Genomic DNA, 57,671 nt, shown 5'->3' with positions numbered 1-57,671 from the left:
GCGAGCTTGCAGCGAGTGCCGGAAGCGGCTTAGCTGCTGCCCCTTGGCGCACTCTAAGTACGGCACCCGGACGAACCGCATTGCCGGAATGGCCGCCAAAGCCGCCAAGCGTGAACGTTGCCGCGCTGCCAAGCGTCATCGCCATATCGAAGCCGCCTGCAACGAGCAAGTACGATCGCATGCCCGCCGCCGCTTCGCCTAACGTAAGGATCGATCCCGCTTCCGCCTTCACCGGCGTATACAACGGAACAGCAGCATCGTTCAGCGTCGCTCCCATATCCGCGCCTGTCAGACAGAATGTCATCGCGTTGCGGAATTGATAGGAGCCGCCGCGAAGAGTCATTTCAAGACCTGCCGCCTGCTCTTCGTTGCCTAGCAGACGATTGCCGATGCGGAATGAGAGTCGATCCATCGGACCGGACGGCGGAACGCCGATGTCCCAGTAGCCGACGCGGCCTGGATAATCCTGCACCGTCGTCTGCACGCCGCCGTCGAGCACCTCGATCGCATGCTCGCTTGGGCTGAATGCTCGCAGCATATTCGTATACACATGCCCATCCCGGAATGGAGCTGTATCCAGGAAAGCTTCGATATATGACTGGTTCGTCGTTAGTCCGTATACGCGCAATTCCTTTAGCGCCGCCAGCATGCTGTTGATTGCGCCCTCACGCGTTTCGGCGTGAACGATAATCTTCGCAAGCATCGGATCGTACAGCGTCGTTACGTTAACACCTTTCTGAACCCACGTCTCTATACGCGCACCTTGCGGCCAAATCACTTGATCAATCATCCCGTCGCTCGGACGGAAGTCACGCATACAATCCTCTGCGTAGAGCCGAACCTGCAAGCTATGCCCTTTGGGCTGATCGATAAGCCCCGATAGATTCGTAAGATTGCCTGCCGCTTCCTTCACCATCCACTCCACAAGATCGACGCCGAACACTTCCTCGGTTACGCCATGCTCAACCTGCAAGCGGGTATTCACTTCGAGGAAGTAATACCGCTCCTCCTCCGGATCATACAAATATTCGACGGTGCCGGCACTGCGATACCCGGCAGCCAGCGCAAGCTGCTGCGCGCTTGCTTGCATATCGCTGCGAATCGCAGCCGGAAGCAGCGGCGCAGGCGTCTCTTCTATTATCTTCTGGTTGCGGCGTTGTACCGAGCAATCCCGTTCGCCAAGCGCAACCGCCTCGCCAAACCCATTCCCGAAGATTTGCACCTCGACGTGACGAGCGCGGGCAATATATTTCTCTAGAAACACGCCGCCGTCATTAAAGTTAGCAAGCGCTAGGCGCGTAACCGAGTCGAATGCCTCGCGCAGCGACGTCTCATCGCCGCATATCCGCATGCCGATACCGCCGCCGCCCGCCGTACTTTTCAGCATGACCGGGTAGCCGATAACCGCCGCACTCTCTACTGCCTCCTCAAGGGTAGTTATGAGCTCCGTGCCTGGCAGCATCGGTACGCCGGCTTTTTGAGCAATGGAACGGGCGGTATGCTTAAGTCCGAACAGCTCAATATGCATAGGCGCAGGGCCGATGAATGTAATGCCTCGTTCGGCACAAGCTCTGGCGAACGACGCGTTTTCGCTCAAGAAACCATAACCGGGATGAATCGCATCCGCTCCGGTCTCCATTGCCGTCTTCAAGATAAGCTCGGCATTTACGTAACTTTCCTTCGCAGGTCCTTCACCGATCAATACCGCCTCATCCGCTTGCTCGACATGCAAGCTGTCACGGTCAGCTGTTGTGTACACGGCTACGGATTCGATACCAAGACTCCGCAGCGTGCGGATAATCCGAACGGCGATAGCGCCGCGATTGGCAATGAGTACTTTCTTAAACATGGCCTTCGCCTCCTTCTGCATCCCATATGATGACTTGTGCCGGTGTTGGATTGTAGGCGTTACATGGGTTATTGAGCTGCGGGCAGTTGCTGATCAATACGGTTACCGGTGCGAGCGCTGTAAGCTCAACATATCTTCCTGGACCGGACACCCCATCAGCGAAAGTCAGCTTGCCTTCCGGCGTTACAGGCACGTTCATGAAAAAGTTCACGTTCGGCGCAAGATCCTGCTTTGTATACTCACTTCGTCCTGACAGCATGAGCATGAACGTATCGCGGCAGTTGTGCATCGGAAGTGTCTCGTGCGAGTAACGAACCGTGTTGCTTTGCGCCGAGCAAGCTCCCCCGATTGTGTCATGCCGCCCGCATGTATCAGCCGTTATCTTAAGCAGCTCGCGACCCGATTCAGCAACGAGGACCGAGCCAGTGGTCAGGTACAGATTTTGCTGCTTCGTCACGGTACGAATCGCGCTATAGCGGTCAGCCGGATCTTCCGTCGAATAAAACAGCGTATCGACTGCTTGGTTGCCTTCCACATCGACGATACGGAGCACTTGACCTTCAAGCAGATCGTACATCCAGCCTTCGCCTGCAGGAATTGTCGTCTCATATATCGCATGAACCAGGTTCAGCCCACTGCCAATTAAGTGATTGCTCGTGCTTATGCTTGTGCTCATATTAGTTAGCCCCTCTCATCAACGCGTAAGCGTTCCAAGTATTTTCGAAAGCGCGTCTGTTCTCTCCGCAGTGATTCAAGCAAAGATCATTTTCGCCAATCGGCGCTGCACCCGTGATGACTAGCTCCACCGCTGTATCCGGATACTGGCTGCCAGGGTCCATCGGATTCGGCGTATTGGACAACACGACGAGCAGATCCATCTCTGTTCTTAGCGTCACTGATCGCCCGGCTGTCGCTTGCTCTTCGTATCTCATCGTGCCGTCTAGCTCGCAAACGATCTTCGAGAAGAAATTAATCGGCGTTGTGAAATCTCTAGCCGTCAAGTTATGCCGGAACAGCTCCACCTTCAAGTTTTGCTCGGCGTTCCGCAGCCAATCGTTTCTCTCGCTTTGGTAACTCGTCACACCGTACTTTGCATCTATGCTCTCTCGTGTCGTATAGCCGGACAAAGTATCATGCCAGCCGACCGTGTCTTCCGTTATCGAAGCAAGCACCTTTCCTTGGTCGCTCATGAGCACATGGCCTGCAGTCAATAGCGCCGTGTGTTGTGCCTTTAGTGTATCTGGCATGTTATATCGTTCGGACGGATGCTGCGCATGGAACAGTAGACAAGCTAGATTCGCCCTATCACCCGCTGCCGTTATTGAAATGGACTTGCCCTTGCTTACATAAGCGGACCATTTGCCGCCTGCCTCAATATTTGCCGTAAAGATTGCTGTCATGTTATTTCCCCCTATCGTTGGATGAAAAAAAGGAAAAAAGCCCAGGAGAATATCAAAAGAAACTCTTTTGATTTATTCTCCCGGGCTTTTTTCCCGCCGTGTACATCGATACTGAAGATCGATGCGTCTTCTCTCGGACCAGGCAATCGCAGAAGCGATTCGGAACCCTAGAAAACTTTCCATATGCAATTTCAAATCTTATGTTACGTATTCTAACATGAGATTTTCGGCGTGGCAATCGCTTTTTTGAAAAAAATATTTTTACTCCTCTCAAAATGAGGCTCAAACCGTTGGTACATAAGGATTTTAACGTACTTTTCGGAATATCTGCATCCAAATGTTCGGAATTTAGCCTCTTGTTTTTTTGAAAATTACCTGCAACAATGTGAGGAAACATGACGCAAACAAAAAAGTATGGATTGGCTTGTAGTTAAAGGAGGATGAAACCGATGCAACAACCCGCAGAGTTAAAACGGAACTTATCTTTATCCCACGTGGTCACGATGGGACTAGCCTGGATGTCGCCGATGATTTTCTTCACCAGCTTCGGTGTCCTGCATGAAGGCTCGGGAGGCATGCTGCTAGGCGCATACGTGCTTGCGTTCATCGCTATCCTGTTCACCGCTGCCAGTTACGGCCAAATGGCGAAGGCATTCCCCGTATCCGGTTCGGCGTACACGTACGTAGCGAAGTCGATGAGTCCTTTCTTGGGATTTGTCGTCGGGTGGGCCATCTTGCTCGATTATTTATTCTCCTGTATTATCGCGGCACTCATGTTCGGCATTAATCTAAACGCACAATTCCCTTCCGTTCCAACCTTCATTTGGATCATTCTACTGACCTTCGTCGTGATGGTTATCAACATCATCGGCATTAAGACGTCGGCCAATGTCAATAAAGTGTTCGTAGCTCTTCAAGCGGTGTTCATCGCCGGCTTCTGCGCGTTGCTCGTCTATCAAGCAATGAAAAACGGCATTACCGCAGGCTTCAATCCGCTTCCGGCAAACAATGGCGTTTCCCTCTCCACCTTGCTTGCCGGCGCCTCTCTTGTATGCTTCTCCTTCCTCGGATTCGATTCCATTACGACGATGGCCGAGGAGACGAAGGACCCTAAGAAAACGATACCGCGTGCTATTATGATCATCGTCATAGCCGCTGGCATCATGTATTTCGCAACCGCCTACCTGATTCAACAAATGTACCCGAACTTCTCGTTCAGCAATGTAGACGCGGCTGGCTTCGAGCTTATGGGGGCAATAGGCGGCAGCGCGCTCGCAGCTATCTTCACTTTCGTCATCATCTTCTCCATTCTCTCTCAAGGGATGTCCTCGATGACGACCGTATCCCGCTTACTTTTCGTTATGGGCAGAACGTCTTTGCTTCCGAAAGGCAGCTTCGGCGCCGTTCATCCGAAATACCGCACACCTGTATTCAACATCATTCTTGTCAGCATCATTACGCTCGGCTCGTTAGTCATTAGCCTGGAAATTGCGATCAAATTCGTCAGCTTCGGCGCTTTAACCGCGTTCCTGTTCGTTAACTTGTCCGTCATCTTCCATTACATCGTCAGAGGCAAACAAAGGGGGGCAAGAGACATCGTTCTTCGGCTGCTGTTCCCGTTAATCGGCGCGGCTTTTGTCTTCTATCTCATCACACTGCTAGACTCCGCTTCACTGCTGCTTGGGTCTAGCTGGCTCGCTCTCGGACTCGTCTATTACGCAGCCAAACGGTTTAAGAAACCAGATAAGACTATCGCCATTGCCGACCTAGAGAACGTTATGTGAAACAGAAACAACCGACGAGTTCTATCACTCGTCGGTTGTTTCTGTTTATCGCTATTTATATCGGATTGTTTCGAATGAAACGTTCGATCTCCTGCTTCACCGTTTCGATCTGCTCTTCCATAAGCAGGAGAAGCTCATCCAACTGCGTAACCGACTTATTCTGCAAAACATATTGCAGCTCTGCGCTCGTTTCACTCAAAGCAACCGCACCGATGTTAGAGGCTACCCCCTTCAAGGTGTGGATGCAGAAGATTGCTTTTTGGACGTCGCCAACCCGCAAAGCCTCCCGGATCTCGACCATCGCATTAGCATGATCTGTGACGAACATGTTCAATATTTGCTTATAAAGCTGCTTATTGTTCGCAAGACGCTTCACGGCAGCTTCCACGTTCAAGCCGTTCTCAGCTCCCGACTCGTTCACGCTGGAAGCGGCAGCAGCCTGTAAATGCCCTTCGCGTACTTCCCCGTTATGACTCTGAAGCGTTCTCTGAAGAACGCTGAATAACTGTACGGGCTCGAACGGCTTGGAAATATAGGCATTCATTCCCGCTGTCAGCACCTGCTCCTTGACACCCTGCATCGCATCAGCCGTAATCGCAATAATCGGCGTATGTTGGTCGCGCGCTCTGAACTTGCTAGCCGTTTCGAAGCCATCCATTATCGGCATCTGCAAGTCCATTAATATAGCATCATATCGCTTTACGCTCGTTCGTTGCAACGCTTCGTAGCCATTCTCAGCGACATCGACTACAACGCCAAGCTCCTGCAGCATCGCCTGCGCCACCTGTTGATTAATCTCATTGTCCTCGACAAGCAGCACTCGCGCATTTCGCAGATTCGTAAACTTTTCTGTCTCGTTGAATCTGGAATCGACGGCATGTTTCCCAATCATCTGCTTCTGGAACAGCTCGACGATTTCGTTATAAAGCTGGGACTGGCTGATCGGGTAATACAGCACTTTCTTCACCGATGGCGAATTCGAATCTACCTGCAGCTGAGATTCATGGTAGGCGCTTATAAGGACAATAACCTGGATTGGCGTGCCATATTCAAGCTTAATTTTCTCCGCAAAATGCGCCGCAGCTTCATCCTTCAGCTTCCAGTCGACGATAACCAAGTCATATCGGCCGCTGCTGCGAATGATCGCTTCGGCGTCTGCGGCAGATTCTGCTGCGCTTACGATGAATTGGAATTGCTCAAGCTGGCTCGTCAAAATAAGCCTCATCTCGAGATCATCGCATACGAGCAGCACGCGCAGAAACTTCAGGTGCGGTGCCACAGGCTCGTGCTCGCTCAGCGAATCGAAGGAGCCTTTGCCGAATTGTGCAGTGAACGAGAAGCAGCTTCCTTTGCCGAACTCACTTTCAACTCCAATTTCACCATTCATCAATTCTACTAAACTTTTGCTAATAACTAGACCAAGTCCCGTGCCGCCGTATTTGCGAGTCGTAGACATATCAGCCTGTGTGAATTCGCGGAATAGCAACTGCTGCTGTTCTTCCGTCATACCGATCCCCGTATCTCTAACCGTGAATCGAAGCACAACTCCGTTCTCGTCGGCCGATACGACCTCTATCCCGAACATGATTTCCCCTTGCTCGGTGAACTTAAGCGCGTTGTTCACTAGATTGAGCAGCACCTGATTGAGTCGGAACGGATCTCCGGTGAGCATTTGCGGCACTTCATGATGAATCGTGAAATGAAGCTTTAACCCCTTTTCATATACCGATAAGCCGATCGTATTGGAAATATTGCTCATGATTTCGTACAGGTCGAAGTCGATTCGCTCTAATACGATTTTTTTCGCTTCGATTTTCGAGAAATCCAATATATCGCTAATGATGGTCAGCAAATTTTTCGCGGAAAGCACCGTCTTATCTACATAATCTTTCTGCTGCTCTGTGAGGCTTGTCTTCTGCAACAAATAGTTGAATCCGATAATCGCGTTCATTGGCGTTCGAATCTCATGACTCATATTCGCCAGAAACTCGCTCTTCGCCCGATTTGCCGATTCAGCTACTCGCGTCGCTTCCTCCAGCATCGTATTATTGTTCTCTAGCTCACGCGTGCGATCCTCAACGAGATGCTCCAAGCTTTGCTTATAGTCGAGCAGTGCCTGCTCCGCATTTTTCCGCTCGGTAATATCGTTGCCCGCCAATATAATGCTGCTCACGAGGCCAGCCTCGTTACGAACAACATTAAACGTCCAACCGATAAGCCGCTCAGAGCCACTCTTTGTCACTATAAGCGCCTCGTAGTATTCCTTACGCGGTCTATCCTCCACGATTTCTCGGAAAATTTCCGTGCGCTCTTCGAAAAATCTTTCGGGAACACAGGTATCAATCCACTTCCGACCGATAACCTCAAGATCCTCATAACCGGTCAGTTGACTGCCTTTCCGGTTTAACAACTCGATTCGCCCTTCACGATCGAGTACAACGATCATAATATCGACCAGATCCAGATAAGTTCGCGCCTTCGCCTTCTCCAGACTAAGCTTCTGCTCACCCTTACGGCGTACCGAGCTCGTCTGCTTCGCCAAAGCAATGCCGATTAGGATAGCCAACGCACCGAATATCAAACCCATCCTTTGAGCCCATTTTTGCTGAATAGCCGAACGGTCTACATCTCTCTGCGTTCCTTCAAGATTGAATTTGATCCACTTTTCCCACACCTCTTCGCCGCGTTGGCCGATAGGCGTCATTGTTTCCAACATATCAATACCTGTTGAATGATCTCCTATCAGTACGGTATCTATCAGAAACTGACCGTTCAGGAAATATTCAATCGAAATCTTTTTCATTTCCAAATACATATTTCGTTCCTCGTCAGATATGAGGAAGGCCTCATAATCGTCGAAGCTGTTCTCAAAACTCGTTTTCGTATCGTTATAGACATCAATATATTTTTGAATTTCCGCCTCATCGTCCGCAAGGAGAATTTTCACAAGAACCACCCTGACACGCATGAACGAACTATTCAAATGCGATAGTTGTTCAATACTCGGCATCCAGTTCGACTTTACCACATGAATCGTTCGTTTCATCTCCATCATTTGGTAATAGGTTACCCCTATCGTGCAAGTAAGCAATAGAATGATTACTAATAAAATCTTCGTTGATTGGCTTCTTAATGATACTTTCACACTATTCCTCCTTCTTACGTAAACCGATTATAGCATCCAATAAAAGTCACGACTAGATGAGGCAAGCAACGATTTATTTCAACCAGAAATACCCATAAATATAAATGAAATGATATAATAACAGCGTATTCATGAAAATGATTTCCCTTATCCCACTCATCCGAAAGAGGTATTGTGATGTCCAAAATATTCATCACCGGCGGTACCGGCTATGTCGGTACCGCACTGGTCCAAGAAATTATCGACACAAAGCTTCAAGCTGTCGTATTGACCCGCTCCTCGCAGAAGGCAGATGCGCTAAGAGCTCGAGGCCTCGAAGCTGTCGTAGGCGATTTGATGGAAGACGGTCCATGGCAGCAGAAGCTCGCCGAATGCGAGTATGTCATTCATCTAGCCTCGCCCCCAACCTGAGGGAAGAAGGTAACCACCAAAATCGCAGAACAATTCGCCAAAGGCCACTACGACATGACGCTTCGCCTCCTTGACCACATCGATGTACATACAATCAAAAATATCGTATACATAGCAGGAACAAGCTATTACGGAGATACCGGCGCCGAGCGTCCAAGAGATGCCGACTTTACTAGCGAGCCGAAAGGCTGGGGCCCTTATATCGCGAACTCCGTTAACGTATTGGATCGCTATATTCAGAAAGGGATGCCTATAACGACAGCTTTTCCTGCCCAAATCTACGGACCCGATTCCTGGATGCCCCAGCTGTTCATCGAACCGATCTACAACAAGAAACCCGTATATTCCTTGAAGGGCTACGAACCGTATTTCTCGCCTATCCATGTCGAAGATACCGCCCGCGCTTGCTTGTTCTTGTGCGAGCACGGCAAGATAGGCGATCGATACATCCTCTGCGACAACGAGCCCCTAACTTCGAATGCGTTCATGAAGCTGATCGAGAAGGAACTGCAGCTCTCAGGCAAGGTTCGCTCCATTCCACGATGGTTATGTAAGCTCATATTAGGGCCGGTTCTGACCGAATACGCAACAGCTCACACCTACTTTACGAATCGTAAGCTGAAGGAGCTTGGCTTCACCTATCGTTACCCAACGGCGCTAGACGGTGTGCCAAACGTCGTACAAAGCTGGGTTTCCAAGCAAGGCTAGACAAATGAAAAAAACCATGAATGCAGCTTCGAGAGCCGTGCTCATGGTTATTTTTCATTTTATTTTCGACTGTGAAAACTCTTGTCAATCTCTTTAATCAAAGCCGACATATCGCTCGACATCGACCTCATCCCGCTATCGTTAGACGCCGCTCCAGCTTTTTGCACCTTTATTCGGTCTCTCAAGCTTTGATCGGATGTGACGTGCAGACGATAAGCCGGATATTGAATTCTTAGCGCCGAATACACCTGCTTCTCAATAATGCCGCGCTTGCCCGCGTTCTCGACCTCGATGCCTACCAATGCATCATCGCCGTACAGCTGAACATTCGCCGACTTCACGCCATTCACAAGCTGTGCGCGTTCCGCCAGCTGGGAAGCTTTTGCAGACGCATCGTTCATATTCATCTTCTTGCCGGGCAAGTTGCGATGATCATCGTTCGTCATCTGCACTTCCAAGCGATGCGCGCCTTCCTGCGCCTGCTGCTTAACCTTGTTAGCAGTGGCGCAGCTAACAAGCGAAAGACCAAGCGACAGCACGAACACAGATATCAAGATCACTTTCCAACGTTTCATCCTATTGTTCACCTCCTATTTTCCTGTTTATAACATTTGCCGCAGGCGGCTATTTATTCATAGGAAAAACAAAAAAACAGCTACTCAGCCTCCATTCGGCCTCGCAACTGTTCTTCCAATCCGCTATTTAGATAAGTTCGTCAATCTTCCATCTTGCGCACGTCAACCGTCACCTGCAGCAACTGCTCCCCGGTCCCCCGGTAGACACCTTTCACAGGCACAATATCCTTGTAATCGCGGCCATGGCCAAGCTTCACATACCGCTCGCCGACAGGGTCCGTATTCGTCGGATCGAAGCTGCACCAGCCAAGGCCCGGCACGAACGCCTCGACCCATGCATGCGACGCTTGCTCGAAGTCCGCGCTTCCGCCCTGCAGATCACCTACGAAGTGATAGCCGCTGACATAACGCGCCGGTACGCCTAGCGCTCTGCTGCAAGCTATCATCAGATGCGCGAAGTCTTGGCATACGCCGCGCTTGTGCTCGAACATATCGCTTGTTTTCGTCTTAACGTTCGTCGCTTCGGGATCATAGATGAACTCCGTCCGAATCTGCGAGGATAACGCGGTAAGCCAGTCCAGTACACTAATGATTTGGCCGTCTTCGGATGGGATAAGCGCAGATGCGAACCGCTCCACTTCTTCCGTGTTCGACGTGTATTCCGTATGCAGCAGAAACTCGGTGAAGCGATTAGCCGCTTCCTCGGTTCGCAGCCATTCCCAAGCTTGCCCAGGCGGTCGCTTGCTGAGGTATAGAGCCCGTTCCTCTGCAGTCGGCGCTTGCTTCGTCACGACCGTCATCAAGGTCCTTATCGTCAGTCGTCTATGCGGTCCGTTAACCGAAAAGGCGTGAACGCGATTGCCGAAATAATCCTCGAATGTGAACAACGAGGCGTTCGGCTCGATCGAAATTTGCTGCTGATAGCAGGATTGTCGTTCATTCGTACTCGGCGTCAGCCTAATTTCATTGACACTGTCCGTAACCGGATCGGCATATTCGTATTGCGTAACATGTGAGATATTCAGCTTCATGCGCTTGCTTCCCCCATTCGAAAAAAGGTTTTGGCAAACAAGCCGCCCAGCTGCTGGCAGGAGTCAAGCAAATGCGTCACGATCATTCCTCCGCGGTCAATCGCCATATCGTCATGCTCAAGGCAAGCGAGATCAGCTTTCACCTTGCCAACCTGACGGATGACCCGCTCATGAGCGCTGCGCAGCTGCTTATCCTGCAGCTCGATTCGGCGCATATGATCGTCGAGCGTATGGAAAGCAAAATGAACAGAGCGCGGGAATACTTGGTTCAATATGACGAATTCAACAATCGATTCTACTGTGATTCCATCCGCATAATAGCGGCGGAAAGCCTGGTAGCCGCTCACCGAACGGAGCACTGCCTGCAAATAAGGGTAAGCAGTTGACACATTCCACCCATCACCGCTTGCCGCATTTCCGACTGCCTTAATAATGCGAAGCGTATTCTCCGCACGCTCAAGATAACGGCCGCATTCGATGAAATGCCATTCGTTCTCGCGCGGCATGACCGACTGTCCTACGCCTTGGAATAGAGCCGTCCACTCCTTTATCTTGCCGAAGAACAGATGCGGGGATTCGCGCAGCAAATCATCTGGCTGCTTCTCTCTTAGCCATAGATAGAATCCGTTCGTTGCATCCCACATCTCGCTAGGTACTTTCTCGCGAAGCGTCCGCAGATTGCCGCGTGCATGACTGACACAGGACACGAGCGAGTTCGCATTATCGCGATCGAGAGTCGTATAGTAGAGAACATCTCGTTCACTATAGGAGCCATACTGCTGCTCGTAAGCTTCCCGGCTTCCTAACGCATCAACGATTCTTGCCCACTTCGACACAGGCTCGGCAGCTCCGCCGCCCGACTCCTCTGCGTCAACAGCATACTCATCCTCAACCTGCAGATGATAATGCACATCGATTAATCTTGCATGGTTCTCCGCCCGCTCCATATATCTCCCGATCCAAAACAAAGCCTCCGCATTCCGATTCAGCATGGCTTTCCCTCCGTTCTATTATCGATTAAGCACCCATGTATCTTTCACGCCGCCACCCTGCGAGGAGTTGACGACGAGAGAGCCTTCCTTCATTGCTACGCGGGTAAGCCCTCCTGGAATGACATGCGTCTCATCGCCCATCAGCGCGAAGGCGCGCAGGTCAATATGACGCGGGGTCATCTGTCCATCAAGCATGACGGGAGCACGCGACAGCTTCATCGTCGTCTGAGCGATATAACGATCCGGCTCTCGCTTGATCGCCTCCGCGAACTGCTGAATTTCCTTCTGCGTCGCGGTCGGCCCGATCAGCATGCCATATCCGCCCGAAAGCGAAGTTTCCTTCACAACGAGCTGATCCAAATGATCCAGCACATACTCTCTCTCTTCTTTGCGGGACAAAATATAAGTCGGCACGTTATGGAGGAGCGGCTCCTCGCCCAAGTAATAACGAATCATATCAGGCACATAGGCGTATACCGCCTTATCGTCCGCTACGCCTGTTCCCGGAGCATTGGCAATGGCAACATTTCCTGCCCGATATGCATTCATAAGTCCAGGCACGCCTAGCAAGGAGTCAGGCTGGAAGGCAAGCGGATCTAGGAAGTCGTCATCGATGCGGCGGTAGATCACGTCAACCTGGCGAAGTCCTCGCAGATCGCGCAAATAAATTTTGTGATCTTTGTATACGAGGTCTCTTCCTTCGACGAGGTGAATACCCATTTGCTGCGCAAGGAAAGTGTGTTCATAATAAGCGGAGTTATAAGCGCCAGGCGTGAGCAATACGATTAGAGGATCGCGTTTGCCATTAGGGGAAAGCGCGCGAAGCGAGCTTAAGAAACAATTCAAGCTTCGGTCGATGCTTTGCACCGAACAGGACAAATACAGATCATGGAATAATTCACTCATTAACGTCCTGCCCTTGAATAAGTAAGAGAAGCCCGAGGGCGAGCGCAAATTGTCCTCAAGGACAAAGTAGCGGCCCTTCTCATCTCGAATCAAATCAATGCCCGATGCTGTAATATATACACCTCCGGGAACATGTAGACCAGCCATTTCCGGACGGAAATACGTGTTGGATACGATCATGCGCCGAGGGATGATGCCGTCTGCAACGATCCGTTGCCCATGATATACATCGTGGCAAAATGCGTTGAGCGCACGTATACGCTGCTTAACCCCGCGGTCGACTGCCTCCCATTCATGCTTCGGTATAACGCGAGGGATATAATCGAACGGAATCGTACGTTCAAGCGGCTCGTTCTGCCCACCGCTATAGAGCGTGAAGGTAATGCCTTCCTCCAGCATCCGCTGGTTGATTGCATTCTGACGGACCGTAAGCTCCGCCTGCTTCATTCTGCCGAATAAGCGATGAACATTGTCATAGTGAGGCCGTACCGAAAAGTCCTTGTCGAACATTTCATCATAAAATGCTTGCGAATCGTAATAATGCGAATGCGACTGTTTGGCCGTCGACATGACAACCGCCTCCTCCATGATGAGCGCAGCACCTAATTGGTGCTTGCAGCATGAACATTTCGTCCATACGAGCTAGATATATGTCAAAAAACTTAACATTTATCTCACTGCCATGTATAAATGTTAGGATAATCATACTAAATTCCGAAAATTGTGTCAACTTACTTAACATAAAAGCAGGAACCCTCCATGTGAGAGAATTCCTGCTTTTTCTAGGCTGCGGATATAAGTAATAGTTCGAGTTATTTATTCCTGATTATGAATTCAATTGCTGCAAGTCTTTCGTAACTTTATCAACCATATGAACGAAGGATGCAAGCTCCTGCGAACGGGCTGCTTGATTGCGCGCCTCCACCGACGTTAGCTCCGACTCGGAACGAACGGCGGAGAGTTTCTTATCGATTTCTTCCAGCTTCGCTTGAATGCCTTCTAACGCATTGCGGGACGAAGCAGCCAGCTTCCTGACCTCGTTCGCGACAACCTCGAACCCTCTTCCTTGTTCGCCGGCTCTAGCAGCTTCGATAGCGGCATTCAGCCCGAGCAGATGCGTCTGATCCGACAAGCCGCGGATGAGCGTGCCCATCTCGCCAATGCCATCGAGCTCTTCGCGCAGCTCTCCTAACAGTGTATGCGTCTTATCCTGAGATTGCGAAGTCGAAACGGCCGTTGCCGCAATTGATTGCGCACCCTCGTCCAATTCGACCATAAGCGAAGCCAGCTCCTGCACAGCTCCCGTAACGGTGCTCAGCATCGTAGCGCGCGAATCAGCAAGCTCCTGTACTTTCTGCTGCTCGAAGCCATGATACGCTTCAAGTACGAATTGCGAATCCAGATTGAACATCTTCGTAAGCGAATAGACGACATGCTGCCATTGCTCGGGAAGAACGCGCTTAAATACAAGCGTCGCAATGTCCAGATACGTCATATACGTTCCCAAATACCAATCTGTCGTAAGTCCGATCCGGGAATGAACCGCTCCGATCCGTATTCTATTATCAATAAACGGCTGGTCTATGACGCCATCGGCGAGAGACATCCAATAAACCCGCTGCGTTTCCTTCAACCGTTCAATATTGCTTACTCTGGAAATAAGCTCGACGAGATCCGGCTGGCTGCCGACGCTGTCGTAGAAACGATCGACCACCTCGTCCACAACTTGGGCAAAGACGGGCCGATATCCCGCTAATAGCTGTAAATCTTGTTCCGATATACCGGTATAGTCCAGTTGCTGCTTACGCTCTGCTGATACTTTAATCACTTGGCAAGACCCCTTCGGCGTATAGTCTTTCACTATCTCCTATTATATCGGAAAAGATACGCTATATTATAAAATTTTAGCTTTTTTATTGAAGGATACTCCTACCCCGACAAAGAAGCTGACGGGCCGTGCATCCGTCAGCTTCTCCACGCAAAGTACCCAAGCTCCATTCCTCTTAATTGCCGGCACTAGCGGTTAAGCAGGCTTCCTACGTACCGCAGCAGCTCATTCGAGCATACCGGGCAATAGCCGTGTTCATCCATAAGCCGCTTAGTCACTTCATTAATACGCTTCAATTGCAGTTCGTCCGGCGTCTTCGTTGACGTCGTAATCTTAACGATGTCCTTCAGATCGGTGAACAGCTTCTTCTCGACCGCTTCGCGCAGCCGTTCATGGCTAGTGAAGTCGAATTTTTTCCCTTTGCGCGAATAAGACGAGATACGAATCAGAATTTCTTCGCGGAACGCTTTTTTCGCATTTTCCGATACGCCGATCTGCTCCTCGATCGAACGCATGAGCCTTTCATCCGGATCCATCTCCTCGCCGGTAAGCGGATCCTTGATTTTCGCCCAGTTGCAATACGATTCGATATTATCCAAGTAGTTCTCGAATAAAGTGCGCGCCGACTCCTCGAACGAGTAGACAAACGCCTTCTGGATCTCCTTCTTAGCCAGCAGATCATATTCCTTGCGCGCCACGGATATGAAATTGAGGTAGCGCTCGCGCTCATCCTTCGTAATCGAAGGATGCTGGTCGAGTCCGTCCTTGAGCGCCCGCAGCACATCAAGCGCATTAATGCACTGCATATCCTGCTTAATGAGCGCGCTGGAGATACGGTTGATGACATAACGAGGATCAATGCCCGTCATTCCCTCTTCGACATACTCGCTTTGCATTTCCTTCAAATCCGCTTCCTTGAAGCCTTCGACCTCCTCGCCGTCGTACATGCGCATTTTCTTGACGAGATCCATACCCTGCTTCTTCGTTTCCTTCAATCTTGTAAGTATGGAGAAAATCGCCGCCGCACGGAGCGCATGTGGAGCAATATGAATATGCCTCATATCGCTTTGCGCGATCAGCTTCGTATATATTTTCTCTTCATCAGACACCTTGAGGTTATAAGGGATTGGCATGACGATCATCCGTGACTGCAGCGCCTCGTTCTTCTTATTGCTGATAAACGACTTATACTCGGATTCATTCGTATGGGCAATAATGAGCTCATCGGCACTGATCAGAGCAAACCTGCCAGCCTTGAAATTACCCTCCTGCGTCAGTGAGAGCAGGTTCCACAGAAATTTCTCGTCGCATTTAAGCATTTCCTGGAACTCCATCAGACCGCGGTTCGCCTTATTGAGCTCACCGTCGAACCGATAGGCGCGCGGATCCGATTCGGAGCCGAATTCGGTTATCGTCGAGAAGTCGATACTGCCGGTCAGGTCGGCAATATCCTGCGACTTGGGATCGGAGGGACTGAAAGTGCCGATACCAACGCGATTATCCTCGGAGATGAATACACGCTCGACAAGCACGCTTTCGATATTGCCCCCATACTCAGTCTGCAGTCTCATCTGGCAAGAAGGGCACAGATTCCCTTCAATGCGAACGCCAAGCTCTTTCTCGATCTCTGGCCTTAGCTCATGCGGAATGAGATGCAGCGGATCCTCGTGCATCGGGCAGCCCTTGATCGCGTAGACTGCTCCCTTGTCGGTGCGGGAGAACTTCTCGAGCCCCTTCTTCAGCATGGTCACGATCGTCGACTTGCCGCCGCTGACCGGTCCCATGAGCAGTAATATCCGTTTACGAACGTCCAGCCTGCGGGCGGACGAGTGAAAATATTCTTCAACCAACTTCTCCACGGAGCGGTCTAATCCAAATATTTCCTGTTCAAAAAACTTATACTTCTTGCGCCCATTCACCTCTTCGACCCCGTAAGATTCGATCATTTCATAAACGCGTGAATGTGCGGTCATGGCCGGGGACTTATCGTTCTTAAGCAGCTCAATGTAGTCCTTGAATTGTCCCATCCATGCCAGCTTCTCACTCTCAGCCTGATATTCCGCAATTCGTTTGAAAATGTCCATTCCGTGCCTCCTCCCATCGCTTCCGCATTCCACTATTCCTTCTCCGCCAGGGATTAGTTGCTAGACGCTCTTTCCTCGTGGATAACTTGTAAATTGAAGTATTACATTTCTATGCTTATCTGTGTAGGAAATTGACCACTATTTTCGTCCTCCATCCAGCAAAAAACGACAAGCTCGCGTAATCCTTTGTTATAATGGGGCTAGAGCGGAAGATTAGTGCGGAAATATGGAAGGGGAAAAAGCATCGTGGCCGTTAAGCGGGAGGAAGAACTGTACAAGCCTATTAAACAATACTACGAACGGCTCGGGTATGAGGTGAAGAGCGAGGTGCTTCATTGCGATCTCGTAGCGATCCACCCCGAGCATGAGGAGCCTATTATTGTAGAAATGAAAAAAACGTTCAATCTTGCATTGCTGCTGCAAGGCGTTGAACGTCTGCGATTAAACGGACAGGTTGTCCTGGCAATTGAACGCAACCGTAAAAAGAGCGGCGCGCATAACCAGCGTTATGGCGACTTGACGGAGCTATGCCGAATGCTTGGCCTCGGGCTTATGACGGTCACCTTCTATAAGACGAAGCCGGCCGTCATTGAGCTGTTATGCGAGCCGGGCGAGCCCCCGCAGCGAGGCATGCGCCGCCGGAAGCAGGCGAAGCTGCTGCAAGAATTCCGCGAGCGCAGCGGCGACTACAACGTTGGCGGCAGCACCGGCCGCAAGCTCGTCACCGCCTACCGCGAGAAGGCGCTTCGCTGCGCATGGGCGCTGCGCGAGGAGGGAGAGCTGGCGCCGCGCGAGGTTGCGGCGATCACGGGCAATAGCCGCAGCGGCGACACGCTGCGGCATAATTATTATGGCTGGTTCGAGCGAGTCGGACGCGGCAAATATAAGCTTCGCCCAGTGGGCGTGGCCGCATTGGAGCAATACCGCGAAGTGATCGCTGAATGGTCCAAGGCAGCCGCTGGAGCTGCTTCGTCAGATGGCCGCAAGTTCTAGCTAGCTGCGTGCCGTGAACTCTCCGATCGCTTCAACTAAACGCGCCACGCCTTGCTCGGTACGCGCCCCTTTGTTATGGGTGAAATTAAGCCGGGCTGTATTGCGCAACGGATTGTCCGCATAGAACGAGCTGCCCGGCACGAACGCTACCCCTTTGCGGACAGCTGCTTTGAGCAACGCTTCCGCATCGAGTGCTTCGGGCAGCTTCATCCACAAGAACATGCCGCCTTTTGGCTTGACCCATGTCACATCAGGAATCGCCGCACGCTCCAGCAGCCGATTCATCTCCAGCATCCGCTCTCCGTAGGAATCGGAAATAAGCTTAATATGCGCATCAAGGTCGAAGAAGCCGAGAAGTTGGCTCAAGATTTGCTGATCCAAGGAGCTTGATTGAATGTCCGCCGCTTGCTTCGCAACCGCCATCATCCGAATAACCTTGCTGTCCCCTATCGCCCATCCCGTACGTAATGCCGGAGCGACCGTCTTCGAGAAGGTGCTCGTATAAATGACATTTCCCTTCTCGACTTTGCCATCTAAGGCGAACAGTGTCGGAATCGGCTCTTTGCTGTCGAATGCGATATCGCCATAAGGATCGTCTTCAATGATTGGAATGTTATTCGATTGACAGAGAGCGAGCAGCTTCTTCCTGCGCTCCACACTCCATACATTGCCTGTCGGATTGCCGAAAGTCGGCACGGCATACAGCAGCTTCGGACGATGCAATTTGATAAGCCGCTCTGCCGATTCCGGAATCATGCCCTGCTCATCGCTATCCACGGACACAACCTTTAGCCCATGCAACGAGAATACTTGCAGACATGCAAGATAGGTAGGTTTCTCTACCAATACGGTATCGCCAGGTTCGGTCAACACTTCGACTAGCAGGTCAATCGCTTGCTGCGAGCCCGTCGTGACTAACATTTGATCAGGATTCACGAACATCTTTTTATCGGCCATTCTGCGGCATAACTGCTCGCGAAGCGGCAGATATCCTTCCGTCAAGCCGTACTGGAGCGCGCCTGCGCCTGAACGGAATACTCGCTGAGCCGCTTCACTGACAGCTTCTACCGGAAACAGTTCTTCAGCAGGAAGCCCCCCGGCAAATGAAATCATGTCCGTCCCCTGCGTAAGCTTCAAAATATCTCGCACCGCTGAAGATTTAAGCTGTGATACCTGTGACGAGAAACGATATTCCATTTCAATTGCCCCTCTCCCTATCGATATAACTTTTTTCACACGATCTATTCTTATGTTAACAATGTGTTCACAACTTTTAAAGTTTTCTTTTTGCTGTTCGTTGGTTATAATATAAGAAGCCAATTGGAGGTGCAATGCACATGAACTTTCTTATTGTTATGACCGTGTTTGCGTTGTTCATTACGGCGATGCTGACAAGCTCCTATAATGACGACAAAACCAAAGGCCTGTAAGCTAATGCCGTCCTATGACGGCCAAAGCAAAAAAGCTTCTCGATGAGCATTGCTCACACGAGAAGCTTTTTTTGTTATTGTCTTCATTGGACAGCTGGCAATTAACGACGAAGCTGTGCCATTTCCTCTATGCATACTCCGCATAAATAACGATCCTTGAAATCTCTAACCTCATTCATGGAGCCGCAAAATACGCATTTTGGCCTATAACGTTCCAATATGATATGGTCTCCTTGTACGAAAATCTCTACAGGATCGCCCTCGTTCATCAGATAACGTTTACGTAACGATTTTGGAAGCACAATACGGCCAAGCTGATCAACTTTCCTTACCACTCCTGCTGGTTTCATCATTTCACCTCTTCTGTGTCTTTATTCGCAAGTCCTAACCTGAGAAACCTATGCATTATAGTGTTTCGATGGTGATTCAGCATTTCCTTCCTATATTCATTATTTCTTAATATTCTGCAACAAATATAGTAGGAAGCCACTTCAATGTGCGTTTTTTCTTTCATTTAGCAGCTTAATTCAGTCCCTCGAAGCCTGTCTGCCTAAGCGCTTCGTATACGACAATAGCGGCAGAATTGGACAAATTCAGCGAACGAACCTTATCCGTCATCGGCATTCGTATGCAGGTGTCGAGATTCGCATCGATAAGTTGCTGCGGCAGTCCTTTCGTTTCTTTGCCGAACACGAAGAAATCTCCATCCCGATATTCGAAATCCGAATAAGGCTTCGATGCTCGCGTGCTGGCATAGAAGAACCGTCCCTCTGGATAAAGGGCCAGCACTTCATCGAACGAATCGTGATATTCGATATGGACGGAATGCCAATAGTCAAGCCCTGCCCGCTTCAACGTACGGTCATCCGTATCGAAGCCAAGCGGCCTGACAAGATGCAAATGCGTACCTGTGGCCGCGCATGTGCGCGAAATATTGCCTGTGTTTGCCGGAATCTCCGGCTCTACCAATACGATATGAAACGGCATTTCTGTAAATCCCACCTCTCTAAACGCTAATTATACACCAAATTTCTTTCCATTTTTACATCCATTTTACGTACAGGTAATCTTCCGCGAAATTTCCGCCTTTATAATAAACTTATTATTAGGAGGCAAAGGAGAAATGTAACGATGCGAAAAAAAATATTGGTCGTCGATGACGAACCTTCTATCGCCATGTTAATCGAATTTAATCTAAAGCTCTCGGGCTACGATGTCCGTTGCGTAAGCGATGGCGAAGCCGTATTCGACATGCTCCGGCCATTCCGTCCCGACCTGATTGTCCTTGATTTGATGCTGCCTAAGATGGACGGCATTCAAGTGTGCAGAGAGCTTCGCAAGCAGAACAACGCTGTGCCTGTCATTATGTTGACCGCGCTGCAAGATGTTACGGATAAAATAGCGGGTCTCGATAACGGTGCTGATGATTATATGACGAAGCCGTTCAGTCCGCAAGAGCTCGTCTCCCGAATCCAAGCCGTATTTCGCCGGATCCAATCGAATCCTGGCACCTCTGATAATACGAGCTATGATATAGGCAGGTTGAACGTTCGCGCCGAGCAGCGCGAGGTTTACTTTGAAGGCAAACTAATTGAACTGACGCCGAAGGAATTCGAGCTTTTGCTCTTCCTTTGCAAGCACAAAGGCAAAGTGCTTAGCCGCCAGCAGCTGCTGCATGGAGTCTGGGATTATCACTTCCTCGGCGATACGCGTATCGTTGATGTTCACATTAGCCATCTGCGCGATAAGATCGAGAAGAATGCCCGGACGCCGGAATATATTATGACCGTTCGCAACGTCGGCTACAAGCTGCTAGAGCCCGCTGTGCCCGAATCGTCATTCGCTTAAGCCTTCGCCTTAGCAAAGAAGAAGCGCCATCTCCTCCTGTTGGGAAGGGATGGCGCTTTCGTTATTTACTGCTTGGCTAACTAATGCTTAACCGTTGCGCTTTTGGAAATCAGCCATGAACTGAGCAAGCGCTTGGCAGCTCTCAAGCGGAACGGCGTTGTACGTCGATGCGCGTAGACCGCCAACATCGCGATGTCCCTTGAGACCAACGAAGCCTTCCTTCTCCGATTCCTTGATGAATTGCTTCTCCAGCTCTTCGCTGTGAATACGGAACGTAATATTCATAAGCGAACGGCTTTGCGGCTGTGCACAGCCGATGTAGAAGCCGCCGCTTTGATCGATCTTGTCGTAGATCAGCTTTGTTTTGTCGCGGTTGAACTGATCCATCTGTGCGATGCCGCCTTTGCCTTTGATCCAGTTAAGCACGAGGCTTACCATGTATACGGCGAAGGATGGCGGTGTATTGTATAGCGAGTTGTTCGATGCATGCGTGCTGTATCGGAACATCGTCGGGATTGTTGCAGGACTTTCCGCAATCAAATCATCGCGCGCGATAACGACTGTTACGCCTGAAGGACCAAGGTTTTTTTGAGCACCGGCATAAATAAGACCGAACTTGTTGACGTCTACCGGACGACTTAGAATATCACTGGACATATCGGCGATAAGAGGCACATTGCCTGTCGACGGGAAATCGAAGAACTGCGTTCCGCCGATTGTTTCATTCGACGTTACATGAAGATACGCCGCATTGTCCGGAATAATAATTTCATCTGCCGTCGGCATACGCATATATTTATCAGCTTCTGTCGATGCGGCGATAACCGTCTCACCGACAAGCTTCGCCTCCTTGATCGCTTTGTCAGCCCATGCGCCAGTCTTCACATATGCGCCAGGACGTCCAGGACGAACGAGATTAAGCGGGATCATAGCGAACTGCGTGCTTGCTCCGCCTTGTACGAATAAAATACGGTAGTTGTCAGGAACGCCGTACAGCTCGCGAAGAAGCGATTGCGCCTCGTTGTTCACTTGCTCATAAAGCGCGCTTCGGTGCGACATCTCCATAATGGACATACCCGCTCCTTGATAATCGACGAACTGCTCTTGTGCTTGTTGAAGCACTTCAAGAGGTATAGCGGCTGGTCCTGCGTTAAAATTAAATGCTCTTGTCATTTCCGATAGCCCACCTTTGATTCTTTATCATGATAAGGACATGATAGCAATTTTGAACGTTCGCATCAAGTGCTTTCCGCGTATTTGCACTACAAAAGTCGAACGTATTGACATTAAATTGTCGAAAACATTCGGATTTTGCGTTTTATGCTAAATACGAATTACGACGAGCCCTTGTTTATATCGCCACAGTTGGACAATATAAAAACGAGTCCCTTGCGGGACTCGTTCGTATGGTGATGCTAAGGAATTAGCAATCGTAGTAAAGGCTGAATTCGTGCGGGTGAATACGGATTGCAACAGCTTTCGCTTCAGCGCGCTTGATTGCAACGTAGTTATCGATGAATTCTTGCGTGAATACGCCGCCTTCAGTCAAGAATGCGGAATCCGCTTCAAGTGCGTTAAGCGCTTCGTCAAGTGTTCCAGGAACACTGCGGATTTCTTTCTTCTCTTCTTCTGGCAATTCATAGATGTTTTTGTCGAATGGACCGTAGCCAAGAGCAACAGGATCAAGCTTACGCTTAATGCCGTCCAGACCAGCAAGCAGCATAGCAGCGAATGCAAGGTAAGGGTTAGCTGTGTTGTCCGGTGTACGGAACTCGATGCGACAACCTTTAGGCGTTACAGCTGCGATAGGAATACGGATCGCTGCGGAACGGTTGCCTTTCGAGAATACAAGGTTAACCGGTGCTTCGTAACCAGGCACAAGACGTTTGAACGAGTTCGTGCTTGGGTTCGTAATTGCGATAAGAGCCGGAGCGTGGTAAAGTACGCCGCCGATGTAGTGCATAGCAAGTTCACTCAGGTTAGCGTAAGCGCCTTTGTCGTAGAACAACGGGGAATCACCGTTGAAGATCGACGTATGAACGTGCATACCGCTACCGTTGTCGCCGAACAATGGCTTCGGCATGAAAGTAACCGTTTTGCCGTATTGGCGAGCTGTGTTGTGAATGATGTATTTGAATTTCATCAGGTTGTCAGCTGTTTTTGTAAGGGTGTCGAAACGGAAGTTGATTTCCGCTTGACCAGCTGTAGCAACTTCATGGTGATGACGCTCTACGCGAAGGCCGGATTCTTGCAACAAGCGAACCATTTCGCTACGGATGTCTTGTTGGGAGTCAACTGGAGCTACTGGAACATAGCCGCCTTTTACTGGAATTTTCGAGCCAAGGTTGCCGCCGTCTTCTTTGCGGTTCGTATTCCAGCCAGCTTCCTCGGATTCAACCATATACGAAGACGAATTCATTGTGCTTTCATAGCGAACTTCGTCAAAAATGAAAAATTCAGGTTCTGGTGCGAAGAATGCAGTCGTACCAATGCCAGTCGTTTGAAGATATTCTTCAGCCTTTTGAGCGATGCTGCGCGGATCGCGGTCATAGCGCTCGCCCTCTGGCGTATAGATGTTACACATAACGTTTAATGTAGGGTGATCTGTGAAAGGATCGATAAATACGGATTCCGTATCTGGCATCATTACCATATCGGAATTTTCAATACCGCGGAAACCGTGGATCGAAGAACCGTCAAATGCTACACCGTTAACGAAAGTATCAGCGTCTACCTCAGTTGCAGGAAGAGTGATGTGGTGAGCGCGACCCAGAAGATCTGCGAAGCGGAAATCGACAAACTGAATGCTGTTTTCTTTAATATTGTCCAAAACATTTTGAACTGACATGAATAATTTCCTCCATTTCCGAACATTAGCGTTGTGTTGAACAAGTATTGTTCAATAATTGCTCCAAACCATGACGTTATTATAAAACTACGGTTTCACCTCCGTCAATAGCTATGTAAGGTATTTTTTATCGCGATGTTAGGTATACTTACAAGTTTGAACAGATGTTCACAATTCCTCCTTAACCCACCACAGCAAAAACCGCGCCACCCTTACTGCAGTAAGGGCGGCGCGGTGATTTAGACTATGTTAAATTTTCCATTCCTTGAATGCTTCAGCAGGCGCTTTCGGCGTATCGAACTGTTTGCCTACTAGAGGAGCGAGCTGTTCCAATTGCTTCAGCAAGTTGGCGAATTGATCCGGGAATAAGGATTGTACGCCGTCGCCAGTCATAGAATTATCAGGATCTGTATGCATCTCTACGATAAGTCCGTTGGCCCCAGCAGCTACCGAAGCCTTCGACATCGGCTCTACCAATTCGCGACGGCCCGTACCGTGACTTGGATCTGATATAACAGGCAAGTGGCTGAGAGATTGCAGCACCGGAATGGCAGATAGGTCAAGCGTGTTCCGCGTGTAAGTTTCGAACGTTCGGATTCCTCGTTCGCACAGCATAACATTCGGATTGCCGCCGGCTAGAATGTATTCCGCTGCATTCAGGAACTCGTCATAAGTAGAACTGAAGCCTCTCTTCAGCAGCACCGGAGTCTGGATCGTACCAAGCTTCCGAAGCAGGTCGAAGTTCTGCATATTCCTTGTGCCTACTTGGAGAATGTCAGCGTACTCCGCGCATACATCGACGTACTCCGGCGTCATTACCTCTGTAATCGTCAGCAAGCCGTGTTTCTTGCCTGCCTCGGCCATCATAACTAAACCTTCCACTCCTACGCCCTGGAAGCTGTAAGGACCGGTACGAGGCTTGAATGCGCCTCCGCGAAGCACCTGACCGCCTGCCGCTTTAACAAGGCGAGCAATCTCGTCGATCTGTTCTGGAGATTCCACAGCGCACGGTCCGCCCATAATAACGAGGTTGCTGCCGCCGATCTTTACGCCTTTGATGTCGATGACTGTATCGTCCGGATGGAAGTCACGGCTAGCCAGCTTATATGACTTTGAAATTTTGATCACATTCTCTACACCTTTCATTTGGCGCAGGTGCTCAGCAAGCGTTGGCTCTGCCTTGCCGATAATGCCAATTACTGTGCGGTCCGTCCCAATCGATACATGCGCTTGTACGCCTGCTTTCTCAATGTGGGCTACGATTTCGTTAATGCGTTCTTCGGAAATTTGCGGATTAGTAATGACGATCATCTTGAATCACTCCTATTATTTTATATGATTTTTCCTTGGTCACATCTTCATCATTCACACTGCAACGCTTATACGCTTTTAAGCTTATACGCTGTGAAGCTTCTACGCTTTTAATCGCTAAAGTAAATATACAAGAAATAACCGTATCCGTCAACCCGTTTTTTCTGTGGCTGAGTTTACTGCCGTTGCCTAATCAACAATTGCAGGCTACAGCAGAAATAGGCCGGTACCGCTTTGCTTCAAATCTGAAGCCCGCAGCATCGACCTAATTTCCTCTTAGTTAACGTGCCCTGTTACTCGGCAGCGCTAGCGCTCTTAATCTTAATGTTCGGAAGCAGCTTATTCATATTAACCGTACGCTTAATCTCCCATGTGTCGGGATTGTTATCGTCGTACTGCTCCAAGTAAGCAATAACCTCTTTCGTTAACGGCGTCGGCGTAGATGCGCCGGAAGTGACGGCTACTCGTTCAATACCGATCAGCCACTCTCGCTCAATCTCTGATACATCAGCTACCCGGTACGCCTTCACTCCCGCAATTTCCTCAGATACCTGCGCTAAGCGGTTCGAGTTGTTGCTACGGGGGTCGCCAACGACGATGCAGAGCTGAGCCGTGCCCGCTTGACCTGCAACGGCTTCTTGCCGCACTTGGGTAGCAAGGCAAATCTCGTTATGAACCTCAGCAGTGGGAAACTTCTCCGATAGCTTCTGAATAATATGCCGAATATCCCACTGGGACATCGTTGTTTGATTCGTAATGATGAGACGCCCTTCAGGCACTTGAAGAGAATCGATCTCTTCTTCCTTCTCGATCAGATGCACCATATCCGGCGCAACGCCGATGGCGCCTTCCGGCTCGGGATGACCTTTCTTCCCGATATAAATAATATGATAACCTTCAGCCGTCTTCTCGCGGATCAGGTCGTGCGTCTTCGTTACGTCAGGACAGGTCGCGTCAACGACGGACAACCCCTTATCACGGGCTCGCTTGCGCACCTCAGGAGATACGCCATGAGCCGTGAAAATAACAGTTCCCTCTTCGATCTGATCCAATATTTCCAAACGATTCGCCCCGTCAAGCGTAATAACGCCCTCCTGCTCGAACGCTTCCGTTACATGAGCGTTATGAACAATCATGCCAAGAATATAGATTGGCCGCGGCAATTCAAGGTTCTTCGCCGTTTGCAAGGCAAGCACCATCGCATCGACAACACCGTAGCAGTAACCGCGCGGCGATATTTTGACAATTTCCATCTATTGCACCTGCTTTCTTACCGGATACGCCCTATTATAACTACTCGATTAAATGATCCGTTCCTTCTATTATAGTCGAAGGAGCGTTCCCGGAAAAGACTACTGGCAGCCATATTGTAAACTTCGTCCCTTCGCCCTCGCGCGTCGTCACTTCCACCGACCCCTGATGCTCGTCGATAATCCACTTGGCGATTGATAATCCAAGCCCCGTTCCCACCGTAACGCCGCGTGATTCGTCAGCGCGATAGAACCGATCGAAAATATGCGGGATCTCGTCGGGATTCATGCCAATGCCTGAATCCTCAACCGTAATGCCGATTTGTCCATTGCCTCGCAATGCGCCAAGCTCGATATGACCGCGCTCCGTATACTTAAAGGCATTCTCGATAAATATGAACAACAGCTGCTGCAAATAATCATGATTACCCTTGACATATACGCCGTTCAGAGCGGATAGATCGCCAATTATCCACTCCGCTTTCCGCGGAAGCAGCTGAGCTCTCCGAGCGACCTCTTCCGCGATAGGGAGCAGCGCCAGATGTTCCTTTTCCATGACATAACCGGCATCCGCTCTCGCAAGCGCAAGCAAATCGTTGACCAACGTGCTCATTCGCTTCGCTTCCGCCGATATATCGCTCATCGCTTCCCGCGACATATCCCAATGCTCCATATCGAACGGCAGCCAATCTCCGCTTCCCTTCTCAGGGTTCGTTTCCTTAATGCGAGTCCACATCCGCTCCAGCAGATCGATATTGCCGCGAATGGTCGTGAGCGGCGTACGAAGCTCATGCGACGCATCCGATACGAACCTGCGCTGCGCCTTATATGACTCATCGAGCTCATTGTAGGCAAGCTCCATTCTGGATAACATCATATTGAGCGTATGAACGAGCCTTCCAATCTCATCATTGGATTCGGCTGCCGGTATCCGCATATTCAACTCCGAGCCTTTCTCGATTTGCTCCGTCGCCCGAATAACGCGTTCAATTGGGCGGAGCGCCTGGCGCGCGATGAACAAGCCGCCTGTGAAGGCTATAAGGATGACGAACAGAGAGGAGAAAATAAGGATCGTCCGAAGTCCCCTCAAAAAATCCTCTTCATTATTGGAAAATACAGCGAGCTGCAAAATGCCGATTAATGTGCCATCCTCAAGCTCAATCGGGCGTTGGTAGGTAAGCATATCGAATTTGTCGTTATTTATTGTGACTTTAACTTTGCGAAAACCTTCCTTTGGATCCTTGTCTGCCTCTGGATAAGGAATAATCGTACCATATTGTCTTAGCTGATCCTCTTGTCTTACAACACCGTCTTTATAACTCACTATCTGCATATAAATTTTTTTTTGTTCTGGTCCTCTGCCAATACGGGCGATTTGGAAGTTCCATTCATTTTCATCCAGAAAGTTTACCGTTGGCTGTACGAATATCGTACTGTTTTGCGCCTTAAGCTGTTCCTTGGCCTCTGCGTACGTATTCCAGTTGACGAATAAATAAACGACTAGCCCTACGGCGATAAGCGTCCCGGCAAGCAAGCCGGAATACCAAAGCGTAAGGCGAAGACGGATTGACATAGCGCTTAACCTGCCTCTCCTCGCAACACATAGCCAGTACCGCGTACCGTTTGTATAAGCCTGCTTCCTCCGCCCTCTTCAACCTTTTGGCGGAGCATTGCAATATATACTTCAAGCACATTCGATTCGCCGCTGAAGTCATAGCCCCATATTTTTTCCATGATGGAGTCACGGGTCAGCACTCGGCGCGGATTCTGCATGAAGAATAGCAATAGATCATACTCCTTGCTCGTCAGCTCGATGCGGCGGCTAGCGCGAATGGCTTCTCTAGCGTCCATATCAAGCGCAAGATCCTCATAGATCAATTGGCTGGTTTGTTCCTCTAGCTTGTCCGACTTGCGGCGCAGCAGCGCGCGGACGCGGGCGAGCAGCTCCTCCAGCGCGAACGGCTTAACTAAATAATCGTCTGCGCCAAGATCGAGCCCTCTTACGCGATCATTAATATCGTCCTTCGCCGTGAGCATGAGAATCGGCACGGTGCTGCCGCCCTCGCGAACCCTCCTGCACACTTCCCAACCGTCGATTTGCGGCATCATGACATCCAATATAAGCAGATCAGGGTCTGCTCCAAGCAAAGCCTTTAACCCTTCCGCCCCATTGGACGCGGTAGTGACCTCATATCCCTCGAATGCCAAGCTTCTGCGCAATAACGAAATGATTTTGTCATCATCATCTACGACTACAATATGTTGTCTCATACGTATTCTCCTTTTTCTCCTTGCAGCAAAAAGCGCAGAGTGTGTATGGCTCTGCGCTCTTATTTGCGATGCTCGCTTACTCTGTAACGAATTTATTTTTGTCGCCGATGACGACCTCGACATTTTGCTCTTTGCCTTGGCGGATAATATTCAGTTCCACTTTGTCGTCAACTTTGTGCTTCTTAATCGCCTCGATTAACGATTGCGTATTGCTGTATTTCTTGCCATCGATTCCCACGATAACGTCATACTGTTGGATGCCGCCCAAATGTGCAGGCGATTTGTAGTACACGTTGCGTACGATTGATCCTTCAGCCTTGCTCAGTCCAAGTTGCTTCGCGATCTCTTCTGTCACATCGGATAGCTCCGCTCCGATGAACGGAATAGCTTCCTTCGGAATTTCTACATTGCTCTTAAGACTATCAAGCACCTCTTGGATCGTACTTGTCGGAATGGCAAAGCCGATGCCTTGTGCTTGCGAACTAACAGCTGTATTGATACCTACGACTTCGCCGTTCAGATTGAGCAGCGGGCCTCCAGAGTTACCTGGGTTAATCGAAGCGTCAGTCTGCAGCAAATGCTCATAGTTGCGCTCGCCTTGCGTATCTTGAATATCGATCGGACGTTCCTTCGCGCTTAGCACGCCGACGGTTACGGTATGATCGAAGCCGTACGGATTGCCGATCGCAACGACGGTGTCGCCGATATTAATGTTATCTGAGCTGCCCAGCGGCAAGGTCGGGAATTCCTTTTCTCCTGTCACTTTAAGCACAGCAAGGTCTAATTCATAACTTGATCCTAGCAGCTCAGCCGTGAACGGCTTATCATAGCCTTGCACGATGACCTCGATTTTGTCAGATTCACCGACAACATGCTGGTTCGTAAGAATATAACCGGACTTGTCGAAGAAGAAGCCTGTTCCGATGCCCGTCTGCTGCATTTGATCATCATTGCCTTGCTCTGGCTGCTGCTGCGAGTCAGGGAAGTCATTGCCGAAGAACTGGCGGAAGAAGGAATCATCCAGCATGCTGCCGCCGTTGCCGGTCGATACGTTCGTGAACGTCTCGATCTTCACGACTGCTGGACTTGCCGTTTCGAACAGACCGGCAATATCATCCGTCCGAGCAGCTGCCGTTGAGGCTGAACCGCCTGCCGTGCTGCCCGCTCCGGCTTGTGTGCCGCTGCCCGTCGATTCTTTCACGGTTGCTTGCACTTGATCCGCCGTGAACCAGTTGCGCGTGTCTGCCGTCCACATCAGACCGCCTACGAGAACGACACCAGCAAGGAACGAGGCGAACATCGCTTTGAAAGAGGTGCGCTTCGGCTCTCTGACCGTCCAAGGACCTTTGCCCCCAGGGCTAACCGGCGTGAATGGACGAATTTGTTGCTGTACGGGCTGAGGTGCATTAACGTTATCGTCTGCATCGGAAGTTTCGTAAGTCGTATCATTAGCATCAGCATTAGTAGTCTGCAATGAATTTGCCTGTAGTTGCTCCGGCTGCGGCTGCGATCCAGCCGATTGATAACGATTCGGCTGCGAGGAATCGGATTGAGCGCCGGCTTTGAATGGTCCATATGAATAATAGTAGGAAGGCTTAGCTGTCTGTTCAGGAAGGTCCGAAGCTATCGGCTCCGCTTCATACTGCTCCTGCTCATTTGTTCCGCTTGCGTCTTGCTGCTCCTCATTATGATCGCGAAAAAACTCATCATAGCCTTTTTTGTTGTTTTGATCGTCCATCGTGTTAAGCCTCCTTGAAGGATATCGTTCATGCCTCTACTCTCGTATTCCGTGAGAGGCGAGCTCGTTTGATTAGTTCTATCATGCACATTCTACCTTAAAACAAACTTAAAAGGAATTTAAACAGAAATAAAAAAAACTCCCATCGGAGTTATTTCGAGACTGACGAATAACTGGAATTTCTCTTAACAGGAGAAGTTCCAGTTATTTCATTCATCTCAATTCAACAATTAAAATAACCCCTCAACCTCGGTTATCGCCTGCTTCGCGCGCGTAATCCAACGATCCTCGACCGGTGCATCGGGATTAGAGGGTGATTGGAACTGATCGAACATTGCGCCAAAGGTTCTTATTGAAGCTTCGGGATCATTGCCCTCTTGATAAATATGCTTAAGCACATACGGCTTGCCAAGTCTAATCGTTGCATCGTTCTCCGTTGTCTCGCTATCGATATAGCCGGTTACGACATCAAACGGAATACGAAGCCATACTTTATGGGATTCATCCAGCGCTCGGTCGAAGGAGCCGTTGCTATACTCCCAGTTGCCTCCCAAAGTAAATTGATGCTGCTCAAGCACCGCTCTGGCTTCATTGAAGTTCTGTTCGATGGACTCTAGCGATGATGAAATAAATTTCATGACAGTCTACTCCTTTTCGCTTGCGCTTACGCCCGTATTCGCATTCGCTGCTTACTGAACGTACGTTAAAAGGTAGTATAACCGCCTCGTGCCATATTATGTGCGCTTCGCCCAGCCTTTGCGATGCGCAAGCACCGCAAGCTGCGTACGATCCTCTAGCTCGCATTTCATCAATAGATTGCTGACATGCGTCTTGACCGTTTTGATACTAATATGAAGCTCCTCGGCAATCTCCTTATTGGATTGACCGTCGGCAATGAGCAGCAGCACTTCCTTCTCACGCTCCGTAAGGCCTTCGTCGCCGGATTGCGCCGTCCGTTGACGCAAGCCTCTCGTCAGCGCCTGCGAGACGTCCGCGGTCATAACCGGCATTCCTTTGAATGCGGCGCCGAGCGCATAGATCAGCTCTTCGGACGATACCGTCTTCAGCACATAGCTGGTCGCTCCCGCCTCGATCGCCCCGTAGACTTTGTCATCCTCCAGGAAACTTGTGAGCATCACAATCTTTATATTCGGATATTTAGCCAATACAGCTCTCGTCGTCTCGATCCCGTCCATTCCCGGCATCATTAAATCCATCAGGATCATGTCAGGCAACGTCTCCTGCGATCTGTTGCCAAGCACATTCAGCGCTTCTTGCCCGCTTCCCGCTTCGGCAATGACTTCAAACTTCGGCTCAAGCATCAGATAAGTCCGCAGCCCTGTCCTAACCATATCGTGATCGTCAACGATCATCATCTTAATCGTATCCGTTACGCTCATTTCCTGTTCTCTCCCCGCCATATCGTTGGTATTGTCACTTTCACTCTCGTGCCGCTGCCAGGTTTACTCAGTATTTCCGTCTTGCCGCCAAGCTTCTGCGCCCGCTCCTGCATCGTCGTTAGGCCGTAGGAACCGCGCTTTACGTCGCTAACCTTGAAGCCTTCCCCGTCATCCTGCAAGCTCATGACGACTTGCCGTTCCGTATCCGCAAGCGTTAGCGTACATTGACTTGCTCTCGCATGCTTCACTACATTCGCAATCGCTTCCTGAATAATAAGGAATAGCTGATGCTCCTTCGCTTCGGACAGCTCGCCCATCAACCGCCATTCCAGCACACCTTGCAAATTGTTTTGCCGGCAATAATCGGGAAACCATTTGTTAAGCGCCTCATGCAGCGTTTGGCCTTCCAGCTCCATCGGCCTTAGCTGGGCAATGAAGTTGCGCATCTGCTTCTGTGCCGTGTTCGACATTTGGACAAGCTGCTCCATAACCGAATCCGCACGCTCACGGTCAACCTGCTGCAGCTTAGGCAGCGACGAGGCGCACATATGAATAGCGAACAGTTGTTGGCTAACCGTATCATGCAAGTCTCTCGCAAGCCGCTTCCGCTCTTCGAGAACAGCGGCCTCATTCGAAAGCGCCCCCTCCATGATCTGCTCCTCGCCTACCATCTGAATCCATTTCATCTTCTCTTCCATCTGTTCCGCAAGCGCATTGAATTCGCGATACAGCTCATTGAACGAGACGTGGCCGAACTCCGTAATTCGAACACTGTAATTGCCGTTAGCCGCCTGCTTGAACGACAGATGAAGCGTATCGATCCGTCTCTGAATGCGCTGTGCCGCCCAGTAGCCGAAGACGACGCTGACAAGCAGGAAGACGGAGGCCGCCCCGAGGCGAACTTCCGTCATTGGTGTCTCATTCTTCAATCCGCTCCATGTAACAGCGGCGAGTACGAACGAAACGACCGAAGCTGCCACGAACATCGCGATCAGCTCCCACTTGCCGCTTCGAAGGAAACGTACCATCATCCCCGTTACCCCACCTTCGTAACACGCACATCGCCGATAAAGGTGCTGACGATCAGCTTGATTTTTTTATCCGAATCGCTGTAAGAAGGGGATTGAATGTTGATATGCTTGAACATGCCGCCCTCTTTCCGATCCAATATCTTTACATCGCCGATGAACGAGCTTGTCAGCACCTGTACGCCAATCTCGTAGTCGTTCGGCACGAACACCTTCACATCGCCGATAAACGATGAAATATGGATTCTCGTTTCTCCGACCGCCACTTGCGCCTTCGTCAGATCGAGAATGGTATCTCCGATGAAGTGCGACACGTTAAGCGGCTTAAGCTCCCAGTAGTCTTGCCCGATATGAATATCGCCGATAAAACCGGATCTGCTCTGCACGCCCTTATCGCCATGATTCCACCATTCCACATGCTCCATATGGTGGCCATGCTTCATGTGATGCTTCCATTCTTTGTAGGCACGATGCTGCTGATGATGGGTCCAGTGCTTACTATGCTTTTTGACTGGCGGATCCTCTACCCCGTAATCTGCGCCCGGCGAGAACGTCCAGCTTCCTGAACGATCGTCAGGCTTCACCAGCTCCGGATTAGCTTCCTTCTTTAGGTTCGGTCCTTTTAATGGGTCCGGATGAAGTGGCGGCGCCGGAGGCACGTCTTCATCACTTGAGAAAGGATACTGCTCCCAATCGTCAGAAGGCGGATCATAATTGCGTCTCGGCCTCCAAAGCATCTTAAAGCCTACTACGATAATAATAATCGGCCATAAATAAGGAATAATATCTCCAAGCGACCAGTCGAACCATTCGAGGTTGCGTCCCAAGAAGACGAATCCGACGATGAGCACAATGCCGTTCCACCAGCCAGACCCTCTGATTAATCCGTGTAAGCCAGTATAAATAATGATAACCGGCCAATACGTTGAGAACACTTCGCCGAAATCAAAGCTTACATGTCCCATCTGTCGCAACAAAAACATGATGCCTATCGCTATGATGACGACCCCGGTTAACAATCGCCCGAAAAAATTTCCGTTCATCCCTATCCAACTCCTTCAAGACTGCGCCTTTGAATGTGATAGCTCTAGTATAACGGACGACATGGCATTATAAAAAGGGACGGCCGATTGAAATGTGAATCGGTCTAGAGACTGAGATTACTTACGACTTGTCGATCAAAACCGGCTTTTTTCTACCTATCACGCCAAAAATAGCTGACATGCGTTACAAAACATAACGCAAGGACGTTGACATAGCTAACTCCTACTATTTATAATGATGAACGGATTAGGAGAAAGAGATAAGCGTTATCGGTTAATGCATCCTGGACGGCAATAGCTGCATATTCGCGAACCATACATGACATGACGATCGGGGATGACAACAATGGACATTATAGAACTGTCAAAGGGACTGGATACGATATGGGTCGTTTTGACGGCGGCGATGATTTTACTTATGGAGGGCGGCTTCGCTTTACTGGAAGCAGGCTTCGTAAGGCAGAAGAACGCTGTCAGTATTATTATGAAAGTATTCGTGGATATTGCATTCGGCGCACTCGTCTTTTACTTTATCGGCTTTGCATTTATGTACGGCAAGGACGCCGGCGGCCTTATCGGTACGACAGGCTTTCTAATGAATGGCGATCTATCGCATATCCAATTGAACATTTCCAATGAAACGTATTGGCTGTTCCAGTGCGCCTTTGTAATCGCAGTTATTTCTATCGTATCCGGCGCAGTCGCAGAGAGAATCAACTTTAGAGCTTATATTTTGCTGACTATCGCGATGACCGGCCTTATCTACCCGCTTGCGGGACATTGGGTCTGGTCAGGCAACGGATTTATCGGCAAACTAGGCATGATCGACTTCGCAGGCTCAGCCGTCATTCACGCGCTCGGAGGTTTCTCGGCGCTTGCCGCTGCGATCTTCATCGGCCCGCGTATCGGCAAATTCATGGCTGACGGCAAAGTCAATATCGTGCCTCCTTCCAATCTGCCGCTCGCCTCGGTTGGAGCGTTCATTCTTTGGTTTGGCTGGTTCGGCTTCAATGCAGGCAGTACGCTTAGCGCAACCAACACTGCAATCGGCCATATCGCCGTCACGACGATGCTGTCGGCTGCCGCCGGCGGGGCAACTTGTATCCTGTTCACGATGTTCCGCTACAAGAAGGCTGACCCGCCGATGGTCATTAACGGCTCGCTTGCAGGGCTTGTCGGCATTACAGCCGGCTGCGCATTCGTATCCGATGGCGCGGCAATCGGCATCGGCGCTGTCTGCGGCATCGCAATGGTGCTCGTAACGGAATGGCTGGAGAAGAAACAAATCGACGATCCCGTCGGCGCGTTCGCGGTTCATGGCATTAGCGGCAGTCTTGGCACAATCGCCGTCGGCTTGTTCGCAATGCCGGAGCTGACTGCGGGAATCGGCAAAGGCTATTACGGCCTGTTCTACGGCGGAGGCTGGAGCCTGCTAGGCGTACAAGCGCTTGGACTCGTTATTGTGTCGGTGTGGGGCTTCGTTATCACATGGGGCGTGTTATGGCTTATTCGCAAAATCATTCCCGTTCGCGTATCGAAGGACGAAGAATTGGTCGGTCTCGATGTCGGCATTCACGGCGTACCAGCCTACAGTCAGGAGCATGACTTCCTTGATGTCGATAAACTGAAAAGCAATTAAAAAAAAGAACCGTCGGATCGCATATACGATCTGACGGTTCTTCTTCTATATATGATGTTAATTAATCGATCATCTCAACTGCAAGCTCATCCGATACCGATACGATGTCATTCGCAGAAGCACGGCTTTGAATCGATCTTGCATTCTCAATCTCCAGCCTTAGGGCACGTACCTTCTCCATTGGCTTCTTCACGAAATGAATATATTCGACTGCCAAGTGATGATCCGGTTTCTTGCCGGATAGCAGCCTCTTGAGCGTAGACATGGATTGGTAGGCGCGATCCTCCATTAAGCGGCGCTTCTCGTAACGCTCGACCATTTGTTCGATTTCCGTAATTTCCTGTTCCTTCTTCGCTACGAAAGCGTCAATAAACGGAAATACTTCGCCCGCTTTATAATGATGTGACGTGCGGCTATAGGCCGTATGAATAATCGGATCTACCATGATAGTTCACCTGTCTTGTCATGTGATTATTACTTACATTGATAATCATACAACAAGTAAAGGCGGTTTGAAAACTGTTTTTTTGTCTGAATGTTGTCCATGTCAGCTATTTTTTGTGCAAGTTGAATATTCCTATAATGAAATATCGGCTCCTATGACGCCTATGATCTTAGCTCCATCCTTCACGATCGGAACGGATATGGTCAAGCATAGCTGCTTTGTAATCGCCGATACGTATATCTCCGATTGAAACGTCTGACCTGTAATGGCCCGCTTCCACCAATCACGTCCCTTTGCATTCAGCAAGCCTGCCTCCGGAAGGGAGAATAGGAACGATCCGTCATCCCGATTGGACCATATCGCTTCAATCTCCGGCTTCGAGCGAAGCAGCTCGGTCAGTCTTGCTTCGTGCTTCGCTTCGTCAAGCGATGCAAGCTCTTGATCGGCCGCCACGGCTCTTAGCCATTCCAGCAGCGACTGGACGTTGACTTTCACTGTCTTGTCCAATCGTTTAATGCCCACTTGATCGATCGCTTTCGTCAGATCGGCGGAAGAGCGCTGCAGGTTACGGCCGATACGGTTCAGCTTGCCAATCTGTTCACGCTGCTTCTTCGTCATCCGAAGCGTGCCGTCCACGCTTTGGAGCGTCTCATCAACAGAACCAACAACATCCTTCAGCATCAATGTCGTACCTGTCATATGTGCCGTCTGCTGACTGCTGGCCGCACTCGTCTGCTGCACAAGCTCATCTACTTCAATGATGCGCGAGAAAATAACGTCCATCCGTTCCTTGTTGACCGACATTTCGGCAACGCCTCGCTCAACGGACGCTTTCTCCAGTTCAACCGCGTCGACAACGAGCTTAACACCGCTCTCGATCTGTTCGACAAGCTCGGATGAGCGCTTAACAGCTTCTCCGCTTTGCTCGGCAAGTTTCTTGATCTGCTGGGCAACAACGGCGAACCCGCGTCCGTATTCGCCGGCATGGGCTGCTTCAATCGAAGCGTTCAGCGCCAGAAGCGAGGTCTGGGACACAATTTCTTGAATAAATTGGTTAATTTCATTTATGTATGAGGTCTGGTCGATCAACTGACGGATGTGCTGCTCCATATTCTGATTATGTGCGTTCAGATCGCTCATAACCTGATCGGTGCTTGTGAGGGAGCGGCATACCTCGATGACGACTTCCTTCGTTTCTTTACTCTTCTTGTTCAGATGTTCTGACGCTTCATTTATTTCCTCTGCCGCAGACGATACTTCTTGCAAGGCGGCGAATGTCTCCTCGATTCTGCTCATCGCGAGAGAACTCTTGGCGCGAAGCGACTGCTCTTGCACGGCGGACTGATCCGCAATATCAGTGAGATGGCCGATCGTTTGATCTACCTCGTCTACCGCTGCATTCAATTGGTCGGAAATGACGACCGATTCGTTCAACAGCTTCGTCATCCGTTCATGCTGTTCCCCGGCAGAAGCACCTTCTGCAGACGAGTTATTACGTGAAAACCAACGTGTGACAGCGCTCATGACAAATTTCCGCCCCTCTCAGCATCATAATACAAAAATTTCCTACATTATATACTAGCATTCGACAGGTGTAAAGCGCTTTCAGATGCACCTTCATATCATACGAAGAAGCCGCCATAGGAAAACCTATGGCGGCATTATCGCTTTGTATTGGTTGTTTCAGTTACGCGCTTATGTCGCTAACGTTACTTCTGCGCTTTTTGCTGCACAGCGTTCGATTGTTTGCCAGCCGCATTGGAATTGTTCTGATTGAACTCTTCAGCGAATTCGGCATTGTACTGGTTGTTCTGTGCTTTGTTGTTTTTGTTCTTTGCCATTGTATTCACCTCCCCGTCCATCAATAGTATGGCAAGTTTGTACCTTATTATTCGACCATTTCGTCACGATTCGAGGTATGTTTGAGGGATCGGCTTGCCGGCTTCAACCGCTTGATTGATTTGGTTTAACCATGATTGAGACAGCTTTCCCGACCCCCGTCTAAGCACCTGAACGTCGACCGTTCGCTTGCCCCATTGCTCGTATACTTCTTTGATCGTCTCGAAGTATAGATCGATTTTGTTACCCTTGATCGCCTTGCCCGTATCGGCTACAACGCCATAGCCGTACCCCGGAATATAAAGAAGCGTGCCAATCGGCAGAAACTTGGGGTCAGCGGCAATCGTAGACACTTGATCTCGCCTCACCTTGACGCCGGAATACGTAATACCGTATTGCGGATGACCCGGACGCTTGCCTGTCGATTCTACTCCGGCCGTGTAGCCTGTCGCTACGACCTTGACCGTATCCGGCTGCTCCTTCTGCTTCGTATATGCTTGGACTCTCGCCATTTGTTCTGCGCTCATATGCCGCGATGCGGCATCCCCTTCCGCTGAGACGCTAGCTGCAGCCGTCATATTCATAGCTACAGCAATGATCGCCATGTAGAGCAGTAACGGGATTGCTTTGATCCAATAGTAAAAGCTTGTTACCATCTGGGCTACTTCCTCCTCACAGAGAATAATGCCCAGACGGCACAAGCTTTATGCGTTATCGCTTTTGATTTGGCTTATTGGTGCTTCTCGGCGATCTGCTTCTGAAGCAGACCGATCAATTCTGCGACTGGCATAGCGCCGATGTCGCCTTCTCCGCGTTTGCGGACCGAAACCGCACCCGCTTGCATCTCGTTCTCGCCGACAACGAGCATGTACGGCGCTTTCTCAAGCTGTGCTTCGCGGATCTTGTAACCAAGCTTCTCGTTGCGGAGATCACTCTCTACGCGAATGCCGCTTGCTTGCAATTGTTCGGCAACGCTGCGCGCATATTCCTCATACGCTGTCGATACAGGAATGACCTTCGCTTGTACCGGCGAAAGCCACAGCGGCAATGCGCCGGCGAAGTTCTCAAGCAAGAACGCCGTCATACGCTCCATCGTACTAATAATGCCGCGGTGAATAACGACAGGGCGGTGCTTCTTGCCGTCGTCGCCAATATATTCAAGCTCAAAGCGCTCAGGAAGCAGGAAATCGAGCTGTGCAGTGGAGAGCGTCTCTTCCTTGCCAAGGGCCGTCTTGATCTGTACGTCGAGCTTCGGACCGTAGAACGCAGCCTCGCCTTCGGCCTCGAAGAATGGAAGATCGAGCTCCTCTACAACCTCGCGCAGCATACGTTGCGACATTTCCCACATCTCGTCGTTTTGGAAATACTTCTCCGTATCCTTCGGATCGCGGTACGACAAGCGGAAACGGTATTCCTTAATACCGAAATCCTCATACACTTTGCGAATTAAGTTAACGACACGAGCGAATTCTTCCTTGATTTGATCCGGACGACAGAAGATGTGTGCGTCATTCAGCGTCATGGCGCGAACACGGTGAAGACCTGTAAGCGCACCGGACATTTCGTAACGGTGCATCGTGCCGAGCTCCGCAATACGGACAGGCAGATCACGGTAGCTGCGCATATCGCTTTTGAATACCATCATATGATGCGGGCAGTTCATCGGACGAAGGACAAGTTCTTCGTTGTCCATAACCATTGTAGGGAACATATCCTCGCTGTAGTGCTCCCAGTGGCCGGACGTTTTGTACAGTTCCACGTTAGCCAGTACTGGCGTGTACACATGCTCATAGCCTAGACGCTCTTCCAGGTCAACGATATAACGCTCCATCGTTCTGCGAACCTTCGAGCCGTTCGGCAGCCATAGCGGCAGACCTTGACCGACTTCACGGGAGAATGTGAACATCTTCAGCTCGCGGCCGAGCTTGCGGTGGTCGCGCTTCTTCGCTTCCTCTAGGAAGTGAAGGTGCTCGTCAAGCTGCGCTTTCTTAGGGAATGCCGTTCCGTAAATACGCTGCAGCATCTTGTTCTTCGAATCCCCGCGCCAGTAAGCTCCTGCGACGCTAAGCAGCTTGAACGCTTTGATACGGCCAGTAGACGGCAGATGAGGTCCGCGGCACAAGTCGAAGAACTCGCCTTGATCGTACATGGTTATAACCGACTCTTCTGGCAGATCGCGAATGAGCTCGAGCTTCAGGTTGTCGCCAAGCTTCGTGAAGATATCCAGCGCTTCCGCTCTGCTTACAACGCGGCGGCGAATATCGAGATTTTGCTGGACGATCTTCTCCATTTCTTTCTCGATCTTCACAAGATCTTCGGGTGTAAGCGACTGCTCCATGTCAATATCATAATAGAAGCCGTCTTCGATGACGGGACCGATACCAAGCTTTACGGCTGTGTCGCCATAGATTCGCTTGATCGCTTGCGCCATTAGATGCGCCGTGCTGTGGCGATATACTTCAAGACCGTCAGCCGATTCTACGGTTACGATCTCTATCGCGCTGTCCGATTCGATCGGCGTGTAGACGTCTACTACCTTGCCGTTAATTTTACCTGCAATCGCATTTTTCTTAAGTCCGGAGCTAATCGAGCCCGCTACTTCTTCAACTGTGGTTCCGGCTTCGTACTCGCGTACCGCGCCATCCGGGAAAGTCACTTGAATTGCCATTATCCTTCATCCTCCTGTGTGTTCATCGACTATTGCTGCAGCGAGAGCGTCATTCATAGCGTTATTTGAACGCAAAAAAAGCACGCATCCCGCGAAGGGACGAGTGCTTGCATACCCGTGGTTCCACCCTACTTCGACTGCTTGCTATTGCTTCACCGCAGTCCTTGTAAATATCCGATAACGGGGATAACCGGTACAGCTTACTGCTTTGTGCTATTCGGACAAATCCGATAACGCTTCAGGTTCAACTGTACAGCTTCAAAGGGGTATATTGTCTTATGTTCGGAAGGAAATTGCAGCCGTCGTTTCCTCTCTCTGAGCCGAGCACCGTTAGCCAATACATGTCTTTGTCGTTGCTGTTCACATCGTATATGTGAACCATTATAGCGTTGTTGGCGCTATCGGTCAAGAAAATTAAGGCTGAACGAGCTCATCGAAGCTGCTGCTGCAGGAAGCGCATTTCACGCATACCGTTACTCTCGAGTCGAAGATCGTCTCAATCGTGCGTATCACCTGCATATCCGGCTGTCTCGTATGGATCGTAATATGCTTCGGCGATACGGAGATTAGCGAGCTTATAACCATGTCTTCAATATTCATCTCCGTCTCCAGCATCTCAGCTACGATTCGATCGGATGGCGGCTTCGGTTCAAGCGGTTGAAAAAACTCATTGTAGATCGAGAACTCATGTCCGCCTTTGTGAAGCAAATGCACATGCGGCACTTTCGTTTCTTGAAGAAACACGAAATACTTGAGCAGCGAGATGAACTCTTGATACTGCTTATCAAGCACGTATTCGTCGAGCGCATACTCGACCACCTCGGCAAGCTCCTTGCGATACAGCTCTAAGCGAAACGTTGCAAAACCAGCCAAATTTAGATGCGTATGTGTCTGCAAATACGATTCAATTTCTTCGGCTACTTTGTTTTTGCGCCGTTGCCGATCCGCATCCAGAAACTTCGTCCCAAGGCCGTCCCACTCTTTGCCGTGCAGCATTTCATGGCAATATTTCTCAATAACTGCTGGTTCGGCGTTCGGATTGTTCCGATATTTCTTGCGAATGATGGAGGCTAGTATGCCAGACTCCAGCTCATTCACCACATATTCGGCCAAAACGCTCGAGGTCGCCCTATAAACGCTCGGCCCATGCGACTGCAATTGAAAAGCCGGCAGTACGGCGTCGCAACGAATATCATGCCCGCTAGTCATCAGAAACTCAACTGCTGCGGCTGTTTGCGCGTTTGAGTCGATATGTAAAGCAACGACCGCTTGTTCTGTCATTGATTTGGCTAATTCGCCCGCCCTAGGCGGTGCGCTTGCAGACAACGATACAGTAAACAGCTCCATGAGCTCACCCCTTTCGTTCCTTATCAGTATATGGTCTCCCCTTGGGGGATATACGATGAAGAGATTGGAATAAGCTTGGGCATTCATGGTATCAAGACAATAAACATAAAGCGCCTGTCTGAGTTAATCCTATGAATAGGAAAAATCAGACAAGCGCTATCGTTAATGCTCATTTATCGCGTGCTAGTTCTGCATGACAAAGTCCGTTGCAGCATGCTCGGATTCTTCATACATCTTAATAATATTGTATTTCGTATCCCGTTGAGCAGGAATCTTGCCGGCTTCGCGGATCAACTTAAGAATAAGTTCAATATTGACCTTGTGCGTCGTGCCTGCGGCCGAGACAACGTTCTCCTCAATCATCGTGCTGCCGAAGTCATTGCAACCGTAAGACAACGAAAGCTTGCCCATATCCGGCCCCATCGTAACCCAAGACGATTGGAAGTTGTCGATATTGTCGAGCATAATCCGGCTAGCCGCAACAATACGGAGATACTCCTCCGGTTTTGCTTTCTCCAGCTTCAGATTCGTATTGTCCGGCTGGAACGGCCACGAGATGAAGGCCAGGAAGCCCTTCGAATCATATTTGTTCGCGATGCATTCATCCTGTGCGTCGCGAATGCGAAGCATGTGGAGAGCTCTCTCTTCAACCGTCTCACCTAATCCGTATACCATAGTAGCCGTTGTGTTCATGCCATGACGGTGAGCAGACTCCATAACGTCCATCCAATCCGTCCATGACCCTTTCAGACGGCTGATCTTGCGACGTGTTCTGTCATCGAGAATTTCCGCGCCGCCGCCCGGCAGCGAGTCCAACCCCGCTTCATGGATTTGCTTAATAACTTCATCTAGCGTCAAACCGTCCGATACTACCTTCATCTTCTGAATCTCCGCCGGCGAGAACGAATGCATCGTTATGTTCGGGAAGTGCTGCTTAATCTTGCGCAGCAGGTCCGTATAGTAAGTGAACGGCAAGTTCGGGTTTGTTCCGCCCTGCATCAATATTTCAGTGCCGCCAACGTCGACTGTTTCTTGAATTTTGCTCAGAATCAGCTCATCGTCCAGCACATAACCTTCCTTGGAACCCGGTGCGCGATAGAACGCGCAGAAGCGGCAATATACGTCGCACACATTCGTGTAATTGACGTTGCGGCCTACGACGAATGTCGTTATCGGCTCAGGATGCTTCCTCAACATAATTTGATTGGCTACATGCCCCATCTTCTCGATCTGATCCGATGCAAGCAGCTCCATTCCCTCTTCCAGCGTAATGCGTTCGCCGCGAAGCGATTTATCCAATATACGGTCCAACGTACTCATTCCGTAGACCTCCTTCATTCCGATCTAATTAGTCTTTCAATGAATAATCCTATCATAAACGCGTCGCTAAAGTAACCCATCACGAACGCATCAAATTGTCAATATTGAGAAGTATGGTGCTGAACACTACAAGGTTGTAAGAAGCGACCTACATTTGAATGGATTTTATCCAGTGAAAATGGTCTTGTAGACAGATTTAAAGCTTTTAAGTGGAAAACATCCACCCTAATCCGCCTATATTGCTCGTTTTCATCTCTTCAAGCTTATTAGACTGTAATTATTCCACTCAAACGGCAAACTACGAGCTACTCACCCCGTTGTGATTGGATGAAATCCAATCACAAATATGATGCGACAACAAACAGCAGCTTACCTTTTGAGGTAAGCTGCCGTTTTAGGTGCTAGTGATGCCAACGAGCCCGGCAAATTAAGCTCGGAGCGCTGCGTCTAGATCTGCAATCAGATCATCGATATCTTCGAGGCCTACCGAATAGCGCACGAGGCCGTCCGTAATGCCGCGCTCCAGTCGCACTTCACGAGGCATCGCCGCATGGGACATCATCGCCGGATAGGAGAGGATGCTTTCCACGGCGCCGAGACTTACCGCAACGAGCGGAATCCGCACGGCGTTAAGCAGTTTCTTCGCTTTGTCGCCGCTGCCTACGTCGAATGACACGACCGCTCCGTAGCCAAGCGATTGGCTTTCGTGAATCTCACGACCCGGATGGTCAGCTAGGCCTGGATAATACACGGCTTCGACAAGCGGATGATTCGAAAGCCATTCAGCCAGCTTACGTGTGCTTCGTTCGCTATGCTCCATACGTGCTTGCAATGTCTTCATACCGCGCATAAGCAGCCAAGACTCCTGCGCGCTAAGTACGGTTCCCATACCGTTCTGCAACGTCTTCAAGCGGCGGCCGAGGCCTTCGTCGGCTGTAACCGCAAGGCCAGCCAACACGTCGCTATGCCCGCTCAAGAACTTCGTCGCGCTATGCAGCACGATGTCGACGCCATGTTCGATTGGACGCTGGTGATACGGCGTCATGAACGTATTGTCGAGCATTGTCAGCAAGCCATGCTCCTTCGCCCAAGCCGTCGTCTCGGCGATATTCGTAATCTTAAGCGTTGGATTGGACGGCGTCTCCATGAATACCGCTTTCGTATTCGGCTTCAATGCCGACTTCACCGCTTCGAAGTCCGTCATGTCGACGAAGGTCGACTCGATTCCGAGACGGCTCAGTATCGTCGTCAACAGTCGGTAAGTGCCGCCGTATACATCTTCGGTTACGATGACATGCTCGCCTGCAGACAATAGTAGAAATGTCGTCGAAATCGCTGCCATGCCCGATGCGAATGCGAAACCATGCGTGCCGCCCTCAAGCAATGCTATATAATCCTCAAGCGCTTGACGGGTCGGATTACCCGATCTGCTGTAATCATATTGCGGCGGATTGAATATATCATGATGATGGAAAGTTGACGCTTGGAAGATCGGAACGCTGGATGCGCCCGTCTGTTCATCGATCTCAGCGCCGAAGTGAAGCAGCTTCGTCGCAAACTTGCGATTTTTGTTATTCTGTTCGCTCATGCTGTTACTGCCCCTCCTCGATCTCGATTTTTGCTGCAGCAAAGGCTTGCTCAAGATCAGCAATTAAGTCGTCCGAATGCTCAATGCCTACCGAGAAACGAAGAAGGCGATCGTCAACGCCAATCGCTTGGCGAATCTCAAGCGGAATATCGGCATGCGTCTGAACAGCCGGGTACGTCATTAGCGATTCGACACCGCCGAGGCTCTCAGCGAATGCAATCAGCTTAATATGACGCAAAATCGGCTCAATATAACGTGCATCCTTCACGCGGAAGGAGAAGATACCCGTGTTGCCAGACGATTGGCGGCTTTGAACATCGTGGCCGGGATGATGCTTAAGCGCCGGATAGTACACATCAGATACCGCTTCATGCTCTAGCAGGTAATTCGCTATTACAGTTGCGTTATGCTGATGGCGATCCATACGAAGCGCTAGCGTCTTCATACCGCGCATAAGCAGCCATGAATCCTGCGGCCCAAGAACCGCGCCGATCGAATTGTGCAGGAACGCGATTTGTTCGGAAAGCTCCTTGCCTTTCGTCACGATCAGACCGGCAAGCACGTCATTGTGACCGCCCAAATATTTGGTCGCGCTATGAATGACGACATCTGCGCCTAATTCAATCGGACGCTGGAAGTACGGCGTTAATAACGTATTGTCGACAATCGTAATCAAGCCTTTGGACTTCGCCCATGCGCATACGCGTTCAAGATCCGTAATCATCATCAACGGATTCGTCGGCGTCTCGATAATAACCGCCTTCGTATTCGGCTGCCACAACGCCGACATGCCGTCGATATCATTTGTGTCAACATAAGAAGCAGTAACGCCGAACCGGCTCATAATCCGTTCAAGCAGCCGGTATGTACCGCCATATAGATCTAGGGAGACGATCAGGTGATCGCCTTGGCTGAACAAAGCGAATATCGTCTGAAGAGCAGCCATGCCCGAGCTACAGGCAAATCCAGCATCTCCGGATTCGAGCTGCGCTGCTGCTTCTTCCAATACCGCTCTTGTCGGGTTCTTCGTACGGGTGTAGTCAAATCCCGTGCTTTGTCCGAGCTTCGGATGGCGGAACGCTGTTGATTGATAGACAGGGAAGCTTACTGCTCCCGTTACAGGCTCCTTGATTGAGCCGATTTGTGCCAAATGACTTTCGATTTTCATGCTTGATACGCACTCCCCTATTATTATTAAATACCGGCACCTAAATCGTACGGTGTTTGTTGATAAACGTAATAATTGAGCCAATTGGAGAATAGCAGGTTCGCATGCGCTCTCCATGTCGACAATGGTACATTGCTTGGATTATCTCCCGGGAAATAATTGACCGGTACGTCAATTTCTAGTCCTCTGGACTTATCCCTGTCGTATTCGTACTTCAGTGAAGCCGGATCGTATTCCGAATGGCCAGTTACGAAAATCTGTTTGCCATCGCGGGAGGCGACGATATAGACACCGGAATCAGCCGATTCCGATAAAATATCAAGCCGCTCGATCGCATCTATGTCTTCGCGGCGAACTTCCGTATGGCGCGATTGCGGTACGTAGAACAGCTCGTCGAAGCCGCGGAGCAGATTAACGTTGCGCTTATCGGTCTCAATCGAATGCGGGAAGACCCCGAACATTTTATTATCGAGATTGTATTTCGGCACGCCGTAATGATGGTAGAGTCCTGCTTGAGCAGCCCAACAGATATGGAAGGTCGAAGTGACGCGCTTCGTGCTCCAGTCCATGATTTCCTTAAGCTCTTCCCAATAATTGACGTCCTCGAACGGCATATGCTCAACCGGAGCTCCCGTTATGATGAGTCCATCGTAATATTCATGCGCGATTTCGTGGAACGTCTTATAAAACGATTCCAGATGCTCGGAGGATGTATTCTTAGACGTATGTGTCTTCGGATGCAGCAGCACCACTTCCACCTGAAGCGGCGTGTTGCCGATGAGGCGAAGCAATTGCGTCTCCGTCGTTTCCTTCGTAGGCATGAGGTTCAATATGGCAATGCGAAGCGGACGGATGTCTTGATGATAAGCGATGCTCTCGTCCATCACGAAAATATTCTCGTTGCTTAGTATTTCTTTTGCCGGCAAATGATCTGGAACTTTGATTGGCATGTCGCTCAACTCCTCTGTAGGTTGCTTTCTTCAACCGGAAAATGCAAAAAGACCCTTTCTGCTGTGAGAAAAGGCCTTATGGCTCGGTAAAGAAGCCGTCCGCCTCTCTCATCTCTCAGAAACATTACTGTTTCCGCAAGAATTAGCACCGTGCTTACGCCGGTTGCCGGGCTTCATCGGGCTAGTCCCTCCGCCTGCTCTTGATAAGAAAGTTGTCTATTCGATTGTCGCGATTTACTAATTATTTTCACTTTAATGCATTACGCGGACGGCGTCAAGATTTACGTTTTCGTATAAACACATTATAGGCGCAGAACGTTGTAATTATGCTTGTATGTAAAGCGAAAGCAGGAGTATACTAGACAAGAATTATGTCCTGTAATTCCACTAAAAGAAGGAGTGAATACGAACATGGACGGCGACCCGAAGCCCGAAATCGACCGAATACGGTTGCTGCCGGTTCTCTGCGACCCGCAGGCCTGTTGATAGCGATGACGCTTGCTCATTCGCGATGATGTCTAATCATCGCACGGCTCGCGGACATCGGGTTTAACCCTGCGCATCCGCCTATTGAGCCGGCAGTTCCTCTACCTTTATTGAAGGAGTGACTGCATATGAAAATACGTCTCGTGAACAATGGTGTATTTGCACCTATTGAAGACATTAATCAAACACTTTTACCGCCCAAAGAGGGTTTTTATTGGATTGACGCCGATGTTGAGGATTTGGCTGTCCTGCAGCCTTTATTCAACATGCATGATCTGGCTGTAGAGGATTGCCTCAGCGAAGAAGAGCAGCGTCCGAAGATCGAAATTTATGAAAGCCATTATTTTATCGTTATTAACAGCATCCGTTTCGACGATGAAGAAATTTTTCTGCGCGCGCTGAACATTTTTCTCGGCCGCCACTTTATTATTACCGTAACGAAGCAAAAAATTAACGAACTGCGTTCGCTGAAGCCCGTCCTATGGGAGCAGGAAGTCAGCAGCCCGGACTATTTCCTATATCATCTCGTCGATATTGTCGTCGACAACTATTTCCTCGTCGGTGATCGGATCGACGATCGGATCGAGTTGCTTGAAGAGAACATTCTGATGCATACGAAGAAATCGCATTTGAATGAAATTATCGGTCTGCGCGGCGAGATTCTCTGGCTTCGCAAAGTACTCGGTCCTCAGCGCGATGTCATTGCGACGCTTAACAAGAAAGACCTGAAGCTGATCGACGACCAGCTCCAAAAGTACTTTAGCGATATTTATGAGAATGCGTTGAAGATCGCGGAGTCTTTCGACACGTACCGCGATTTGATGGGCAACTTACGAGAAGCTTACCAGTCCAGCGTAGCCAACAGGGCCAATGAAATTATGCGCGTATTTACGGCGATTACAACCATATTCATGCCATTGACCTTCATCACGGGCATTTACGGGATGAACTTCGACTTCATTCCTGGTCTGCATTTGCGCTTCGGTTCCTATGTGCTGCTAGGTGTTATGCTTTTGCTCGGCATTTGCATGTTCTACATTTTCCGCAAAAAAGAATGGCTCTGAACTAAGCCGTACGGCTTACTGCTCAGACCGCGCTACTCAGGCTCCCCAGCCTGTAGAAGACGCGGTCTTTTTTTGCCGTTGAAGGATATTTCATTTATAATAGAAAGGTCGTTATTGAACAGCCTGTAACGACTAAGGAGGATTATCGTGAACATTAGCCAGCTTGAAACGCTCCTCACCATCTCCAAGACGATGAGCTTCCGCAAAGCGGGCGAGCTACTCAACCTCACGCAGCCTGCCGTATCCGCACAGATCAAGACCCTTGAGGATGAATTCAAAACCGTTCTAATCGATCGTAACCAGCCCGTTACCTTGACTGACCACGGTCAAGTTTTTTTGGAGCATGCCGAGCAAATTTTGTCGATTGTAGAGGAATTGAAACAGAAGCTTTCCGATCTGCATGCAACCCCGCAAGGTCATATCGTGCTCGGAACAACATCATCTATCGCGATTCAAATATTGCCGCGGGTATTATCTTATTTTCAAAACCAGTTTCCATTAATTAAGACGACTATTCATACGATGTCCTCAACGCAAGTCATGGCCAGTGTCGAGAACGGCTCGGTCGATATCGGCATTTCGTACTTATTCGAGAAAAATCCGAACATCCATTCCTCCGTTCTTTATTACGATACGTTCGAGCTTGTTGTGCCGCCCTCGCATCCCATGAGCAGTCTCACGCATACAACTGTCGATAAATTAAAGGACATACCGATGATTATGCTCGCGCCGGATACGCTTGGACGCCGATTCGTGGATCAAATTTTCCGCAAATACAACATTCAGCCGAATATCGTCATGGAAGTATCGAGCAGCGAGGAAATCAAAAGAATGGTCGAGATCAATCTAGGGGCGGCCGTCGTGTCAAAGCTTTCCATCGCCAATGAGCTTCGACTGGGCACACTAAAGATGATAAAGGTTACTGAGCTCGAAACAAGCCATCCCGTAGGCGTCGTCTACAAATCAGGACGTTACTTGAATACGGCGATGCGCCAGTTCATTAGCGACTTAAAAGGAATGCCGGAGCACCATTTCATCAGCTCCGAATAACATTCGAACGAATTGCACTCGTATGTATAGTTTTATTTATCTCGCCAGTTAGGAGCGATACTAGATGAAATTTGACCTTCACACGCATCATGTTAGATGCGGCCATGCGAATGGCACGATCGAAGACTACATTATTGCCGGCATGGAAGCTGGGCTTCAGGCGATCGGAATTTCCGATCACTCCCCTTACTTTTATCACGAGCAGGATCAACCATCGCCGGGAATCGCAATGGCTCGGAGCGATTTTGCCAACTACATAGAAGAAGTGCTTCGCTTGAAGCGCAAATATGAGGGTAAAATCGAAGTGTTGCTCGGGATGGAATCCGATTTCTATCCCGAACATGCGGACGTCTATCGGCAAGCATTTGCTAAAGTACCGTTCGATTATTTAATCGGGTCAGTGCATCAGGTCGGAGGTGTCAGCATTTTCAACCGCAATCGGTGGAAGGGACTGGACGAACGGCAGCATGTGGAGTCGAAGGAAGCCTATTACGATCTTATTAAGCACTCTGCGCTTAGCGGCATGTTCGATATATTGGGCCATATCGATGCGATGAAGGGTTATTATCCGGCCTTCTCGGATATTCCGGCGGCAGCTGCGATCGATAATACCCTCCGTACGATCGGAGAATGCGGCGTATCCATTGAAATCAATACGTCCGGTAGCACCAAAGATGTTGGCGGATGGTATCCTTCGGATGCGATATTAGAGAGGGCGCTCCACTTCGGCGTTAATGTCACATTCGGATCGGATGCCCACATCCCCAGCCGGGTAGGAGACGAACTTGAGCTCGTGCGTGCCAGGCTGAAGGAAATCGGCTTCAAGCATTGGGTGTTCTATCGGAAGCGCGAGCAGGTTATCGTGCCTCTATAAACAATCTGGACAAAAAAAGTGGACCTGCACGTCGCAGGTCCCAAGAGATATATTAAAAAAGGGGGTCTTGTTTATTATAATAGCCCCTTAATGTAATACGTTCATAACAGAACCATTTCAATTGTGTAACAAATTTAGGGGAGTTGGAACATCATGTGGCTCATCACGGCCATCAGCAGCGCCATATTGTTTGGACTAGCCGGCTGGTGGATGAAGGTATCCCAAATGCGCGGCGGTTCAACTGGTATGCTGTTGCTCGGCTTGTATGCAGCAGGCTCCCTCGGCTTCGGCATCCATTCAGCGATCGAAGGCAATATATCGATGCTTGGCAACCCTAAAGTATGGATCGCCGGAATCGTAATCGGCATCGGATCAGCACTTGGCAACTCTCTATTTATGAAAGCGCTCGAGTTCGGACCGGCCAGCCTTACATCGCCATTAACGAATATGAACATTATTTTGGTCGTTGCGCTTGGAACCTGGTGGTACAGCGAACCTCTGTCATCAACCGAAGCCATCGGTATAACGCTGCTGCTGCTCGCAGTCTTCTTCATCGCCCATAAGAGCAAAGAACCGTTAACGATATCGGAAAAGCGTTGGTTTTGGCTCGTCGGCATCGCGATCGTCATGTTTGCTATACGCAACGGCGGTCTGAAGGTGACCGAGGAGCTCGGATTGCCAAGCGCTCCCATTCTGTTCATTGCTTATATCTTGTCGATGCTACGGTTCATTCGACCGGTTGGCAAAAACATTTCACGCGAATCCGTTCGCACGGGTTTATGGTTCGGTTTAATCGCAGGCCTCTTCTCCTATGGCGGCCTTCAGCTTTATGCAGTCGCATTATCGACGGGGCAAGCTAATCTGGCAGCTCCCATCTTTGCCACCAATAGCCTTGTTGTAGCAGCAGGAGCTATTCTCGTATACAAAGAAAGGCTATCCATTATGCAATGGACAGCCTTCGTACTTACGTTGCTCGGTTTAATCGTTATTCGTTTATGACATAAGGTTAAGGCAGATCAATCAACATGATTCTGCTGTTCTCGGATGCAGTCAGGACAAGCTCCTGCTCATCCGTGATCCTCGCTGAATCTCTTCTTCCGAGCACGGTATCCCCATTCAGTAGAATGGAACCTTCTAATACGAACAGTAATCCTTTTCTCCCTTGCTCAAGCGAATAGGTATGACTGCTGCCTTCCTGCGGCTCAGCGAGGTAGATGGACATGTCCTGATGAATCCGGGCAATACTGCCCAGCTGCTGCTTCGTCTCATCCCCGCTCACGACAAGAGTCAGTCCCTCCTTCAGCCCCTCCGTATCGAACGACGTTGTTTCATAAGAAGGCTTCAGACCGGATATTTTCGGCAAAAACCACATTTGCAACAATTCAAGTGATTCATTCTCCGAACGATTATATTCCGAATGAAACAAGCCTGTACCCGCTGACATGCGCTGTATGCCGCCCCATGTCGTCTTTGCCGTGTTGCCGATGCTGTCTTTATGCTCCAAATGTCCTTTCAACACAATCGTTACGATCTCCATCTCTTGATGGGGATGCATCCCGAACCCTTTGGAAGGAGCGATCCAGTCGTCATTTAAAACACGCATCGGGCCGAACTGCATATTGTTCGGATCATAATAATCTGCGAATGAGAAGCTAAAGCTGGTACGCAGCCACCCGTGATCCGACTGATGTCTATCTTCCGCACGATGAATGTGCAACATATCAATCCCTTCCTTCCTTGCTATCTTATTATTGTATCAAAGCGTCGATCGAGTAGTCCCCAGCCCCTGTGAGCGCAACGCCTAGCAGCACTGCGATCAATACCAAGTTGTACTCGTATCCGTTGCTGGTCGACCACAGACCGTTAGCAGCATGTACTTTGATGATAGCAACCAGCATCGTTCCGATAAGGAGCGCCGCTCCCAGCCACGTAACAAGTCCTGTTGCAAACAACAACCCGCCAATTAATTCCGCCGCCCCTGCGCCTACTGCCATCAACACGCCTGGTTTCATGCCAATCGATTCGAGCCAACCTGCCGTCCCTTTAATTCCATAACCTCCGAACATCCCAAACAGCTTCTGTGCGCCATGACCTACCATCAACAAACCAATAATAACCCTAATAATTAATAACCCCGTATCCAACATTTCAATCTCACCCTTCATCCTGTTTTGTTTGTATCGCATGTGTTATGCTATGACACTTATATTATTATTGTTACTTACTTTTGTCAATCATATAACCTATATAAAGTTTTTTTGTCTGTAACCTTGAATTGCACTTACTTTTTGTTCGTACATATGCTACAATAGAAATACAAAAAGCGGGGTGATACGGTTGGATTATTCGACAATGTGCCCAAAGTATGAAGCCGCGGCCGACATATTAGGTAAAAAATGGACTGGCAGAATTATTCGGGTTTTGCTTGGCGGGCCTAAACGGTTCAAAGAAATAAAAGAGCAAATTCCCGAGATGAGCGACAAGATGCTAACGGACCGAATGAAGGAGCTCGAGACACAGAACATCATTAACCGGAACGTATATCCGGAAATGCCCGTTCGTATCGAGTATGATTTAACGGATAAAGGTCGTAAACTTCAACCTGTTATTGAATCGATTCAAAAATGGGGAGAAGAATGGATGTAACAAAAAAACCGCGAAGGCGGTTTTTTTTGTTGCTGGACTATGCTTCATTTGTCATATCCTCTATAATCATAAGCAAGAGACGAAGAACGTCCCGTTTATCAGCCGAATTACGGCTATAGCGGGGCGTTTTTTTATGGAGAGGATGATAGATATGAATTTTGAAGCTGCACATCACAATTTTATTATGCATCATCTTAATCAACGCAGAGGCGAACGAAAAGGCCGCTTGGAAAGAGGACATAATCACGCTGAGCTATTGTTCCTTCGCAACGTCTGGTGGCCGCTTCAAGGCAGCTTCGATCATCTGCATCCCGAATATGAAGTGCCGGATTGGCGCGGCCGTTCCTACTTTGCCGACTTTGCCTGGCTTCCCGGTCACGTAAAACTTCTATTCGAAATCAAGGGCTATGCTACTCATGTTAGAGACATGGATAGGCACAAATACTGCAGCGAGCTCAATCGTGAGATGTTCCTGTTTGCTATGGGTTATCATGTGCTCTCCTTCGCCTATGACGACGTTGAGCAGCGGCCTGAACTATGTATATCCATGCTTAGAATGTGCTTGAGCAGATTCCAAACGCGAAGCAGCAGCGCAAGCCGTGTCATGCTTTCGGAGAAAGAGCTCGTACTTCTCGCCTTACAGAACGCACGCTCTATCAGACCCAAAGACGTTGAAAAACATTTCGAGATTGATCATAAAACCGCTATTCTAATGTTACAAAGATTAACTGAAAAAGGTTGGATGCAACCTACCTATGGTGCCAAGCAAGAAAGAATCGTTCGTTATTCACTGACTAAAGACGCCGTTAGCGACTTATTATAATTTAACTGGAGTTTCTCCTGTTATTTATTTAACTTTCGAGTGCACAATACAAATAACTGGAATTTCTCCTGTTAATTTGGCCGCGAACTGACAAGCACTCTAAAAAGGTTAATATTAACAGGAGAAATTCCCGTTAATCGCGATAAAATGCTAATAAGTGCTGAAATAACGGGAGAAAACGGAGCTATTAACCGTGAGTAGTTTTGAAAAGCTCTGAGAGACAGGGGGGCTTGCAAGTAGTTTTGGTGTGCGGTGTGCGGTGTGCGGTGTGCGGTGTGCGGTGTGCGGTGTGCGGGCGGAGTACAGTTAAGTTAGTTCTGATGTGGGGCCGTGTTTGAGTCTTATAGATTTAGGAGGTTAGCCTGCTTATCTCCGTTGCTAGGAGGCAATTGACAAAACGGGCCTTTATCCTTTATCATTAATAATGATTATCAATATCATATATCTGCAAGTGAAGGAACAGATTGCGAGTGCACTACAAATGAGAAAAACTCCTATCGGAGTACTTCGATGATGAGCGACCTACAAGTTTGCACAGCAAACTCGCTTCGGAAGCAAAGAAGTTTTTATCGCCAATCTGAATGATCTCCTTTACGCTTTATCGCTGTACAGTGCTTAAACATTCTGATGTAGTAAACAAGCCCCCGGCATCGCCGAGGGCTTGTGAATGAAGATAATGGCAGACCGGGTGATTACATCCCCAGCCATTTTTTGAACAGGTGCTTCGTTGTATCCTTGTTGATCGCAGCGATCGACGTCGTGAGCGGAATGCCCTTCGGACACGAGCGTACGCAGTTCTGTGAGTTGCCGCAGCCTTCGATACCGCCATCCGTCATAAGCGCGTCGAGACGCTCTTCCTTGTTCATCTCCCCTGTCGGGTGAGCGTTGAACAAGCGAACCTGCGAGATTGCGGCAGGACCGATGAAGCTGTTGCGATCGTTAACGTTCGGGCAAGACTCGAGGCAGACGCCGCAAGTCATACATTTGGACAGCTCGTACGCCCATTGACGCTTCGTCTCAGCCATACGCGGTCCAGGACCAAGATCGTACGTACCGTCGATTGGAATCCAAGCTTTCACGCGCTTGAGCGCATTGAACATACGCTCGCGGTTGATAACAAGGTCGCGAACGACTGGGAACGTGCGCATCGGCTCAAGGCGAACCGGCTGCTCGAGCTTATCGATCAGGGCGCTGCACGCTTGACGCGGCTTGCCGTTGATAACCATCGAACATGCGCCGCATACTTCTTCCAGACAGTTCGATTCCCAGCATACCGGAGCTGTTTTGGCGCCGTCCGCTTTGGTCGGATTACGTTGAATTTCCATCAGACCGCTAATGACGTTCATGTTAGCGCGGTATGGAATTTCGAACTCTTCCGTGTAAGGCGTCGAATCGGGAGTATCCTGCCTAGTGATGATAAACTTAACCGTTTTTGTTGCAACAGTTGTTTGAGCCATCGTTAGTTATTCTCCTTTCTTCTTATCGCTGGAGTAGTCGCGTTTACGAGGTTTGATCAAGCTTACGTCAATGTCCTCATAAGAGATTTGCGGGCCTTCCTTCGTCCACTTCGCAATCGTCGACTTCATGAACGTATCGTCATCGCGTTCAGGGAAATCAGGCTTATAGTGAGCACCGCGGCTTTCGTTACGCATTAATGCGCCAAGCGTCATCGCTTCGGACAGCTCAAGCATATTCCACAGTTGACGAGTGAAAGCAACGCCCGCGTTGTTCCAAGAAGCTGTATCGTTGATGTTAATGTTCGAATAGCGTTGTTTCAGTTCTTTGATCTTGCCGATCGTAGCTTCCAGCTTGTCGTTGAAACGAACGACCGTCATGTTGTTTGTCATCCACTCGCCAAGCTCTTTGTGAATAACGTACGCATTTTCGTTGCCGTTCATTTTTAGAATGCTGTCGTACTTATCGGTTTGGCGTTTCGCCTCGCGATCGAATACCGACGAAGAGATATCTTCAGCCGATTTCTTAAGGCCTTTGATGTACTCCACCGCTTTCGGACCAGCCAGCATACCGCCGTAAATAGCGGAGAGCAGCGAGTTAGCGCCGAGACGGTTCGCACCGTGGTATTGATAGTCGCATTCGCCAGCAGCGAACAGACCTGGGATGTTAGTCATTTGGTTGTAGTCTACCCACATACCGCCCATCGAGTAGTGAACCGCAGGGAAGATCTTCATTGGGATTTTCCGAGGATCGTCACCCATGAACTTCTCGTAGATCTCGATGATGCCGCCAAGCTTAACGTCAAGCTCCTTCGGGTCTTTGTGGGACAAGTCAAGGTAAACCATGTTTTCTTGGTTGATGCCGAGCTTTTGGTCTACGCAGACGCTAAAAATCTCGCGTGTCGCGATATCGCGGGGAACGAGGTTTCCGTATGCCGGGTATTTCTCCTCAAGGAAGTACCAAGGCTTGCCGTCTTTGTAAGTCCAAATGCGTCCGCCCTCGCCGCGCGCCGATTCCGACATCAAGCGAAGCTTGTCGTCGCCCGGAATTGCCGTTGGGTGGATCTGGATGAACTCGCCGTTCGCGTAGTTAACGCCTTGTTGATACACGGCGCTTGCTGCCGTACCTGTATTAATAACCGAGTTCGTCGTTTTGCCGAAAATAATGCCAGGACCGCCAGATGCCAGAATAACCGCATCCGCACGCACCGAGCGAATTTCCATGGAGCGAAGGTCTTGAGCAGACACGCCGCGACATACGCCGTCGTCGTCAATAACAGCGCCAAGGAATTCATAATGCTCGTATTTTGTAACGAGGCCGGCTGCTTCCCAGCGGCGTACTTGCTCATCGAGTGCATACAGCAATTGTTGGCCAGTCGTTGCACCTGCGAATGCTGTACGGGAATGCTTCGTACCGCCGAAACGACGGAAGTCGAGCAAGCCCTCGGACGTACGGCTGAACATAACGCCCATCCGGTCCATCAAGTGGATGATACCAGGCGCTGCGTCGCACATCGCTTTAACTGGCGGTTGGTTCGCTAGAAAGTCGCCGCCGTATACTGTATCGTCAAAGTGCTCCCACGGGGAATCGCCTTCCCCTTTCGTATTCACCGCTCCGTTAATGCCGCCTTGCGCACATACGGAATGCGAACGTTTGACCGGTACAAGAGAGAACAGATCAACGTGTACGCCTGCTTCTGCTGCTTTGATGGTAGCCATCAAGCCTGCAAGACCGCCGCCGACGATGATTATTTTATTTTTTGCCACAACGTTTCACTCCTTGTCCTTAAGACTTACCTATTAATCAGACTAACCGATATTTGTAAGCGCCAATGCGGCACTTGCAGCTTCTTGGAATTCATCGCCTCTGAACGCAACAAGCGAAAGAATGAACAGAGCAGCGACAATTACGAAAACACCCATACAAATGTAGGACGAGATGCGTTGCGCTTTCGGGCCGATAGTAATGCCCCAGCTAATCAGAAACGCCCACAGGCCGTTGCTGAAGTGGAATACCGCTGCCAGTACGCCGATCACGTAGAAGACGAAGTAAGCAGGATTGTTCGCAATCAAGTTCATGGTCGAGCCGAGCTCTTCATGCGTAATGTTGCCGAGGTACACTTGAATTCGCGTCTGGTACACATGCCAGAAGACGAAAATAAATGTAATTACCCCCGTTACGCGCTGCGCTGTGAACGCCCAGTTCCTTCCGTATTGGAAGCGCCCCGTATTCGAATTCGATTGGTAAGCCACATATAGGCCGTAGATACCGTGGAACAATAGCGGGAGGTAAATGCCGAAAATCTCAAGCAGCGTTACCACAGGCATGCTATTGATAAAGTGCACGGCCTTGCCGAAGCCCTCTGGCCCGCGCTCGAACGCTTGATAGTTCGCCAAACCGTGGACGACGATAAAGCCGCCTAGCGGAATGATGCCT

At 49.7% G+C, this 57,671-nt stretch carries 49 protein-coding genes, 1 pseudogene and 2 riboswitches (2 of these 52 only partly in view); of the genes and pseudogenes, 11 read left to right on the top strand and 39 right to left on the bottom strand.

The genetic code is table 11. The features are described 5' to 3' along the window. The 3 genes in view from uca to AC1DF0_RS11135 are tightly spaced (at most 1 nt apart) and all read right to left on the bottom strand, a layout consistent with a single transcriptional unit that may run on beyond the window. On the bottom strand, positions 1-1,849 hold the 5' portion of the coding sequence (gene uca, locus AC1DF0_RS11145) for an urea carboxylase (protein ID WP_477573947.1). Its footprint begins 1,766 nt before the window's first position; 1,849 of the gene's 3,615 nt are visible here — the first part of the coding sequence; the start codon lies at positions 1,847-1,849; the stop codon falls past the left edge of the window. Continuing rightward, positions 1,842-2,525: an urea amidolyase associated protein UAAP2 gene (locus AC1DF0_RS11140; protein WP_477573946.1), complete on the bottom strand. Its 684-nt coding sequence runs from the start codon at positions 2,523-2,525 to the stop codon at positions 1,842-1,844. The genes uca and AC1DF0_RS11140 overlap by 8 nt, the downstream gene beginning before the upstream one ends. Before the next feature lies 1 nt (position 2,526). Further along, entirely contained in the window at positions 2,527-3,249 is a 723-nt protein-coding gene (locus AC1DF0_RS11135; RefSeq protein WP_477573945.1) for an urea amidolyase associated protein UAAP1, read from the bottom strand. Between the two features lie 75 nt (positions 3,250-3,324). Further along, positions 3,325-3,431, bottom strand: a riboswitch (guanidine-I (ykkC/yxkD leader). A 267-nt stretch (positions 3,432-3,698) separates the two neighbouring features. Between AC1DF0_RS11135 and AC1DF0_RS11130 the strand changes: the two genes are divergently transcribed. After that, positions 3,699-5,033, top strand: a complete 1,335-nt coding sequence (locus AC1DF0_RS11130) for an APC family permease (protein WP_477573944.1) — start codon at positions 3,699-3,701, stop codon at positions 5,031-5,033. A 55-nt stretch (positions 5,034-5,088) separates the two neighbouring features. On the opposite strand, the gene AC1DF0_RS11125 is transcribed toward AC1DF0_RS11130, so the two are convergent. Further along, positions 5,089-8,178 (bottom strand): response regulator, encoded by a 3,090-nt coding sequence (locus AC1DF0_RS11125; protein ID WP_477573943.1) that lies wholly within the window; start codon positions 8,176-8,178, stop codon positions 5,089-5,091. Between the two features lie 177 nt (positions 8,179-8,355). On the opposite strand from AC1DF0_RS11125, the pseudogene AC1DF0_RS11120 reads away from it, so the two are divergent. Beyond that, positions 8,356-9,297, top strand: a pseudogene (locus AC1DF0_RS11120) (NAD-dependent epimerase/dehydratase family protein). 59 nt (positions 9,298-9,356) lie between these two features. Here the strand turns inward: AC1DF0_RS11120 and AC1DF0_RS11115 are convergent. From AC1DF0_RS11115 to AC1DF0_RS11090, 6 genes are all read right to left on the bottom strand, one after another. After that, entirely contained in the window at positions 9,357-9,872 is a 516-nt protein-coding gene (locus tag AC1DF0_RS11115; protein WP_442050345.1) for a YhcN/YlaJ family sporulation lipoprotein, read from the bottom strand. Positions 9,873-10,012: 140 nt separating this feature from the next. Then, positions 10,013-10,903, bottom strand: a complete 891-nt coding sequence (locus tag AC1DF0_RS11110) for a transglutaminase family protein (protein ID WP_442050344.1) — start codon at positions 10,901-10,903, stop codon at positions 10,013-10,015. Further along, a complete protein-coding gene (locus AC1DF0_RS11105; RefSeq protein ID WP_442050343.1) occupies positions 10,900-11,895 on the bottom strand; it encodes an alpha-E domain-containing protein in 996 nt (331 codons plus the stop codon). Before AC1DF0_RS11105 ends, AC1DF0_RS11110 begins: the two co-directional genes overlap by 4 nt. Before the next feature lie 18 nt (positions 11,896-11,913). Continuing rightward, positions 11,914-13,371, bottom strand: coding sequence for a circularly permuted type 2 ATP-grasp protein (locus AC1DF0_RS11100; protein ID WP_442050342.1), 1,458 nt, complete (start codon positions 13,369-13,371; stop codon positions 11,914-11,916). Between the two features lie 256 nt (positions 13,372-13,627). Continuing rightward, complete coding sequence (locus AC1DF0_RS11095; protein ID WP_442050341.1) at positions 13,628-14,629, bottom strand: protoglobin domain-containing protein; 1,002 nt, start codon at positions 14,627-14,629, stop codon at positions 13,628-13,630. Between the two features lie 188 nt (positions 14,630-14,817). After that, positions 14,818-16,713 (bottom strand): PrkA family serine protein kinase, encoded by a 1,896-nt coding sequence (locus tag AC1DF0_RS11090; protein WP_442050340.1) that lies wholly within the window; start codon positions 16,711-16,713, stop codon positions 14,818-14,820. 246 nt (positions 16,714-16,959) lie between these two features. On the opposite strand from AC1DF0_RS11090, the gene AC1DF0_RS11085 reads away from it, so the two are divergent. Continuing rightward, entirely contained in the window at positions 16,960-17,706 is a 747-nt protein-coding gene (locus AC1DF0_RS11085) for a DUF2161 family putative PD-(D/E)XK-type phosphodiesterase (RefSeq protein ID WP_442050339.1), read from the top strand. Here AC1DF0_RS11085 and AC1DF0_RS11080 read toward each other — a convergent pair whose 3' ends face one another. The 3 genes from AC1DF0_RS11080 to trmL all read right to left on the bottom strand — a co-directional run bounded on the left by AC1DF0_RS11080 (position 17,707) and on the right by trmL (position 20,123). After that, positions 17,707-18,903 (bottom strand): aminotransferase-like domain-containing protein, encoded by a 1,197-nt coding sequence (locus AC1DF0_RS11080; RefSeq protein WP_442050338.1) that lies wholly within the window; start codon positions 18,901-18,903, stop codon positions 17,707-17,709. 334 nt (positions 18,904-19,237) lie between these two features. After that, positions 19,238-19,486: an AbrB/MazE/SpoVT family DNA-binding domain-containing protein gene (locus AC1DF0_RS11075; RefSeq protein WP_442050378.1), complete on the bottom strand. Its 249-nt coding sequence runs from the start codon at positions 19,484-19,486 to the stop codon at positions 19,238-19,240. A gap of 172 nt (positions 19,487-19,658) precedes the next feature. Beyond that, positions 19,659-20,123: a tRNA (uridine(34)/cytosine(34)/5-carboxymethylaminomethyluridine(34)-2'-O)-methyltransferase TrmL gene (gene trmL, locus AC1DF0_RS11070; protein ID WP_442050337.1), complete on the bottom strand. Its 465-nt coding sequence runs from the start codon at positions 20,121-20,123 to the stop codon at positions 19,659-19,661. Between the two features lie 144 nt (positions 20,124-20,267). On the opposite strand from trmL, the gene AC1DF0_RS11065 reads away from it, so the two are divergent. Further along, entirely contained in the window at positions 20,268-20,984 is a 717-nt protein-coding gene (locus tag AC1DF0_RS11065) for a response regulator transcription factor (RefSeq protein ID WP_337098013.1), read from the top strand. An 87-nt stretch (positions 20,985-21,071) separates the two neighbouring features. Here the strand turns inward: AC1DF0_RS11065 and serC are convergent, their stop codons facing one another. From serC to liaF, 11 genes are all read right to left on the bottom strand, one after another. Beyond that, positions 21,072-22,157, bottom strand: a complete 1,086-nt coding sequence (gene serC / locus AC1DF0_RS11060; RefSeq protein ID WP_442050336.1) for a 3-phosphoserine/phosphohydroxythreonine transaminase — start codon at positions 22,155-22,157, stop codon at positions 21,072-21,074. A 250-nt stretch (positions 22,158-22,407) separates the two neighbouring features. After that, positions 22,408-23,832, bottom strand: coding sequence for a type I glutamate--ammonia ligase (gene glnA, locus AC1DF0_RS11055; protein WP_442050335.1), 1,425 nt, complete (start codon positions 23,830-23,832; stop codon positions 22,408-22,410). A gap of 249 nt (positions 23,833-24,081) precedes the next feature. Beyond that, entirely contained in the window at positions 24,082-25,143 is a 1,062-nt protein-coding gene (gene aroF, locus AC1DF0_RS11050; protein WP_442050334.1) for a 3-deoxy-7-phosphoheptulonate synthase, read from the bottom strand. A gap of 293 nt (positions 25,144-25,436) precedes the next feature. After that, a complete protein-coding gene (locus AC1DF0_RS11045) occupies positions 25,437-26,396 on the bottom strand; it encodes a 4-hydroxy-3-methylbut-2-enyl diphosphate reductase (protein WP_477573942.1) in 960 nt (319 codons plus the stop codon). Positions 26,397-26,436: 40 nt separating this feature from the next. Then, positions 26,437-27,966, bottom strand: coding sequence for a sensor histidine kinase (locus AC1DF0_RS11040; protein ID WP_477573941.1), 1,530 nt, complete (start codon positions 27,964-27,966; stop codon positions 26,437-26,439). 5 nt (positions 27,967-27,971) lie between these two features. Further along, the gene (locus AC1DF0_RS11035; RefSeq protein ID WP_442050331.1) at positions 27,972-28,664 is read right to left on the bottom strand and encodes a response regulator transcription factor; all 693 of its coding nucleotides are present in this window, start codon (positions 28,662-28,664) and stop codon (positions 27,972-27,974) included. Positions 28,665-28,740: 76 nt separating this feature from the next. After that, positions 28,741-30,402, bottom strand: coding sequence for a S1C family serine protease (locus AC1DF0_RS11030; protein ID WP_442050330.1), 1,662 nt, complete (start codon positions 30,400-30,402; stop codon positions 28,741-28,743). 230 nt (positions 30,403-30,632) lie between these two features. Further along, a complete protein-coding gene (locus AC1DF0_RS11025; protein ID WP_477573940.1) occupies positions 30,633-31,040 on the bottom strand; it encodes a YugN family protein in 408 nt (135 codons plus the stop codon). A 96-nt stretch (positions 31,041-31,136) separates the two neighbouring features. Continuing rightward, complete coding sequence (locus tag AC1DF0_RS11020; RefSeq protein WP_442050328.1) at positions 31,137-31,802, bottom strand: response regulator; 666 nt, start codon at positions 31,800-31,802, stop codon at positions 31,137-31,139. Beyond that, entirely contained in the window at positions 31,799-32,833 is a 1,035-nt protein-coding gene (locus AC1DF0_RS11015; protein WP_442050327.1) for a sensor histidine kinase, read from the bottom strand. The genes AC1DF0_RS11020 and AC1DF0_RS11015 overlap by 4 nt, the downstream gene beginning before the upstream one ends. Positions 32,834-32,838: 5 nt before the next feature. After that, positions 32,839-33,873 (bottom strand): cell wall-active antibiotics response protein LiaF, encoded by a 1,035-nt coding sequence (liaF, locus tag AC1DF0_RS11010; RefSeq protein WP_477573939.1) that lies wholly within the window; start codon positions 33,871-33,873, stop codon positions 32,839-32,841. A 346-nt stretch (positions 33,874-34,219) separates the two neighbouring features. On the opposite strand from liaF, the gene AC1DF0_RS11005 reads away from it, so the two are divergent. Beyond that, positions 34,220-35,512 (top strand): ammonium transporter, encoded by a 1,293-nt coding sequence (locus tag AC1DF0_RS11005; protein ID WP_477573938.1) that lies wholly within the window; start codon positions 34,220-34,222, stop codon positions 35,510-35,512. A 61-nt stretch (positions 35,513-35,573) separates the two neighbouring features. Here the strand turns inward: AC1DF0_RS11005 and AC1DF0_RS11000 are convergent, their stop codons facing one another. The 10 genes from AC1DF0_RS11000 to metA all read right to left on the bottom strand — a co-directional run bounded on the left by AC1DF0_RS11000 (position 35,574) and on the right by metA (position 46,837). Next, positions 35,574-35,957, bottom strand: a complete 384-nt coding sequence (locus AC1DF0_RS11000; RefSeq protein ID WP_475823532.1) for a hypothetical protein — start codon at positions 35,955-35,957, stop codon at positions 35,574-35,576. Between the two features lie 132 nt (positions 35,958-36,089). Next, a complete protein-coding gene (locus AC1DF0_RS10995) occupies positions 36,090-37,481 on the bottom strand; it encodes a methyl-accepting chemotaxis protein (protein ID WP_442050323.1) in 1,392 nt (463 codons plus the stop codon). A 185-nt stretch (positions 37,482-37,666) separates the two neighbouring features. Beyond that, on the bottom strand, positions 37,667-37,798 hold the full coding sequence (locus AC1DF0_RS10990; protein ID WP_442050322.1) for a hypothetical protein: 132 nt from the start codon (positions 37,796-37,798) through the stop codon (positions 37,667-37,669). Positions 37,799-37,861: 63 nt separating this feature from the next. Continuing rightward, a complete protein-coding gene (locus AC1DF0_RS10985; RefSeq protein WP_442050321.1) occupies positions 37,862-38,452 on the bottom strand; it encodes a 3D domain-containing protein in 591 nt (196 codons plus the stop codon). A gap of 74 nt (positions 38,453-38,526) precedes the next feature. Continuing rightward, a complete protein-coding gene (thrS, locus tag AC1DF0_RS10980; protein WP_442050320.1) occupies positions 38,527-40,464 on the bottom strand; it encodes a threonine--tRNA ligase in 1,938 nt (645 codons plus the stop codon). 414 nt (positions 40,465-40,878) lie between these two features. Then, a complete protein-coding gene (locus AC1DF0_RS10975; protein WP_477573937.1) occupies positions 40,879-41,811 on the bottom strand; it encodes a putative sporulation protein YtxC in 933 nt (310 codons plus the stop codon). 183 nt (positions 41,812-41,994) lie between these two features. Then, positions 41,995-43,131: a cyclic dehypoxanthinyl futalosine synthase gene (mqnC, locus tag AC1DF0_RS10970; RefSeq protein ID WP_477573936.1), complete on the bottom strand. Its 1,137-nt coding sequence runs from the start codon at positions 43,129-43,131 to the stop codon at positions 41,995-41,997. Between the two features lie 427 nt (positions 43,132-43,558). Then, positions 43,559-44,719: an aminotransferase class I/II-fold pyridoxal phosphate-dependent enzyme gene (locus tag AC1DF0_RS10965; RefSeq protein WP_477573935.1), complete on the bottom strand. Its 1,161-nt coding sequence runs from the start codon at positions 44,717-44,719 to the stop codon at positions 43,559-43,561. A gap of 4 nt (positions 44,720-44,723) precedes the next feature. After that, entirely contained in the window at positions 44,724-45,887 is a 1,164-nt protein-coding gene (locus tag AC1DF0_RS10960) for an aminotransferase class I/II-fold pyridoxal phosphate-dependent enzyme (RefSeq protein ID WP_477573934.1), read from the bottom strand. A gap of 26 nt (positions 45,888-45,913) precedes the next feature. After that, on the bottom strand, positions 45,914-46,837 hold the full coding sequence (gene metA / locus AC1DF0_RS10955; RefSeq protein ID WP_442050315.1) for a homoserine O-acetyltransferase MetA: 924 nt from the start codon (positions 46,835-46,837) through the stop codon (positions 45,914-45,916). A 105-nt stretch (positions 46,838-46,942) separates the two neighbouring features. After that, positions 46,943-47,047, bottom strand: a riboswitch (SAM riboswitch). 404 nt (positions 47,048-47,451) lie between these two features. Here metA and corA point away from each other — a divergent pair. The 4 genes from corA (at position 47,452) to AC1DF0_RS10935 (ending at position 51,310) form a co-directional block, all read left to right on the top strand. Continuing rightward, a complete protein-coding gene (gene corA / locus AC1DF0_RS10950) occupies positions 47,452-48,387 on the top strand; it encodes a magnesium/cobalt transporter CorA (RefSeq protein WP_337098037.1) in 936 nt (311 codons plus the stop codon). 147 nt (positions 48,388-48,534) lie between these two features. Then, positions 48,535-49,437 (top strand): LysR family transcriptional regulator, encoded by a 903-nt coding sequence (locus AC1DF0_RS10945; protein ID WP_442050314.1) that lies wholly within the window; start codon positions 48,535-48,537, stop codon positions 49,435-49,437. Between the two features lie 64 nt (positions 49,438-49,501). Next, positions 49,502-50,311, top strand: a complete 810-nt coding sequence (locus tag AC1DF0_RS10940; RefSeq protein ID WP_477573933.1) for a histidinol-phosphatase — start codon at positions 49,502-49,504, stop codon at positions 50,309-50,311. Between the two features lie 153 nt (positions 50,312-50,464). Further along, positions 50,465-51,310, top strand: a complete 846-nt coding sequence (locus AC1DF0_RS10935; RefSeq protein WP_477573932.1) for an EamA family transporter — start codon at positions 50,465-50,467, stop codon at positions 51,308-51,310. A gap of 7 nt (positions 51,311-51,317) precedes the next feature. Here the strand turns inward: AC1DF0_RS10935 and AC1DF0_RS10930 are convergent, their stop codons facing one another. Further along, positions 51,318-52,031: a pirin family protein gene (locus AC1DF0_RS10930; protein WP_442050311.1), complete on the bottom strand. Its 714-nt coding sequence runs from the start codon at positions 52,029-52,031 to the stop codon at positions 51,318-51,320. A 28-nt stretch (positions 52,032-52,059) separates the two neighbouring features. Continuing rightward, a complete protein-coding gene (locus tag AC1DF0_RS10925) occupies positions 52,060-52,458 on the bottom strand; it encodes a DoxX family protein (RefSeq protein WP_477573931.1) in 399 nt (132 codons plus the stop codon). A gap of 205 nt (positions 52,459-52,663) precedes the next feature. On the opposite strand from AC1DF0_RS10925, the gene AC1DF0_RS10920 reads away from it, so the two are divergent. Together AC1DF0_RS10920 and AC1DF0_RS10915 are read left to right on the top strand one after the other, a co-directional pair. Next, positions 52,664-52,957 (top strand): winged helix-turn-helix transcriptional regulator, encoded by a 294-nt coding sequence (locus tag AC1DF0_RS10920; protein WP_442050310.1) that lies wholly within the window; start codon positions 52,664-52,666, stop codon positions 52,955-52,957. Between the two features lie 151 nt (positions 52,958-53,108). Beyond that, positions 53,109-53,780: a hypothetical protein gene (locus AC1DF0_RS10915; RefSeq protein WP_477573930.1), complete on the top strand. Its 672-nt coding sequence runs from the start codon at positions 53,109-53,111 to the stop codon at positions 53,778-53,780. A gap of 692 nt (positions 53,781-54,472) precedes the next feature. On the opposite strand, the gene sdhB is transcribed toward AC1DF0_RS10915, so the two are convergent. The 3 genes in view from sdhB to AC1DF0_RS10900 are tightly spaced (at most 42 nt apart) and all read right to left on the bottom strand, a layout consistent with a single transcriptional unit that may run on beyond the window. Then, positions 54,473-55,237: a succinate dehydrogenase iron-sulfur subunit gene (sdhB, locus tag AC1DF0_RS10910; protein ID WP_442051757.1), complete on the bottom strand. Its 765-nt coding sequence runs from the start codon at positions 55,235-55,237 to the stop codon at positions 54,473-54,475. Between the two features lie 6 nt (positions 55,238-55,243). After that, positions 55,244-57,001 carry a succinate dehydrogenase flavoprotein subunit gene (gene sdhA, locus AC1DF0_RS10905; protein WP_475823545.1) on the bottom strand — a complete coding sequence of 586 codons (1,758 nt, stop codon included), beginning with the start codon at positions 56,999-57,001 and terminating at the stop codon, positions 55,244-55,246. Positions 57,002-57,043: 42 nt separating this feature from the next. Further along, positions 57,044-57,671, bottom strand: the 3' portion of a protein-coding gene (locus tag AC1DF0_RS10900) for a succinate dehydrogenase cytochrome b558 subunit (protein ID WP_442051755.1). It continues 44 nt past the right edge of the window; only the last 628 of its 672 coding nucleotides appear in the window; the start codon falls outside the window, past its right edge; its stop codon occupies positions 57,044-57,046.

Source organism: Paenibacillus sp. 05T425, assembly GCF_056396205.1.
Note: the sequence above shows the minus strand (reverse complement) of the source record. Positions and strands in the feature narration are given on the sequence as shown.

Coding starts and splice junctions, on each gene's coding strand:
- AC1DF0_RS11025 (WP_477573940.1), bottom strand. CDS start 31,040: ATGAAATTTATTTCATCATCGCTAGAGTCCATCGAACAGAACTTCAAT.
- AC1DF0_RS10960 (WP_477573934.1), bottom strand. CDS start 45,887: ATGAAAATCGAAAGTCATTTGGCACAAATCGGCTCAATCAAGGAGCCT.
- AC1DF0_RS11045 (WP_477573942.1), bottom strand. CDS start 26,396: ATGGAAATTGTCAAAATATCGCCGCGCGGTTACTGCTACGGTGTTGTC.
- AC1DF0_RS11015 (WP_442050327.1), bottom strand. CDS start 32,833: ATGATGGTACGTTTCCTTCGAAGCGGCAAGTGGGAGCTGATCGCGATG.
- AC1DF0_RS10925 (WP_477573931.1), bottom strand. CDS start 52,458: ATGTTGGATACGGGGTTATTAATTATTAGGGTTATTATTGGTTTGTTG.
- AC1DF0_RS11020 (WP_442050328.1), bottom strand. CDS start 31,802: ATGAGCGTAACGGATACGATTAAGATGATGATCGTTGACGATCACGAT.
- AC1DF0_RS10990 (WP_442050322.1), bottom strand. CDS start 37,798: ATGGCAAAGAACAAAAACAACAAAGCACAGAACAACCAGTACAATGCC.
- AC1DF0_RS11040 (WP_477573941.1), bottom strand. CDS start 27,966: ATGTCAATCCGTCTTCGCCTTACGCTTTGGTATTCCGGCTTGCTTGCC.
- thrS (WP_442050320.1), bottom strand. CDS start 40,464: ATGGCAATTCAAGTGACTTTCCCGGATGGCGCGGTACGCGAGTACGAA.
- AC1DF0_RS11030 (WP_442050330.1), bottom strand. CDS start 30,402: ATGGACGATCAAAACAACAAAAAAGGCTATGATGAGTTTTTTCGCGAT.
- AC1DF0_RS11075 (WP_442050378.1), bottom strand. CDS start 19,486: ATGAAACCAGCAGGAGTGGTAAGGAAAGTTGATCAGCTTGGCCGTATT.
- AC1DF0_RS11130 (WP_477573944.1), top strand. CDS start 3,699: ATGCAACAACCCGCAGAGTTAAAACGGAACTTATCTTTATCCCACGTG.
- AC1DF0_RS11110 (WP_442050344.1), bottom strand. CDS start 10,903: ATGAAGCTGAATATCTCACATGTTACGCAATACGAATATGCCGATCCG.
- AC1DF0_RS10935 (WP_477573932.1), top strand. CDS start 50,465: ATGTGGCTCATCACGGCCATCAGCAGCGCCATATTGTTTGGACTAGCC.
- AC1DF0_RS11135 (WP_477573945.1), bottom strand. CDS start 3,249: ATGACAGCAATCTTTACGGCAAATATTGAGGCAGGCGGCAAATGGTCC.
- serC (WP_442050336.1), bottom strand. CDS start 22,157: ATGACAAGAGCATTTAATTTTAACGCAGGACCAGCCGCTATACCTCTT.
- AC1DF0_RS11115 (WP_442050345.1), bottom strand. CDS start 9,872: ATGAAACGTTGGAAAGTGATCTTGATATCTGTGTTCGTGCTGTCGCTT.
- sdhB (WP_442051757.1), bottom strand. CDS start 55,237: ATGGCTCAAACAACTGTTGCAACAAAAACGGTTAAGTTTATCATCACT.
- corA (WP_337098037.1), top strand. CDS start 47,452: ATGAAAATACGTCTCGTGAACAATGGTGTATTTGCACCTATTGAAGAC.
- AC1DF0_RS11090 (WP_442050340.1), bottom strand. CDS start 16,713: ATGGACATTTTCAAACGAATTGCGGAATATCAGGCTGAGAGTGAGAAG.
- AC1DF0_RS11000 (WP_475823532.1), bottom strand. CDS start 35,957: ATGGTAGATCCGATTATTCATACGGCCTATAGCCGCACGTCACATCAT.
- AC1DF0_RS10920 (WP_442050310.1), top strand. CDS start 52,664: ATGTGCCCAAAGTATGAAGCCGCGGCCGACATATTAGGTAAAAAATGG.
- AC1DF0_RS11140 (WP_477573946.1), bottom strand. CDS start 2,525: ATGAGCACAAGCATAAGCACGAGCAATCACTTAATTGGCAGTGGGCTG.
- AC1DF0_RS10985 (WP_442050321.1), bottom strand. CDS start 38,452: ATGGTAACAAGCTTTTACTATTGGATCAAAGCAATCCCGTTACTGCTC.
- AC1DF0_RS11105 (WP_442050343.1), bottom strand. CDS start 11,895: ATGCTGAATCGGAATGCGGAGGCTTTGTTTTGGATCGGGAGATATATG.
- AC1DF0_RS11065 (WP_337098013.1), top strand. CDS start 20,268: ATGCGAAAAAAAATATTGGTCGTCGATGACGAACCTTCTATCGCCATG.
- aroF (WP_442050334.1), bottom strand. CDS start 25,143: ATGATCGTCATTACTAATCCGCAAATTTCCGAAGAACGCATTAACGAA.
- AC1DF0_RS10940 (WP_477573933.1), top strand. CDS start 49,502: ATGAAATTTGACCTTCACACGCATCATGTTAGATGCGGCCATGCGAAT.
- liaF (WP_477573939.1), bottom strand. CDS start 33,873: ATGAACGGAAATTTTTTCGGGCGATTGTTAACCGGGGTCGTCATCATA.
- AC1DF0_RS10930 (WP_442050311.1), bottom strand. CDS start 52,031: ATGTTGCACATTCATCGTGCGGAAGATAGACATCAGTCGGATCACGGG.
- AC1DF0_RS10995 (WP_442050323.1), bottom strand. CDS start 37,481: ATGAGCGCTGTCACACGTTGGTTTTCACGTAATAACTCGTCTGCAGAA.
- trmL (WP_442050337.1), bottom strand. CDS start 20,123: ATGCCGTTTCATATCGTATTGGTAGAGCCGGAGATTCCGGCAAACACA.
- AC1DF0_RS11100 (WP_442050342.1), bottom strand. CDS start 13,371: ATGTCGACGGCCAAACAGTCGCATTCGCATTATTACGATTCGCAAGCA.
- mqnC (WP_477573936.1), bottom strand. CDS start 43,131: ATGAGTACGTTGGACCGTATATTGGATAAATCGCTTCGCGGCGAACGC.
- AC1DF0_RS11080 (WP_442050338.1), bottom strand. CDS start 18,903: ATGGAATATCGTTTCTCGTCACAGGTATCACAGCTTAAATCTTCAGCG.
- metA (WP_442050315.1), bottom strand. CDS start 46,837: ATGCCAATCAAAGTTCCAGATCATTTGCCGGCAAAAGAAATACTAAGC.
- AC1DF0_RS10965 (WP_477573935.1), bottom strand. CDS start 44,719: ATGAGCGAACAGAATAACAAAAATCGCAAGTTTGCGACGAAGCTGCTT.
- AC1DF0_RS11005 (WP_477573938.1), top strand. CDS start 34,220: ATGGACATTATAGAACTGTCAAAGGGACTGGATACGATATGGGTCGTT.
- AC1DF0_RS10915 (WP_477573930.1), top strand. CDS start 53,109: ATGAATTTTGAAGCTGCACATCACAATTTTATTATGCATCATCTTAAT.
- AC1DF0_RS11035 (WP_442050331.1), bottom strand. CDS start 28,664: ATGAGACAACATATTGTAGTCGTAGATGATGATGACAAAATCATTTCG.
- glnA (WP_442050335.1), bottom strand. CDS start 23,832: ATGTCAGTTCAAAATGTTTTGGACAATATTAAAGAAAACAGCATTCAG.
- AC1DF0_RS10975 (WP_477573937.1), bottom strand. CDS start 41,811: ATGGAGCTGTTTACTGTATCGTTGTCTGCAAGCGCACCGCCTAGGGCG.